The 56,296-nt window shown below is 67.7% G+C and carries 62 protein-coding genes (2 of these 62 cut by a window edge); 48 read left to right on the plus strand and 14 right to left on the minus strand.

What is annotated here, in order from left to right:
- Positions 1–1,345 carry the 5' portion of a thioredoxin gene (locus GY812_07490; protein ID MCP4435322.1) on the minus strand. 29 nt of this gene lie to the left of the window's left edge, so only the first 1,345 of its 1,374 coding nucleotides appear in the window; it begins with the start codon at positions 1,343–1,345; its stop codon lies beyond the left edge, outside the window.
- A gap of 314 nt (positions 1,346–1,659) precedes the next feature.
- Here GY812_07490 and GY812_07495 point away from each other — a divergent pair, with 314 nt between their 5' ends.
- Positions 1,660–2,136, plus strand: a complete 477-nt coding sequence (locus GY812_07495) for a hypothetical protein (protein ID MCP4435323.1) — start codon at positions 1,660–1,662, stop codon at positions 2,134–2,136.
- 71 nt (positions 2,137–2,207) lie between these two features.
- On the opposite strand, the gene GY812_07500 is transcribed toward GY812_07495, so the two are convergent.
- Together GY812_07500 and GY812_07505 are read right to left on the minus strand one after the other, a co-directional pair.
- Positions 2,208–3,083 (minus strand): DUF2510 domain-containing protein, encoded by an 876-nt coding sequence (locus GY812_07500; GenBank protein MCP4435324.1) that lies wholly within the window; start codon positions 3,081–3,083, stop codon positions 2,208–2,210.
- A 16-nt stretch (positions 3,084–3,099) separates the two neighbouring features.
- A complete protein-coding gene (locus GY812_07505; protein MCP4435325.1) occupies positions 3,100–3,993 on the minus strand; it encodes an AraC family transcriptional regulator in 894 nt (297 codons plus the stop codon).
- A gap of 94 nt (positions 3,994–4,087) precedes the next feature.
- Between GY812_07505 and GY812_07510 the strand changes: the two genes are divergently transcribed.
- Positions 4,088–4,573 (plus strand): glutathione peroxidase, encoded by a 486-nt coding sequence (locus GY812_07510; protein ID MCP4435326.1) that lies wholly within the window; start codon positions 4,088–4,090, stop codon positions 4,571–4,573.
- A 58-nt stretch (positions 4,574–4,631) separates the two neighbouring features.
- Here GY812_07510 and GY812_07515 read toward each other — a convergent pair whose 3' ends face one another.
- Positions 4,632–5,342, minus strand: a complete 711-nt coding sequence (locus tag GY812_07515; GenBank protein ID MCP4435327.1) for a hypothetical protein — start codon at positions 5,340–5,342, stop codon at positions 4,632–4,634.
- Positions 5,343–5,463: 121 nt separating this feature from the next.
- On the opposite strand from GY812_07515, the gene GY812_07520 reads away from it, so the two are divergent.
- Entirely contained in the window at positions 5,464–6,888 is a 1,425-nt protein-coding gene (locus GY812_07520) for a sulfatase-like hydrolase/transferase (protein MCP4435328.1), read from the plus strand.
- 27 nt (positions 6,889–6,915) lie between these two features.
- Here the strand turns inward: GY812_07520 and GY812_07525 are convergent, their stop codons facing one another.
- On the minus strand, positions 6,916–8,076 hold the full coding sequence (locus tag GY812_07525; protein MCP4435329.1) for a DUF418 domain-containing protein: 1,161 nt from the start codon (positions 8,074–8,076) through the stop codon (positions 6,916–6,918).
- A 20-nt stretch (positions 8,077–8,096) separates the two neighbouring features.
- Complete coding sequence (locus GY812_07530; protein ID MCP4435330.1) at positions 8,097–8,594, minus strand: nuclear transport factor 2 family protein; 498 nt, start codon at positions 8,592–8,594, stop codon at positions 8,097–8,099.
- Between the two features lie 152 nt (positions 8,595–8,746).
- Between GY812_07530 and GY812_07535 the strand changes: the two genes are divergently transcribed.
- The 4 genes from GY812_07535 to GY812_07550 all read left to right on the plus strand — a co-directional run bounded on the left by GY812_07535 (position 8,747) and on the right by GY812_07550 (position 11,860).
- Positions 8,747–9,253: a histone deacetylase gene (locus GY812_07535; protein ID MCP4435331.1), complete on the plus strand. Its 507-nt coding sequence runs from the start codon at positions 8,747–8,749 to the stop codon at positions 9,251–9,253.
- A 42-nt stretch (positions 9,254–9,295) separates the two neighbouring features.
- Positions 9,296–10,126, plus strand: a complete 831-nt coding sequence (locus tag GY812_07540) for an SDR family NAD(P)-dependent oxidoreductase (protein MCP4435332.1) — start codon at positions 9,296–9,298, stop codon at positions 10,124–10,126.
- Positions 10,127–10,202: 76 nt separating this feature from the next.
- Entirely contained in the window at positions 10,203–11,042 is an 840-nt protein-coding gene (locus tag GY812_07545) for an enoyl-CoA hydratase (GenBank protein ID MCP4435333.1), read from the plus strand.
- Positions 11,043–11,047: 5 nt separating this feature from the next.
- Complete coding sequence (locus tag GY812_07550) at positions 11,048–11,860, plus strand: SDR family NAD(P)-dependent oxidoreductase (GenBank protein ID MCP4435334.1); 813 nt, start codon at positions 11,048–11,050, stop codon at positions 11,858–11,860.
- A 6-nt stretch (positions 11,861–11,866) separates the two neighbouring features.
- Here GY812_07550 and GY812_07555 read toward each other — a convergent pair whose 3' ends face one another.
- Complete coding sequence (locus tag GY812_07555; protein MCP4435335.1) at positions 11,867–13,357, minus strand: AI-2E family transporter; 1,491 nt, start codon at positions 13,355–13,357, stop codon at positions 11,867–11,869.
- 213 nt (positions 13,358–13,570) lie between these two features.
- Here GY812_07555 and GY812_07560 point away from each other — a divergent pair, with 213 nt between their 5' ends.
- Entirely contained in the window at positions 13,571–14,332 is a 762-nt protein-coding gene (locus tag GY812_07560) for an Asp/Glu racemase (GenBank protein MCP4435336.1), read from the plus strand.
- Between the two features lie 9 nt (positions 14,333–14,341).
- Here GY812_07560 and GY812_07565 read toward each other — a convergent pair whose 3' ends face one another.
- Together GY812_07565 and GY812_07570 are read right to left on the minus strand one after the other, a co-directional pair.
- Complete coding sequence (locus GY812_07565; GenBank protein MCP4435337.1) at positions 14,342–14,614, minus strand: DUF3039 domain-containing protein; 273 nt, start codon at positions 14,612–14,614, stop codon at positions 14,342–14,344.
- A gap of 96 nt (positions 14,615–14,710) precedes the next feature.
- Positions 14,711–15,169 carry a hypothetical protein gene (locus GY812_07570; GenBank protein ID MCP4435338.1) on the minus strand — a complete coding sequence of 153 codons (459 nt, stop codon included), beginning with the start codon at positions 15,167–15,169 and terminating at the stop codon, positions 14,711–14,713.
- 42 nt (positions 15,170–15,211) lie between these two features.
- On the opposite strand from GY812_07570, the gene GY812_07575 reads away from it, so the two are divergent.
- On the plus strand, positions 15,212–15,475 hold the full coding sequence (locus tag GY812_07575) for a hypothetical protein (protein ID MCP4435339.1): 264 nt from the start codon (positions 15,212–15,214) through the stop codon (positions 15,473–15,475).
- Here the strand turns inward: GY812_07575 and GY812_07580 are convergent.
- Positions 15,472–16,056, minus strand: coding sequence for a histidine phosphatase family protein (locus tag GY812_07580; GenBank protein ID MCP4435340.1), 585 nt, complete (start codon positions 16,054–16,056; stop codon positions 15,472–15,474). The two genes, GY812_07575 and GY812_07580, sit on opposite strands and share 4 nt — an antisense overlap.
- Before the next feature lie 84 nt (positions 16,057–16,140).
- On the opposite strand from GY812_07580, the gene GY812_07585 reads away from it, so the two are divergent.
- Both GY812_07585 and GY812_07590 read left to right on the plus strand, forming a co-directional pair.
- Positions 16,141–16,377 carry a MoaD/ThiS family protein gene (locus GY812_07585; protein ID MCP4435341.1) on the plus strand — a complete coding sequence of 79 codons (237 nt, stop codon included), beginning with the start codon at positions 16,141–16,143 and terminating at the stop codon, positions 16,375–16,377.
- 1 nt (position 16,378) lies between these two features.
- Positions 16,379–17,359, plus strand: coding sequence for a hypothetical protein (locus tag GY812_07590; GenBank protein MCP4435342.1), 981 nt, complete (start codon positions 16,379–16,381; stop codon positions 17,357–17,359).
- A 10-nt stretch (positions 17,360–17,369) separates the two neighbouring features.
- Here GY812_07590 and GY812_07595 read toward each other — a convergent pair whose 3' ends face one another.
- The gene (locus tag GY812_07595) at positions 17,370–17,888 is read right to left on the minus strand and encodes a hypothetical protein (protein MCP4435343.1); all 519 of its coding nucleotides are present in this window, start codon (positions 17,886–17,888) and stop codon (positions 17,370–17,372) included.
- A gap of 184 nt (positions 17,889–18,072) precedes the next feature.
- Here GY812_07595 and GY812_07600 point away from each other — a divergent pair, with 184 nt between their 5' ends.
- The 17 genes from GY812_07600 to GY812_07680 all read left to right on the plus strand — a co-directional run bounded on the left by GY812_07600 (position 18,073) and on the right by GY812_07680 (position 33,855).
- Positions 18,073–18,564, plus strand: coding sequence for a helix-turn-helix domain-containing protein (locus GY812_07600; GenBank protein ID MCP4435344.1), 492 nt, complete (start codon positions 18,073–18,075; stop codon positions 18,562–18,564).
- 157 nt (positions 18,565–18,721) lie between these two features.
- On the plus strand, positions 18,722–19,906 hold the full coding sequence (locus GY812_07605; protein ID MCP4435345.1) for a glycosyltransferase: 1,185 nt from the start codon (positions 18,722–18,724) through the stop codon (positions 19,904–19,906).
- The gene (locus GY812_07610; GenBank protein MCP4435346.1) at positions 19,897–20,367 is read left to right on the plus strand and encodes a hypothetical protein; all 471 of its coding nucleotides are present in this window, start codon (positions 19,897–19,899) and stop codon (positions 20,365–20,367) included. The genes GY812_07605 and GY812_07610 overlap by 10 nt, the downstream gene beginning before the upstream one ends.
- Positions 20,368–20,577: 210 nt before the next feature.
- Positions 20,578–21,330, plus strand: coding sequence for a pyrroline-5-carboxylate reductase (gene proC, locus GY812_07615; GenBank protein ID MCP4435347.1), 753 nt, complete (start codon positions 20,578–20,580; stop codon positions 21,328–21,330).
- A 2-nt stretch (positions 21,331–21,332) separates the two neighbouring features.
- A complete protein-coding gene (locus tag GY812_07620; GenBank protein MCP4435348.1) occupies positions 21,333–22,214 on the plus strand; it encodes an SAM-dependent chlorinase/fluorinase in 882 nt (293 codons plus the stop codon).
- Positions 22,215–22,329: 115 nt separating this feature from the next.
- Complete coding sequence (locus tag GY812_07625; GenBank protein ID MCP4435349.1) at positions 22,330–23,838, plus strand: long-chain fatty acid--CoA ligase; 1,509 nt, start codon at positions 22,330–22,332, stop codon at positions 23,836–23,838.
- Positions 23,839–23,903: 65 nt separating this feature from the next.
- Positions 23,904–24,578: a redox-sensing transcriptional repressor Rex gene (locus GY812_07630; protein MCP4435350.1), complete on the plus strand. Its 675-nt coding sequence runs from the start codon at positions 23,904–23,906 to the stop codon at positions 24,576–24,578.
- A gap of 43 nt (positions 24,579–24,621) precedes the next feature.
- Positions 24,622–25,884, plus strand: a complete 1,263-nt coding sequence (locus GY812_07635) for a glutamyl-tRNA reductase (protein MCP4435351.1) — start codon at positions 24,622–24,624, stop codon at positions 25,882–25,884.
- 5 nt (positions 25,885–25,889) lie between these two features.
- Positions 25,890–26,807: a hydroxymethylbilane synthase gene (hemC, locus tag GY812_07640; GenBank protein ID MCP4435352.1), complete on the plus strand. Its 918-nt coding sequence runs from the start codon at positions 25,890–25,892 to the stop codon at positions 26,805–26,807.
- Between the two features lie 9 nt (positions 26,808–26,816).
- Entirely contained in the window at positions 26,817–28,289 is a 1,473-nt protein-coding gene (gene cobA / locus GY812_07645) for a uroporphyrinogen-III C-methyltransferase (GenBank protein ID MCP4435353.1), read from the plus strand.
- Positions 28,286–28,984 carry an HAD family phosphatase gene (locus GY812_07650; GenBank protein ID MCP4435354.1) on the plus strand — a complete coding sequence of 233 codons (699 nt, stop codon included), beginning with the start codon at positions 28,286–28,288 and terminating at the stop codon, positions 28,982–28,984. Before cobA ends, GY812_07650 begins: the two co-directional genes overlap by 4 nt.
- A 113-nt stretch (positions 28,985–29,097) precedes the next feature.
- On the plus strand, positions 29,098–29,547 hold the full coding sequence (locus tag GY812_07655) for an SRPBCC domain-containing protein (protein MCP4435355.1): 450 nt from the start codon (positions 29,098–29,100) through the stop codon (positions 29,545–29,547).
- Complete coding sequence (locus GY812_07660) at positions 29,544–30,155, plus strand: TetR/AcrR family transcriptional regulator (protein ID MCP4435356.1); 612 nt, start codon at positions 29,544–29,546, stop codon at positions 30,153–30,155. The genes GY812_07655 and GY812_07660 overlap by 4 nt, the downstream gene beginning before the upstream one ends.
- A gap of 79 nt (positions 30,156–30,234) precedes the next feature.
- Complete coding sequence (hemB, locus tag GY812_07665; GenBank protein ID MCP4435357.1) at positions 30,235–31,218, plus strand: porphobilinogen synthase; 984 nt, start codon at positions 30,235–30,237, stop codon at positions 31,216–31,218.
- A gap of 4 nt (positions 31,219–31,222) precedes the next feature.
- On the plus strand, positions 31,223–31,765 hold the full coding sequence (locus GY812_07670) for a DinB family protein (GenBank protein ID MCP4435358.1): 543 nt from the start codon (positions 31,223–31,225) through the stop codon (positions 31,763–31,765).
- Complete coding sequence (locus GY812_07675; protein ID MCP4435359.1) at positions 31,762–33,051, plus strand: aminotransferase class III-fold pyridoxal phosphate-dependent enzyme; 1,290 nt, start codon at positions 31,762–31,764, stop codon at positions 33,049–33,051. Before GY812_07670 ends, GY812_07675 begins: the two co-directional genes overlap by 4 nt.
- Before the next feature lie 6 nt (positions 33,052–33,057).
- Positions 33,058–33,855, plus strand: coding sequence for a hypothetical protein (locus GY812_07680; GenBank protein MCP4435360.1), 798 nt, complete (start codon positions 33,058–33,060; stop codon positions 33,853–33,855).
- On the opposite strand, the gene GY812_07685 is transcribed toward GY812_07680, so the two are convergent.
- The 3 genes from GY812_07685 to GY812_07695 are packed head-to-tail and all read right to left on the minus strand — an operon-like array spanning position 33,839 to position 36,419.
- Positions 33,839–34,285 (minus strand): hypothetical protein, encoded by a 447-nt coding sequence (locus GY812_07685; GenBank protein ID MCP4435361.1) that lies wholly within the window; start codon positions 34,283–34,285, stop codon positions 33,839–33,841. The two genes, GY812_07680 and GY812_07685, sit on opposite strands and share 17 nt — an antisense overlap.
- A 44-nt stretch (positions 34,286–34,329) precedes the next feature.
- Positions 34,330–35,616 (minus strand): geranylgeranyl reductase family protein, encoded by a 1,287-nt coding sequence (locus GY812_07690; protein ID MCP4435362.1) that lies wholly within the window; start codon positions 35,614–35,616, stop codon positions 34,330–34,332.
- Positions 35,617–35,669: 53 nt separating this feature from the next.
- Positions 35,670–36,419 (minus strand): c-type cytochrome, encoded by a 750-nt coding sequence (locus GY812_07695; GenBank protein ID MCP4435363.1) that lies wholly within the window; start codon positions 36,417–36,419, stop codon positions 35,670–35,672.
- Between the two features lie 339 nt (positions 36,420–36,758).
- Here GY812_07695 and GY812_07700 point away from each other — a divergent pair, with 339 nt between their 5' ends.
- The 20 genes from GY812_07700 to GY812_07795 form a co-directional block, all read left to right on the plus strand.
- Positions 36,759–37,223 carry a hypothetical protein gene (locus tag GY812_07700; GenBank protein ID MCP4435364.1) on the plus strand — a complete coding sequence of 155 codons (465 nt, stop codon included), beginning with the start codon at positions 36,759–36,761 and terminating at the stop codon, positions 37,221–37,223.
- Between the two features lie 2 nt (positions 37,224–37,225).
- Complete coding sequence (locus GY812_07705) at positions 37,226–37,642, plus strand: 4Fe-4S dicluster domain-containing protein (GenBank protein MCP4435365.1); 417 nt, start codon at positions 37,226–37,228, stop codon at positions 37,640–37,642.
- A gap of 65 nt (positions 37,643–37,707) precedes the next feature.
- A complete protein-coding gene (locus GY812_07710) occupies positions 37,708–38,475 on the plus strand; it encodes a DUF4405 domain-containing protein (GenBank protein ID MCP4435366.1) in 768 nt (255 codons plus the stop codon).
- A 43-nt stretch (positions 38,476–38,518) separates the two neighbouring features.
- Positions 38,519–39,322, plus strand: coding sequence for a menaquinol-cytochrome c reductase cytochrome b subunit (locus tag GY812_07715; GenBank protein ID MCP4435367.1), 804 nt, complete (start codon positions 38,519–38,521; stop codon positions 39,320–39,322).
- Between the two features lie 13 nt (positions 39,323–39,335).
- Positions 39,336–40,226, plus strand: a complete 891-nt coding sequence (locus tag GY812_07720) for a Rieske 2Fe-2S domain-containing protein (protein MCP4435368.1) — start codon at positions 39,336–39,338, stop codon at positions 40,224–40,226.
- A 57-nt stretch (positions 40,227–40,283) separates the two neighbouring features.
- Positions 40,284–41,525, plus strand: a complete 1,242-nt coding sequence (locus GY812_07725; GenBank protein ID MCP4435369.1) for a cytochrome c — start codon at positions 40,284–40,286, stop codon at positions 41,523–41,525.
- A 20-nt stretch (positions 41,526–41,545) separates the two neighbouring features.
- A complete protein-coding gene (locus GY812_07730) occupies positions 41,546–42,514 on the plus strand; it encodes a hypothetical protein (protein MCP4435370.1) in 969 nt (322 codons plus the stop codon).
- 2 nt (positions 42,515–42,516) lie between these two features.
- Complete coding sequence (locus GY812_07735) at positions 42,517–42,993, plus strand: NADH-quinone oxidoreductase subunit A (protein ID MCP4435371.1); 477 nt, start codon at positions 42,517–42,519, stop codon at positions 42,991–42,993.
- Complete coding sequence (locus tag GY812_07740; GenBank protein MCP4435372.1) at positions 42,993–43,586, plus strand: NADH-quinone oxidoreductase subunit B; 594 nt, start codon at positions 42,993–42,995, stop codon at positions 43,584–43,586. Before GY812_07735 ends, GY812_07740 begins: the two co-directional genes overlap by 1 nt.
- Complete coding sequence (locus GY812_07745; protein ID MCP4435373.1) at positions 43,586–44,059, plus strand: NADH-quinone oxidoreductase subunit C; 474 nt, start codon at positions 43,586–43,588, stop codon at positions 44,057–44,059. The genes GY812_07740 and GY812_07745 overlap by 1 nt, the downstream gene beginning before the upstream one ends.
- Positions 44,060–44,096: 37 nt before the next feature.
- On the plus strand, positions 44,097–45,392 hold the full coding sequence (locus GY812_07750; protein MCP4435374.1) for an NADH-quinone oxidoreductase subunit D: 1,296 nt from the start codon (positions 44,097–44,099) through the stop codon (positions 45,390–45,392).
- Positions 45,392–46,027: an NAD(P)H-dependent oxidoreductase subunit E gene (locus GY812_07755; protein MCP4435375.1), complete on the plus strand. Its 636-nt coding sequence runs from the start codon at positions 45,392–45,394 to the stop codon at positions 46,025–46,027. The genes GY812_07750 and GY812_07755 overlap by 1 nt, the downstream gene beginning before the upstream one ends.
- The gene (gene nuoF / locus GY812_07760) at positions 46,021–47,442 is read left to right on the plus strand and encodes an NADH-quinone oxidoreductase subunit NuoF (protein MCP4435376.1); all 1,422 of its coding nucleotides are present in this window, start codon (positions 46,021–46,023) and stop codon (positions 47,440–47,442) included. The genes GY812_07755 and nuoF overlap by 7 nt, the downstream gene beginning before the upstream one ends.
- Positions 47,435–49,915 carry an NADH-quinone oxidoreductase subunit NuoG gene (gene nuoG / locus GY812_07765; protein MCP4435377.1) on the plus strand — a complete coding sequence of 827 codons (2,481 nt, stop codon included), beginning with the start codon at positions 47,435–47,437 and terminating at the stop codon, positions 49,913–49,915. Before nuoF ends, nuoG begins: the two co-directional genes overlap by 8 nt.
- Positions 49,915–51,117, plus strand: a complete 1,203-nt coding sequence (gene nuoH / locus GY812_07770) for an NADH-quinone oxidoreductase subunit NuoH (GenBank protein ID MCP4435378.1) — start codon at positions 49,915–49,917, stop codon at positions 51,115–51,117. Before nuoG ends, nuoH begins: the two co-directional genes overlap by 1 nt.
- Positions 51,117–51,746 carry an NADH-quinone oxidoreductase subunit NuoI gene (gene nuoI / locus GY812_07775; GenBank protein MCP4435379.1) on the plus strand — a complete coding sequence of 210 codons (630 nt, stop codon included), beginning with the start codon at positions 51,117–51,119 and terminating at the stop codon, positions 51,744–51,746. The genes nuoH and nuoI overlap by 1 nt, the downstream gene beginning before the upstream one ends.
- A complete protein-coding gene (locus GY812_07780) occupies positions 51,743–52,423 on the plus strand; it encodes an NADH-quinone oxidoreductase subunit J (protein MCP4435380.1) in 681 nt (226 codons plus the stop codon). The genes nuoI and GY812_07780 overlap by 4 nt, the downstream gene beginning before the upstream one ends.
- On the plus strand, positions 52,423–52,746 hold the full coding sequence (gene nuoK, locus GY812_07785) for an NADH-quinone oxidoreductase subunit NuoK (protein ID MCP4435381.1): 324 nt from the start codon (positions 52,423–52,425) through the stop codon (positions 52,744–52,746). Before GY812_07780 ends, nuoK begins: the two co-directional genes overlap by 1 nt.
- Position 52,747: 1 nt before the next feature.
- Entirely contained in the window at positions 52,748–54,781 is a 2,034-nt protein-coding gene (gene nuoL / locus GY812_07790) for an NADH-quinone oxidoreductase subunit L (GenBank protein ID MCP4435382.1), read from the plus strand.
- Positions 54,781–56,296: the 5' portion of an NADH-quinone oxidoreductase subunit M gene (locus GY812_07795; GenBank protein ID MCP4435383.1), read on the plus strand. The gene runs 47 nt beyond the window's last position; only the first 1,516 of its 1,563 coding nucleotides appear in the window; it begins with the start codon at positions 54,781–54,783; the stop codon falls past the right edge of the window. The genes nuoL and GY812_07795 overlap by 1 nt, the downstream gene beginning before the upstream one ends.

Consider the following 56,296-nt stretch of genomic DNA (forward strand, 5'->3'; position numbering starts at 1 on the left):
CGCTGCCGGTCTGTCCCGACACCCAGCCCCCGATGATGCCAGAGAACATGCCCGCTCCGCCGCCGGCGTGCACGATGAGCAGGCCGGCGGGTCGGAACTTCGGCAGGTCCGCACCCGCGAATTCCGGTGGCATCCCCTCGGCGATTCCATCGGCCCCCCGAGCCAGTTCGGCTCCGCTGATCGAGAGCAGTGAGTCAAGCTCCTCGCGCAGGCGGGCCTTGCTCCACCCGGCCTCTGCGAATACGCGGGCGTGCTCGGGCGAAATGACGAGAACAGCGTCGAAAGCGATCGCCAGTTTGGGGTGACCCACCGACCGCAGGCACGCGGCGAAGCTGCGGGCCAGCGACTCGGGCTCGCGCGAGATCTGGTCGACGATGCCTTGCACGCCGGTGCCTGCGAACAGGGTGACGGCCGAGGTGTCCGGGTCGATGCCCCGCTCGACGGAAAGGGGCTCCCAAGGAGAGCCTTCCTCGTCCTCCGCGAAGCAGAACGTGAGCTTGCCCGGGTTGCCCATCGCGGCCCGGTCGATACCTCCGGGCAGTCCGCCGCCCACGTTTCGGATGGTCAACTGCAGCGCCCGCCCGATCGTGGCATTGGCGCGGTTGCCCTGGCCGAGCGCGTTGATGCCGCTGTTCATGTCGAGTTCCCTGCGAGCGGGGCCGTTGACCACCACGACCGGGCCGGCGAAGTATGTCGTTGCCAGCAAGCCGTGCATGTTGAAGTCGCTGGTGCACGCTGCTTCGAGCGCGGCCAGCACAACCGGCATGTACTCGGGCCGACACCCGGCCATGACGGCGTTGATGGCGATCTTCTCGACCGTGCAGTCCACGAGGTCGGGCGGTGCCTGCACGACGACGTCGGAGGGGTTGCGTTCGGTTCCGTCGAGCATGGCGAGAACGCGTTCGGGGGTCGGCGGTACCAGCGGCAGGCCATCTGACCAACCCCGGTCGTAAAGGGCCTCGATGGGGTCCTCGAGCTCCGCTATCTCTACCCGACGGCTGGCGAGACGGTCCCCTTCGTGGCGGACCCTCAGCTCGCCGACACGGGTCGGGTCGACCGACATCGACCCACAGCCGGGCCGGAACTCGGGAAGGTCCGCTCCCAGAACCGACAACCCCGTGAACGACTCCCATTCCGGACGGCTCCATCCCGCGATCCGGCCTTCCTCGACCCCGTCGACGAACTTGATCAGGGTCGGCACGGTCTCGATGCCGAGCAGGTACGAGTTGTCGAGGTCGGTGTCATCGAGCACGCCGTCGACCGAGCCTGGGAACAACGGATCGTCCTGGCTCAGCGTGACCAACGAACGCGAACCGGAGATCTCACCGAGAACCGGTTCGACCATCACACAGGTCGGGCAGTCACGCTTCACCACGGCCACGAACCCGTCCCGGATCAGCTCCGGGTTTGTAGACAAGGTGTTCACCGGCGTGATGCTAACGGCCGTTCTGGTCGCCGCAGTGCGTGCCCGTCCGACCTCGGGCGCGTCTTCCTTGCTTGCCTGCGCGGCAAGTCGTGGACCCTTCACCGTCCGTACCCACCAACCTCTCGAGTTGGCAGGTGGCCAAGCCCGCCTATTGATTGTGGTGGCAACAAATAGAATGGGGTTTGGAGGGGGGCATCCCCCGGCTCCCCTCCGACGAGCAAGGGAGGCGTGTCATGAGACGAACTATCAGATCGACAGTCCTTCTGGCGTTGCTGGCCACTGGGGCCCTGTTTGCCGCGGCCTGCCAACCGGTCAGTTGGCCCCCTGACGTCGGGGAGGTCAACCCGACCGGTGTGCTCGACTCCGTGTCGGGAGGCGAGGGAAAGGTCCGGGTCACGGGATGGGTCACCGAGTTCGCGAACTTCGGAGTCGACTGGCCGCCTACGAAGGTGGTGCTGATGATCAACGGTGAGTGGGTCGCGCAGGTGTTCGTCGCCAACGCAGCCAGGCCTGACGTCACCGCTGCCCTGTACGCGCTGAGCCTGGACGGTTACGTGCACCCGGGTCATCCCTATGGCTTCGACATCACGGTGCCGGTCGAGGCCGGCGAGGTGACCGTCTGCGTCGTGGCACTCAATCAGTTCCGCGACGAGATCAACACCAGAGACGAACACGTGCTGCTCGGGTGCGGGAAGGTCACGGTGACGTAGCGGCCTGTCGGCACGCACATCGCGGAGGTGCATGGCATGGAGGTCGGTCACCTCACCTTGGTGCCGGCAGGTCAGGCCTGGACGCCCACCACCGGCTCCGGTTCGACGATCACGAACCCGCCAGGGGAATACTCGAGCTGGAAGGCCTCACCTGATCCGCGGCCGATCAGAGCACCGGCACTCATGGTCGAACGGACGGTCACCTTCAGGTGCGCAGACCACGCAACTGCAGCGTTGGGGTCGACGAGGGTGCGGGCCTCGGTGGTGTCGAGCACCAGTGGCCAGTCCGTGGCGAGGATCAACGTGCCCGGGCCGGTCAGCCGCACGTTGAACAAGCCGCCGGCCACCATCGCGCCTGCGCCCGCCTTGATGACCTCGATGTCCCAGGTCATCGTCGCATCGAAGCCGAGAAGCGACCGTGAGTTGATCGACATCGCCTCGCCCTCACCCAGTGAGAGGAAGTGCAGCTTCTCCCCGCCATGGGACACGAACAGTTCGCCAGCCCCCTCGCAGCGCATCAGCTTGATCCCCTCACTCGTCGCCATGGCCTTCAGCTTGCGCTTCACGCCGGTGGACTCGTACGAGAACGACACATCCCCCTGGTAGGCGATCATCGCTCCGCGCCTCACCAACAGGGGGGTGGCCGCGAGCCCTGTCACCTTGGCGACGGCGCGGTTCTGTGTGGTGAACCGGCCCGAGGTCTCGGTCTCCTGGTTGTCCTTGAATAGCGACGACGTCCTGATCGACTCGGGCAGAGTGGAGCTGCCGGCAGCCGATGCGCCTGGCGTTTGGCCGGTCTGGGAAGCCGCATCCGGGGTTCCTGACACGGAGACACCGTCGCCGGCAGCTGCGTGGGTGTGCTCAGTCCACTGGTTGCCATCCCACCAGCGCAGCATCGACGGATCGTTGGGGTCGGGGTACCAGTTGGGCTCCATGGCCCAAGTCAACCAGCGATGCGAGGATTCACAACCTGTTGGGCTGGCGACCATTCGTTCCGGCACGCACCCGGGCCATCTCGAAAGTCGTGCGCGGGCGTTCGCCGAACAACTCCCGGTAGTACCGCGCGAAGTTGCCGGCGTGGTGGAAGCCCTGCCCCTGCGCCGCTTCGGCGACCGGTGTGAGGTTGCGCAGTATGTCCACGCGCGCCCGGTTGAGTCGCTTGATGGTCATCCACCGCGAGGGCGATATCTCGAGCACGTCGCTGAACGCCTTGTAGAGAGTCGACCTGGACACGCCCAGGGCTTCCCAGACCGCCTCAGCTGACGTCGGCTCGTGGTCGTTGATGAAGAACAGCGCCTGTTCCACCAACTCGGCTGTTGCCTGGCCTTCGCGCTTGGGATGCCCCTGCAGCAGCAACCGCTCGACCATCTCGCGTAGTTCTGCCGAGTCGACTTCGACCCTGGCTGTCTGCGAGGCGTCCAACCGGTCAACACACCACTGGCGGATCTCGTCGAGCGTGTCGAGGTTGCACTCGAGGATCTCGCGCCCGGGTACGGCGCCGAGACCGATCTTCGCGGTGGAGGTCTCGGTGATCACGATCTCGTCGGTGTGGCCGCGGACCAGGGTGAACCCACGCGCCCCTTTCGGGCACACCACGGCGTCGGAATTGGTAATCGGGAATCCGCCCGCCACCGGGACGCAATCGAGGATGCAGGGCAAGCTCAGGCTTCCCTGGGCGGTCACAGTCCACTCCGTGACCACGTTGGCCGTACGGCGGACGCGCCCGATCGTGAAGTCGGGATGCGCAGCCCAGGTCCACAGCTCGCGAGGCTCGTCGGGTCCGAGCATGCTGACCTCGGAATCGCGGTTGTCGACGTCCTCGTGGGCGATAGCGCTCTGCACCAGATAGCTGCCCATGATCGAGACGGTAGTTGCGGCATCTACGGTTTGGCTGTCGCCTCCGTTGAGGTCGCGCCGCACGCCCGGCAGGGCGGCACTACCCTCCGGGACCATGACCGCATATGACGTGGACCTGAAGGCGCTCGATGGCTCGGCCGATGTGATGGCCAACGCGAGAGGCAAGGTGACGTTGCTCGTCAACGTCGCCTCGAAGTGCGGGCTCACGCCGCAGTACGAGCAGCTCGAGCAGCTCCAGAAGGACTTCGGCGGCGACAAGTTCACCGTGCTCGGCGTGCCGTGCAACCAGTTCCTGGAACAGGAGCCCGGCTCCGCCGACGAGATCGCCACCTTCTGTTCCACCACCTACGGAGTCACCTTCCCGCTGAGCGAGAAGGTAGAGGTCAACGGCGAAGGCCGTCACGCGCTCTACGAGCAGCTGGTGGACACAGCCGACGCCGAGGGCCACACCGGCGACATCAGGTGGAACTTCGAGAAGTTCCTGATCGGCTCTGACGGCAGCGTCATCACACGCTTCGACCCGACCACTGTGCCCGACGATCCGTCCGTGGTTTCCGCGATCGAGGCCGCCATCGACTGAGGCGCTCCGTCGCGAGCGTCGGTCGTCCCGGCCGACGGACCCTCAACCGAGCAACGGCCTACGCGGCGTTCACGTGAAGGGCCGACAGCACTGCGGTGCGACAGTCCCAACCCGAGTCGAGATAGGAGCGTGCCGCTGCGCGCTCGAAGCGATCGACCAGGCGCTTCCAGTCGTGCTCCCCCGGGCGCTCGTCTCCCTGGCTCGTGGCCAGCAGGGCGGCAACGCGCTGGCGCTCGAGCAGGCTGTGTCGTGTCTCGCTGTACCACCGCTGGCTGCGACGGGGTTCGGTGGTGCACAGATGGTCAGCGACCACGGCTGACATGACGGCCGCGCCGATGAAGGTGAGCCCGCTTCGGTCGATCAGCGCGGCGGCCTCGCGGCTGGCCTCGTCGCCTCCCGTCACCGGCGACACGTCGGGGAGGCACTGTTGCACTGCCCAGCGCGCGGCGAAGGTGAATCCGCACGACAGGTGGATCGCGCCGATGAGGGTCTCGATGACGTCACCGGTGGGCGCCGAGGTGAGTTGGTCGAATGACTTGTCCTTGAGTGCCCGCAGGGCGTCGTTGGACACGGCCTTGAGCAGCGTGGGTCTCTTGCGTCCGGCCGCCTCGCCGGATGCGAAGACAGCCAGGCCGAGCACTGCGTCGCCAAGGAACTCGAGTCGGCTGAACCCGCGCACCGAGGGGTCGAGCGCGGCGCGCACCAGGTCGCGGTCCGCGCCCTGCGGGAGCACGGCCATCGCTGCCTCGAGGTCGGTCCTGATCGCCAACGCATTCCTCCGTGCCCGGCCGGCTGCCATTGTTATCACCGTTGGGCAACCCGCCTGATGGACGACGGTGTCGGCCGAAGCTGGTAGACCACGCGATGTGGCGGATCGACCCAACATCTTGATGTTCATGCCCGACCAGCTCCGTGCGGACTGTGTTGGTGCATTCGGCAACAGCGTCGCATCGACCCCCAACATCGACGCGCTGGCTGCCGTGGGGGCACGCTTCGACAACGCCTGGTCGCAGGCTTCGGTGTGCACCCAGAGCCGGATCTCCATGTTCACGGGGTGGTACCCGCACTCGAGCGGGCACCGGACCCTGAACAACCTGCTCTCACCGACGGAGCCAAACGTCTTCGGGTCACTGCGCGACGCCGGGTACCACGTGGCACTGGCCGGTTCGCGCGGCGACATGATGGCTCCCGGTGTCACCGAGGCCAGTTGTGATCGGTTCGGCTACACGGTCAGGCCCGCCCTGGCCGATGTGGGCGCGTGGCATGCGGGGGTCGTCCCGCAGGACTCGCCCATGCGGGCGGCCTTCTACGGTGGTGGCCTGGCCCATGACCTGCTCGACCTCGACGAGGCGCAGACGCGCACGGCGGTCGACTGGCTCACCGAAGGCCTGCCGGAGCCCTGGTGCCTGCTGGTGGCACTGGTGTACCCACACCCGCCCTTCACAGTCGGCGAGCCGTGGTTCTCCATGCACGACAGGGCAGCGGTGCCGTCTCCGCTGGCACCGGCGGCAGGCAAGCCCCGCTACCACGAGGCGATACGCGACTCCTACCGGTTGGACCGGTTGACCGACGCCGACTGGGCTGAACTGATCGCCACGTACTACGGAATGGTGAGCCGGGTGGATGACCAGCTGGGTCGTGTGATGACGGCCCTGGATGACTCGGGCCATGACGAGCGCACGGCGGTGTTCTTCTTCACTGATCATGGCGAATGGCTCGGCGACTTCGGTCTGGTGGAGAAATGGCCCGCCGCCCTCGACGACTCGCTGGTGCGCAACCCGTTGTTGGTGCGTCTGCCTGGCGCGCCCGCGGGCCGGGTCGTCGACTCCATGGCCGAGATGGTCGACGTGAGCGCCACCGTGCACGACCTTGCCGGTATCGAGGCCGGCTACACCTGCTTCGGCCGGTCACTCGTGCCGGTGGCATCGGGCGAGACCGACAGGCACCGAGACCTGGCCTTCAGCGAAGGCGGCTTCGATCCCGGCGAGGAGCCGGTACTCGAGGAGCGCATCGACGGCGACTACGAGCGCAAGGTCTCGCTGATGCACGACGACATCACCTTGTGCGGCAAGGCGGTGGCTGTCCGCTCGAAGGACTGGACCTATGTACTGCGCCGCCACGACACCGACGAGCTGTATGACCGTGCGACCGATCCGGCGGAGACCACCAACCTCATCGACGCCGCCGATCACCAGGACGTGGTCACCTCTATGCGCGGCCACATCCTCGACTGGCTGCTGGAGACCTCGGGTGTCGTGCCCTGGGACAAGGACTCCCGCTTCGACGATGCCCTCACGGCAACCTGGTTGGGCTGAACCCCGGCGCGGCGACCCAGGGTCTGATCAGGTCTGGTCGACGACGATCGGCTGGAGGCGGAAGTAGGTGGCAGTGCGCCAGAGCCACTCCACGGGACCGAAACGGAAACGCTCGAGCCAGGCAGTTGACCACCAGAGTTCGAGCGCCCACACCACCACCACGAACGCGAGGGCTGTGGTGCGCGATGCATCGAACGCACCCAGCGCAACGCTGAACACCGCCAGGCCCAGCCCGGTCTGCGCCAGGTAGTTGGTCAGTGCCATTCGCCCGACCGCCCTGATCCGCAGGCGCGCGGGCGAGTCCGGCGCTGCGTTCCACAGCGTGATCACGCCCAGGTAGCCGAGCACCATCGGAATGGTGGCCAGGGAGTTGGGAACGCTGCCCACCAATGCGACGTCGATCGACCAGCCGTCGACAGCCATCCATGCCGCACCGGCGACCGCCAGTGGGATGCCGATGCCCAGCCCCCACCCCGCGAGGCGCCGGTAGAAGGCTGCCGGCCTGGTGCCGTTGAGCACCCCGAGTCGGTACAGGGCCGCGCCAATGAGCATCATGCCGAGCGCCCGGGCGAAGAAGTCGACGAGCAATGCCAGCCCGACCTCGTCGGACGGCTCCGCCTCCGGGTCCGCGGCCTGCACCCACACGTTGGCCAGGTCCGAGGGTTCGTCGACAGTCGCCTGTGCGATCGTGTTGGCGATGGGCGCTACCAGGAAGACGGCCGCACCCGTCAGCACCAGTAGTGCGGGGGGCAGCTTGCGCACGAGTATGAGGATCGGGGCGCACAGCGCGTAGACGATCAGCACGTCGCCTTCCCACAGCCAGGCGTGGAACAGGCCGATGCCGAGCAACAGCACATTGCGCCAGATGCTCAGCAGCACCGGGTGCACCCGCTTGGCGGCGGCCCGGTCGGCGAACAGGACGATCCCTGCGCCGAACAGCATGGAGAAAAGACCCATGAACTTCTGGTCGACGAACACTTCGCCGAGCAGCCCGATCGCCCGGTCGAGGGCGTTGTTGGAACCAGCCGAGTCGACGTTGAAGTAGGCGGGATCGACCAGCGCGTAGCTGACCACGTTCATCGGCAGGATGCCGAGCACGGCCACCCCCCGAACGGCATCGAGGTTGGTGATGCGTGCCCCGGGCTGTGTGGGGCCGCGTCCCCGCGGCGTGCTGGAGGGGAGCGACATGTGTCCCAGTGTGGCGTCGATCAGGGTAGGGGCGGTGCGGCTTCCCGGATCATGTCCGCGAACTGGCCGCCGACGATGTACTTGGTGTGCTCGATGCGCTCGGCGAACAGCCAGCGGTCAGTCGAGCGCACGTAGCGGTCCTGGTACACCGCGCCCACGTCGACGATCTCGGGTTTGCCCTCCCACTCCACGCCGTTGCGGTTGAACACGTGCACGCGTCCTGTGGCGTTGTCGTCATCGGCGAAGTCGATCTCATGGGTCGAGATGGAATGCAGGCACCACCTGAACGCCGCCATGGCATCGGGCATCCATGCCGCCAGCTCGGCCGGGTTGCCGGCAATGCCGCCGGCTGACACGTAGTCGATCCGCGCGTCGGCGGTGAACAGCGCCTCCCACCGTGCCCAGTCGCGGTCGTCGACCGAGTGTGCGTAGGCGGCCACAAGTCCCTGGATCGCGATGGTGTCCACGAGGCGGGCTGGACCTGGAACCTGTCCGTCTGAGTGCTGGGTGTCGGCCATCTGTCATCCCCCGGTGTGGCTTGCCGGCCTCTGCATTCGGCAGGCAGCTGGTGCAGCGATCCTAGGCAGCCCTGCGCCGCCCGAGTTCCACGCGATGCCCCAGGTGAGGTCCATGCGAGATCGCCGTGGGGTCGCCTCACTACCGTGTCGGCGTGCACGACCTTGTCTGGTATGTCGCCTACGGCTCCAACAAGGTGGCCGGCCGGCTCGCCTGCTACCTGGAAGGTGGCCGTCCGGAGGGCTCACGACGGACCTACCGCGGAGCGCGCGACCGAAGCCTGCCGCGGCGCTCACTGAACCTGCAGATCACGCACCGCATGTTCTTCGCAGGTGAGAGCCCGGTGTGGGGTGGCGGCGTCGCGTTCATCGACATCGCGCCCGATCCCGGTGCCGACACCGACTGCGTGTCGTGGCTGATCACACTCGAGCAGCTGAGCGATCTCGTGGCCCAGGAGTGTGGCGGAGAGGCGCCCGGCCCCGACCTGGCGCGGCTGCCCGACCCGGGTGAGGCGATGGTGGTGGCGCAGGGCCGCTACGACACACTGCTCGGCCTGGGCCCGATCGATGGGGTGGCTGCTGTGCTGGTGACATCCTCCGATCCGCCGGCGCTGAGTGACCCGTCGCCTGCATACCTGGAACTGGTCGAGCGCAGCGCCTGACTTGCCGTCGTGACGGGTCGCCCGGTCTGACAGACTCCCCCGATGCGATCGGTGGTGGTCACAGGTGCGGCCGGAGGTCTCGGCTCTGCAACTGCGCGGCAGCTGGCCAACAACGGGTGGTCGGTGTTCGCCGCCGACCTCGAATCCGACGTCCTCGAACGGCTCGGCCACCGGCGCGGGATCGAAGCCGTTGTCACCGATGTGACCGACCAGGCATCCGTCGCCGCTCTCGCCGATACGGTGCTGGTTGCCACCGGCGGGCACCTCGATGCGGTGGTCAACTTCGCGGGCGTGCTCGAGATCGGCTCGATGGCCGAGATGCCCGAGGCGCCGCTGCGGCGAGTGGTCGACATCAACGTCTTCGGCACCTGGCGTGTCAACCGGACCTTGTTCGACCAGCTCGTCGCGGCCCGCGGGCGCATCGTCAACATCTCATCGGAGACCGGTTGGCAGAGCGGCGGACCATTCAACGGTGCGTACGCCCTGAGCAAGCACGCGATAGAGGCCTACAGCGACTCACTGCGCCGGGAGGCCTCGTTGGTGGGGGTCCGTGTCGTGAAGGTACAACCCGGTCCGTTTCGCACGTCCATGGTCGAGTCGGTCGAACGCCGATTTGCCGCTGCCTCGGCTGCTTCGCGCTGGTTCGGTGCGGAGCTGCGTCGCACGGGCGAGTTGGCGGCGGGTGAAGAGGGCCGGGCCCATCCGCCCGTCGAGTTGGCCGAGGTCGTGTACGAAGCTCTGACCGCACGCCGCCCGAAAGTGGCCTATTCGGTGTACCCGGCGCGCAGCCGGGTGTGGCTCGAACGCATGCCGACCCGGCTCGCTGATGCAGCGATCAAGGCGGCGCTGACCGGTCGCAGGCGGCGTCGTTGACTTGATGCGGCGCATTCGGGAGACCGTCGGCGGTGCAGCCGCCCGACACAGTTGTTGAGAACCAGAGGTGAATGAGATGTCCGAGACCGAGGGTGCAGTACTGGTCGATGATCCGGCGCCGGGAGTGCGGCGGATCACACTGAACCGCCCAGACAAGCGCAACGCGCTCAACCATGCCGTGCGCGGTGGTGTGATCGACGCGCTGCGGGAAGCCGACGACGATCCCGAGGTGTCGGTGAGCATCATCCGGGGAGCGGGCGACTGCTTCTCGGCGGGCTACGAACTCGGCGACGGCAACGAGGGCCTCGAGATGCCGCACTTCACCCCAGGAGGGGAAGGGCAGTGGCCCCGCCATGTCACCGACGCCTGGATGGGAATCTGGGACTTGGCCAAGCCGGTGATCGCCCAGGTGCACGGTTGGTGCCTGGCGGGAGGAAGCGAACTCGCGACCGGATGCGACCTGGTCTACGTGGCCGACGATGCGCGCATCGGGTATCCCGCGGTGCGTTTCGGGGTTCCCGACATGCAGTTCCACGCATGGTTCATGGGCATGCGTGCCGCAATGGAGATGATGCTGACCGGCGACTGGGTGTCGGGTGACGAGGCGGTGCGCCTCGGTTGGGCCAACCGTGCCTTTCCCGAGGCGTCACTCGATGACGAGGTCCTGGCCGTGGCCGGGCGGATCACCAACGTGCCCTCCGATGTGGCGCAGCTCAACAAGCGCACTGTGCACAGGGCGATGGAGGTGATGGGGCTGCGCACGGCGATCCGCGCCGGCACGGAGATCTGTGCGCTCGGTATCCACACCGAGACGATGGCGGACTTCATCGGGCGTGCGCGCGGCGGCGAGGGCCTTACCGGGGCCTTGACCGAGCGCGACGAACCGTTCGGCGACTACCGCGCCGGGGAGGCGTAGGACCAATGGGCAGCCGTCCGGTCGCGCTGGTCACGGGCGCCGGCCGCGGGATCGGCCGCGGAATCTGCGCCGAGTTCGCGGCCCGGGGTTACGAGGTGCTCGGCGGCATCCGCCGTGAGCCCGACGAGCCGCTGCCCGATGGCGTGTCGGCAGTGCGCCTCGACGTCACGGATCCCGACCCGGGCGTGATCCCGCGGCGGTTGGACGCGCTCGTCAACAACGCCGGTGTCGATCCGGACAACCTTCCGCTCGAGATGGTGCAGGCCGCGCAGTGGCGCCAGGTGCTGGAGACCAACGTGGTCGGGCTGGCGGAGGTGACGCGCATGGCGTTGCCCTCGCTGCGCGCCGGCGATGACTCAGTTGTGTGCAACATCACCTCCGCGGGCCTGGCGGTGCCGATGCCCTTCTTCTCGCTGTACCGCGCATCGAAGGCTGCGGTTGCGGCGATCTCGGAGTCACTGGCCATCGAGCTAGCGCCGCAGGGCATCCGCGTGATCGAGGTGCTGCCCGGACCGGTCGAGACCGACATGCTCGCCGGATCGGCGACTGACCCGGCGAGGATCGGCGAGGGTGACTATGCCGCGCTGGCCGAAGTCGTGGCCCGGTTGCGGCCTGCGACCGACGACCGCGCGGTGCCCGTTGCGTCCGCCGCAGCGTCGATCGTGGATGCCATCGAGGAGGCTCGCGCGCAGCGGCCCGGCGGCGTGCCCCTGCGCCACACCTGTGACGACGTGGGTGCCGAGGTCGTTCGTCCCTGGCAGCAGGCCCCCGACGAGGACCACATCGCGGCCTACCGAGGTGTGTTCACGATCGACTGACGTCGTTCAGTTGCCGGCGGGCTCCGGGTCGGCTGCCATGTCGGAGGTATCTGCCGTCTCGGAGTCGTCGTCGCCATCGGGGTCGGGCTCACCCCCGGTGAACTCGTCGTACAGCTCCGGTGGGAACACATCACCGTCGGTCAGCTTGGCGAGGATGTACCGGCCGTACTCCTTGCCGGTGGCGATGATCGGCACGACCAGCACCGCACCCACCAGGCCGCCCACCTGCACGCCTACCAGCAGCCCGATTATCACAGTGGCCGGCGACAGCTTCACTGCCCGCCCCGTGATGAACGGAGCCACCAGGTTGGACTGCAACTGAACGACGATCAGGTAGAGCGCCACGATCAGCAGGGCGAAGGTGAGGTTGCTCCAGTCGAGCTTCGAAGAGCCGAGCGCCAGCGCGGCGATCACCGCGGGTATCGCGGCGAGGATCGGTCCGAAAGTGGGGATCATGTTGAGCACGCCGAGTATGAGCGCGAACACGAACGCGCCCGGCAGGCCCACCAACCACAACACGAGCCACATCAACAGGCCGACTATGAGGCTGTTGAGCAATTGCCCGTAGAGGTAGCCACGCCAGATGCTCAGGGTTCTCTGGCCGAGGCGCTGGGCGTCACCGACGTAGCTGTCGGGCAACGAGCGGAACAGGGAGTTGCGGAACTTGGTGCTGTCGGCATTGAGGTATATGGCCACGAGCACCGTGATCACACCGGACATGAATGCGGCGAGCAGGCTGGAGCCGAGTGCTCCGACCGATGAGGTCAGCCCACCGAACAGGCTCTGCAACTGGTCCGAGTCGAGCGCGAAACGCTTGCTGTCCTCCTCCTTGGAGCTGTCGTCGCTCCCGGATCCCGAGTTGTCCGAGGACCCCGAGTCGTTGGATGAACCCGAATCGGAAGAACCGGAACCGGAGTCCGACGACTTGTCGCCGTCCTGGTTCAGGTCCTCGAGTAGCGGATCCACGGTCTCGGACAAGTCGATCGTGTAGCCGGCGATCTTGATCTCGCGGACGTCGTTCAGGAAGTCCTCGGCTGTGGATCGCAGCGACTGCTCGGCCTCGTCGATGTCGATCTCGGACACTGCGCCGACGATGCCGTCGACCACGAGGAAGCTCATTGCCGAGATGCCGATGAACACGGCGAAGTAGGTGACCAACAGAGCGAGGACCCGCGGCACCTTCAGCCGGAAGTGCAGGAAGCGGATGGCGGGCGCGATGAGGAACGCGATCAGGCCGGCGAGTGCAGCCACGGCCAGCACGTTGCGGCTGATGTAGACCACCAGCAACACCACGACGGCGAATGACACCGCCACGATGTTCTTGGTCTGGGGGCTCCACCGCGGTGACTCCGGCTCCAGATGGCCGGGCGGATGACGTCGCTGCTGGAGCCCGGTCAGCAGCGTCTGCGGTTGCTCCTCGTTGTGGACCTCTCCCGGTCCTGCATCGTCATTTCCGGAGCCTTCGGTCGGCGTGGGCTCGTTCTCGTCGTCGGCCATTGGCGTCACCTCGCTGCGCTGGTACCCCTAAACGCTGCCCGCTGGGGGGCCGAAACGGGTGGACCGTCAGGGCATCGGGCGGCCGGTGCTGCGGTGCCGGCCGTGGACTCCACGGCGATCGCGACCTAGTCTCACTTGCGGAACGCTGTTCCGCTGACCGATACACGCCCGGTACGGGCGTCACCGAGCACCAGGGGTAAGGCAATGGCCGGCATGCAGAACTACATCGGACACCGGGCCAAGATCGGCGTGATCATCCCGTCCACCAACACTGCGGTCGAGTACGACCTGCAGAAGCTGGCCGCAGCGGGCCTGCGCGGAGTCACATGGCATCCCGGCCGGTTCTACGTCGAGCACCAGGACCTGTCCGATGACGACAACTTCCTGCACTTCCTCGACCTGATCCGCCAGACCATCCCGCTGTCGGTGCGCGACGTGATGACCTGCAACCCCACCCACGTGATGATGGGCATGTCAGCGGAGACTTTCTGGGGAGGCATCGAGGGAAACGAAGCGTTCATCCAGCGTGTCCAGGAACAGATAGGCGACCTCGGGCTCACCATGGGAGCCAACGCCGTGCTCGAGGCGCTCGACAAGCTCGGAGACATCAAGAAGATCAGCGTGCTCACGCCCTACCAGCCGGTGGGCGACGAGAACGTCGTTAAGTTCTTCACCGAATCGGGATACGACATAGGTGAGGTCTACGGGCTGCGGTGTGAGAACACCACTGATGCGATCGCCGGTACCCCGTTCTCCGATGTGTTCGAGGCAGTCCAGAAGATCGACGGCCCAGACGTGGACGCGATCGTGCAGGTGGGCACCAACCTGTCCACCGCCGACGTGTTCCCGACGATCGAGAAGATGCTCGAGAAGCCAGTGCTGCCGATCAACCTCGCGACCTCGTGGCAGGCGCTGCGCTCGAGTGGCGTGGATGACCAGTTCGACGGCCTGGGCCGCCTCTTCGAAGAGTTCTGAGCGGCCGGCTCAGGTACGCGGGGTCTCGCCGAGGTCGTCGTTGAAGTTGCGGTACATCTCGTAGATGTCCTTGCACTTCTGACACATGGGTAGCCGCTTGGGGTCGCGGCTCGGCACCCATACGTGACCGCACAGTGCCTCCAGCGGTGTGCCTTCGACGCGTGCGCCCAGCACCTTCGCCGTTGCATCCTCGCCACGCTTGGTCTTCACGATGTGCGCCACCGGTCCGTCCTCGGTTTCGGTGGTTTCCTCGGTGATCGTGGTCGTCGCCGGCGGAGCCATCGTGGGCTCGGCCGTGGGCGCTTCAGTGGTCATCGTCGGTATCCCCTTCGGGTCGCACGCACAGTTTCGCGCCCGCGGTGCCGCAGGAACAGCCGCTCAGTGAAGTTGGCACCGGTAGACCGTCGCATCGGCCTGCCGGTCCACCGACACGACCTGCAGCCCGTGGCGGGCGATGGAGTCGCGCAACAACACGTCGATGAGCGGGGGATCGGCGGCCTGGCCGTCGATCGTGAGCCCGCCCGCCGCCGTGAAGCTCGCCGAGTCGCCGGGTGCCATGCCGTGCACGGTCGAGGCGATCGACTCCATGAGCGCTTCGAGGCTGTTGTCGTCGCCCTGATCGCGTGGGCCGGCCACTTCGGTCCCATCGGCGGTTTCGGCTCGGGCTGCCGCGCGGGCCTGCTTGATCCGACGCCACTGCCAGGCGGCGACCGGCGCCATTATCAACAGGGCGATGACGAATGACCGCACGAGCACTCCGGAGTTGGCCTGGTCGGTCCCAGTGGCGTTTCCGAGTGCCGCCAGGATCGTCGCCGGCTGTGCAGGCAGGGTCGTCATCGAGCACAAGCTATGGCGCGCCGTGCGGCTACCGTGATTCCGATGGACACCCAGGATGCAGCCCGCCTCGAGGAGTTCGAGTCCGACATCGCCGCTGTCGCCTCGGCGATGGAGACGGTCGATCGCATCGTCGCGGAATCCGACGGGGGTGAGTCCGCCGCGGCCGAGATCCGCGCCGTCGTGTCGACTGAGCGCTTCCCGATCGAGTCCGACGCCCAACTGGAACTCCAGCCACAATCCCACCCGGAGCAGGCGCCACACCCGGAGCAGGCGCCCGGGCCGCGGGTGCAGCCGGACACGCCCTAGAGCTGGTCGGGGATCGTCTCCTCGATCAGCAGGTGGACGCGCTCGCCCAGCATCCAGCCGCCGTCGTCGCGAACCAGCCACCGGCCCCCCAGGTTCGCTAGCCGTTCCCACTCGGCACCCAGGGTGCGCTCGATCGCGTACACGATCCCGGCGTGGGCCACGGCGAGCACGTGGTCCCCGGCTCCGCTGAGTGCGATGGCATCGAGGGCAGCAAAGGCGCGCTGTTCGACCAGCGAGTCGTCCTCCCATCCCGGCGGCCGCTTCTCGGCGGCCAGGAAGCCCGGGAACGCCTCCTCGATCTCTGCGCGCGTGAGGCCTTGCCACTCCCCGGCGTGGCGTTCCATCAGCCCGTCCACGACCACGACCGGGCCGATCCCGATGTCGTCCGCGATGATCGCCGCGGTCGTCGCGGCACGACGAAGCGGCGATGCGAAGATCGCGTCCACGGCTCCCACGGCTCGGGCAGCCTGGCCCGCCTGTTGCCGGCCGAGGTCGGTCAACTCTGGGTCGGCCTGGCCCTGCCATCGGCCCGCCGCGTTCCATTCAGATTGGCCGTGCCTGACCAGCAGGACGTTCGTCACGGCGAGCACCCTACAGGTGAGCCCGGCGGAACCACAGGTGCGACGGACGCCTTTACGAGCGCCACGATCCTCTAACCTCCGCGCGTGCCCGTAGTGCTGCTGTTCGCCCAGGCCCGCGAGGCCGCTGGATCCGCGTCGGTCCGGGTCGAGGGTTCGACTGTCCGGGAGGTCACCTCCGCCCTCGCCGCGCGGTACGGCACGGAGATGGAACAGGTCGTGGCCGCAAGCAGGATCTGGCGCAACGGAGATCCTGTTGCCCCCGACGACGAGGTTGCCGACGACGACGAGGTTGCCGTCCTGCCGCCGGTGTCGGGGGGCTGAGGTGGCATCGCGCGAGGGCGGGTCCGGTTCCAGGCAGCCCGTCGCCGAGGGGTCGGGCAAGTCCAGGGCGAAGAAGAAGCCCGTCAAGTCAAAGAAGAAGCCCGTCAAGGAGAAGAAGAAGTCGTCGAAGCCGGCCAGGTCGGCCGGGGGTTCCAACGGCGGTGAGGCACAGGCCGCCGACGCCGGCAACGCCAAGGTGGTCAGGCGCAACCGCGGCGACCAGGAAGTGCGGCGGCTGCTCGCCCGGCCCGACATCCAGGGGCCACGGGTGAAGTTGGGCGTGCTGTGGTTCGTTGCCGCGGTGGCATCGGTCCTCCTGGGGCGCTGGACCGTGCTCGGCCTGTGGTCGGTTGCTGCCGCCGTGGCTGCCTGGCAGGTCACCAAGGTCTGGGCCGGGCAACCCCGCGCATCGAAGCTGCCCGGTTGGGGACCTGCTGCATCGGCGGTGACCGCCGTCGTGTGCGTAGCCGGCGCCGGACTGGGCACCGCCTTGGGCGGCATCGCGCTGATGACGGCGCCGCTGCTGCTGGTGATCGTGGTCACGGTTTCGGGGCGCAAGCCGGCCGCTGCCGGGGCAGCGGTGATCGGCGCCGTGCTCGCCGCAATACCAGCGATGTCCATCGTGCTTGTGGCCCGCGACGAGCAGTGGGCGGCGCTGTTCCTCGTGGTGGCGGTGTCGTTCTACGACGCCGGCTACTTCATCGGTGCGGCCGAGTCATCGAGCCGGCTCGAGGGTCCGGTGACGGGAGCGATCGGCCTTCTGGCGGTGACTTTCGCCGCATCCGCGTTCGAGGCCCAGCCATTCGACCGGGCGACCGCGTGGATAGTGGGCGCAGTGATGGTGCTGGCATGCCCGCTCGGCCAGATGCTGGTGTCGGCCGAGTTGCCGGCCGCCACCTCCCGGGCAGGGGCGATGAGGCGCCTCGACGCCTACCTCGTGTCTGGTCCGCTGATGCTGGCCGCCGTGTGGGCGGTGACCTGAGGTCGCCGGGTCAGGTCAGCAGGTCTTCGACGCCGGCGCCCTGGCGATAGCGCGAGATCAGCTCCGCCTGGACCCGCTCGATGCGCATGTGCAGCCCGGAGCGCGTCTCGCTCAGTTGCCGTTCGATGCCCGAGATGGTCTCGGCGAGGTCGGCCAGCACGTCGGTGTCCATGTCGGCCAGGTTCGACAGGTCCTCCAGTGAGACGGCGTCGTTGAGCTCGGTCAGCAGGTCATCGGCCCATTCCGGTGGCTCGAGGCCGCGGGTTGGCCGTGGCAGGCCCGGCCCCTTGATCCGGTTGCCCAGCGTTTCGGGCATCTCGAGGATCGGGTCGCTGCCCTGGTCGCCCTGGTTCTTGTGCTCGAGCACACCGAGAACGGTGTCGAGCCTGCCCTGCACCACGCGGCGCGCATAGGAGTAGCCGTACTCGACTTCCTGTAGTTGTTCGCGGACCGAGCGCAGGTTGGACATCTCCAACTGGCCCAGGTCCTGGGGCTCGGGATTGTCGATGAGGCTGTCGGGTTCGATCATTTGCGGGCCGTACCTCCGTCGGAACCGGCTGCGGCGGCCGGCTGGAGCGCCGTGCCTGACCCCCCGAGGTTATCGAGCGGTGACGCCGTTGCATCGATGTGGCCCGAATGTCGCTTCGGGCGCCCCCAGGGTCAGTGCGCCGGTCGGCCCTGGTTGTGGGTCCAGGGCGGTACCCTCGATGGTGATGCCCGACGTGAAGGATGACATCGACCGCCGCTGGAACGACCTCGGCGAGTTCATCAGGGAGCAGCGCGCGATCGGTGAGCTGTCGCTGCGGAAGTTGTCCGAGCGCGCCGGTGTGTCCAATCCGTACCTCTCGCAGATCGAACGCGGCCTGCGCCGCCCGTCTGCGGAGATACTCCAGCAGATCGCGCGGGCGCTCGAGATCTCCTCCGAGACCCTCTACGTGCGCGCGGGCATCCTCGACGAGCCGACGGACATCGTCGACCCGGTGGCCGAGATCCGCCGCGACACCCGGATCACCGAGGACCAGAAGAAGACCCTCATCCACATCTACGAGTCGTTCCTGCGCGAGAACGACCTCGAGGAAGCCAGTGCGGTCGATGAGGACCCCGCCGAAGACGTGACGACCCGAACGGGCCGGGAACACGTCGATGCCGCGTCGGACGAGGTAGCCGATCCCGCTGCCGACGACCTCGACGCCGCTGACGACTGACTGGCGGCTTCCTTCGGATCCTGCTGCGAAGCCTCTTCTGGTTGCTTTCCGCTGTTCCTGCGACGTGGCGTACCCTGTGAAACCTGACTACCTCGATCGGGAATAGTCCGGCCTTCCAGGAGTTGGAGCCTTTGTGGGTTCTGTAGCGGTCCTTTCCATGCATACGTCGCCCCTCGTCCAACCGGGCACTGGCGATTCCGGCGGCATGAACGTCTACGTGCGCGAACTGGCGGGTTCACTGGCCCGTGCGGGCGTACCGGTGAAGGTCTACGTGCGCCGGTGGGCTGCCGACCTGCCCGAGCGGATCACCGTCGAGCCGGGCCTCGAGGTCGTGCATGTCGACGCAGGTCCCGTCGATGCACCCAAGGAAGACCTGGCGGACTGGGTCGAGGAGTTCGCCGACGGCGTCGAGGCCGACCTGATCGGCTCCGATGTCGAAGTGCTGCACGCCAACTACTGGCTGTCCGCTGTGGCCGGCCACCGCCTCAAGCACCGGATGTCACTGCCGCTGGTAGCCACCTTCCACACACTCGCCCGGGTCAAGGCAGAGGCCGGTGACATCGAGCCGCTCGCACGTGCGCGCGCAGAGGCGGAGACGATCGGCTGTTGTGACTCGATCTGCGCGTCCAACCCGGTCGAGGCCGACCAGCTCCTCCAGTTCTACGGCGCGGACCCGGCCCGCATCGAGCTCGTACCCCCCGGCGTCGATCATGCGTTCTTCTCCCCTGGTGACCGCGCCGGCGCGAGGGCCGGCCTCGGCCTCGATGACAGGCCGACCATGTTGTTCGTCGGCCGCATCCAGCCGCTCAAGGGACTCACGGTGGCCGTAGAGGCGCTGTCAATGGTCGAGCGGGACGACGCACGACTCGTCGTGGTCGGCGGGCCGTCCGGTCCCGGTGGCGAGGCCGAGGCCGACCGCGTGGAGAAGCTCGTGGCCGAACGCGGCCTCACCGACCGGGTCACCTTCGTGGACCCGCAGCCACATCACGCACTGTCGACCTGGTACCGGTCCGCCGACGTCGTCGTGGTGCCCAGCAGGTCAGAGTCGTTCGGACTGGTGGCACTCGAAGCCGCTGCTTGCGGCGTGCCCGTGGTCGCGGCCGCCGTGGGCGGCCTGCGGACGCTCGTGCGTGACGGCGAGACGGGCTTCCTCGTCGACGGCGCCGACCCCGCGGCGATGGCCGCGGGCGTCGACGAGCTCTTTGCCGACCCCGCCCTGGCGATCCGCATGGGCGAGGCCGCCTCCCGGGATGCATCGCGCTACTCGTGGGCCGGCACAGCGGGCCGCTTGCGCAGGCTCTATGCCGATCTGGCGAGCAACGCCCTGGTGCAGTGCAGCTGAGCAGGCCCCCGAGCCCCGAGGAGTACGAGGCTGCCGCAGCAACGATCGAGCAGTGGCTGGACGGCGAGCTCGACGGCAACCCCGCCGTAGCCGCGGCTCAGCGCGACCCGGACCCCGACGCCCGCCGGTGGATGGTGCGCCTCAACGGCGAGGAGAAGGAGGTCTTCACCGTCTGGCTCGACCTCCGACAACGCTCGCTTCACGCCGAGACCCAACTCGTTCCCGCACCGTTGGAGCCGCCCGAGGCGCTGTGGGAGTACCTGCTGCGCTCGGTCGACCGCCTCCGGTCCGTGGCGCTGTCCATCGGTGCCGAGGAGGCCGTGTACGCACGTATGGAGCTGCCGATCGAGTTCATCGACGCCGCGCAGCTCGACCGTGTGCTCGGATCCCTGCACCAGAGCACCGAGCAGTTGTTCGTGCCCGCCATGCGCCTCGGCTTCGGCGACCGATTCAAGCGCTGACTCCGCGTGTCGCGCCCGGGCTGGGCGCAGCGCCGGGCCGCCGCGCTGTGCGAGGCCTGTCAACGGGCCGCGCGACCCGGTGACAGATGGCGCCCGCGGGCGTACGTTGGCCGACATCGGGGTGCGGGTCCGGCGCCGGGGAAGCAGTCGGACCCGTCCCCCGGTAGCCTCTGGGCCGTGATCCCCCTTCAGTTCATCGGCGGCGGTCGCATGGCGGAGGCACTCGTGAAGGGCCTGGTCGACCATGGCGTTCACGAGCCGGCAGAGATCCGCGTGGTCGAGGTGCTGGACGCGCGCCGCATCGAACTGGAACACCTCCTTCCCGGCGTGCAGGTGGCCGACTCGGCCGTTGCATGCGAGGGACTGGTGCTGGCGACCAAACCGGCTGATGCCCTACACGCACTCGAGAAGGCAGCCGCAGCGGGGGTGCACCGGGTGCTGTCCATCGCAGCCGGGGTGAGGCTCGAACCGCTCGAGGCTGCAGCCGGTCACGGAATCGCCGTCATCCGGGCCATGCCCAACACCGCCGCGCTGGTTGGCGCTGCTGCGTCGGCGATCTGTGCCGGCCGCGACGTCGGTGAGGCAGACATCGCTTGGGCCACCGAGACCCTGGGGGCGGTGGGCATCGTGGAGCAGGTGCCGGAGAAGTCGATGGACGCCGTCACCGGCCTCTCCGGCTCCGGCCCGGCCTACATGTTCATGGTCGCCGAGGCACTCGTGGAGGGTGGAGTGCTCGCCGGTCTTGCACGGGACGTCGCAGATCGCCTCGCCCGCCAGACCCTGCTCGGCGCCGCGCGCCTGCTCGAGGATCCCCGGGTCACCCCCGAGCAACTCCGAGCAGCCGTCACCTCACCGGGCGGAACCACGGCTGCCGGCCTGCGTGCACTCGAGGACCGCGCGGTGCGCGCAGCGTTGATCGATGCGGTCGATGCCGCGGCGACGCGATCGACCGAGTTGGGTTGACGGTGGCCGGGTCCGAACTCCGATACGACACGGTCTCGTTCCTGTCCGACTACGGGCGTGCCGATGAGTTCGTCGGGATCGTGCATTCCGTACTGCGCGCGCTTGCACCCGGTGTGGGAGTGGTCGACGTCACCCACGACATCGCCCCGTTCGACGTGAGCGCAGGAGCCTTGACCCTGGCCCGCAGCGCGCAGTACCTGTGCCCAGGTGTGGTGCTGGCCGTGGTCGACCCGGGAGTCGGCACGAGCCGTCGCGGCGTCGCCATCGAAGTGGGCGACGGTGCGTCTGTGCTGGTCGGACCCGACAACGGGCTGCTTGCGCCGGCCGTGTCGATGGTCGGCGGGGCCGGGACCGCCGTGGAGCTCGACAACGCCGAGTACCACCTGCCCGGCGGCGGCAACACCTTCGACGGCCGCGATGTGTTCGCCCCCGCCGTCGCGGCACTCTGCCGGGGGGTCGGGTTGGCGGACCTCGGGACCGAGGTCGACCCGGCCTCGCTGCTGCCGGCCACCCTGCCTCTGTCGCGGCAGGAACCGGATGGCCTGCACACCGAGGTGCTGTGGGTGGACCGCTTCGGCAACGCCCAGCTCAACCTCGACCCCGACGACCTGCCGGAGGGCGCCACCGCGTTCACGCTGTCCGCGGCGGGCCGCACCCACGTCGCACAGCGAGCTGGCACCTTCGATGATGTGCCACCGGGCTCGTTCGGACTCGTGGTCGACAGCTACGGGCTGGTGGCAGCGGTGCTCGCCAGGGCTTCGGCGGTCGAAGCCCTGGGCGTGGCCGCCGGCGAAGAAGTGGTGTTGTCGCCGACGGACGCTCCAGCCGGTGTCGAGGTCGAGGTCGAGCTCGGTGTCCATCCCGACCGCCGCGGTGCGCCATGATCGTGGGCGGGCCATGAGACGCAACACAACGATCGCGATCGTCATTCTGCTCCTGTTGCTGGTGGGTGCTTCCTTCCTGCAACTGGTGGTGCTGAGGCAGTAGGTTGCCCGCGCCGTGAACTACGCCGCACTCATCGAGGACCATGCCGATGACGCAGTCGCGTTGATCAGCAGGGGCCAGAGGACCACATATGGCACACTGCGCGCCCAGGTGGCAGGCCTTCGCGGCGGCTTCACGGGCCTCGGGGTGCAGCCCGGTGACCGGGTGGCGATCATCGCCAACAACAACTGGTACTTCGTGGTCAGCTACCTCGCTGCGATAGGCATGGGCGCGGTGGCGGTGCCGCTCAACCCCCAGGCTCCACCGGCCGAGCTCAAGCGGGAGCTGGTGGCCATCGGCGCCGTTGCCGCGGTCATCGGCCCGGCCGCACGTGTGTCCTTCGAGCAGATCGACGCCGACGCGGTTCCCGGACTGCGGTTCCGCGTAGGCGCCGGCTTCTGCCCCGATGGCGGGACCGAGCTCGATGACCTGGTCGCCTCGGATCCCGTGGCGCTCGTCGACCGCGCGGGGGACGACCTCGCGGTGCTCTGCTTCACTTCCGGCACTGCGGGGGCTCCGCGCGCAGCCCGGCTCACCCACGAGAACCTCTCGATCAACCTGCGCCAGGTCTTCGCCGCGGCCGAGGAGGCCGCGCCGGTCCCCGGCGACGTGGCCTTCGGCCTGTTGCCGCTGTTTCACATCTTCGGGCTCAACGTGGTTCTCGGGACTGCGCTCAGCGTCGGCTCCGCGATCCTGCTCGTGGAGCGCTTCGACCCGGTGACCGCCCTCGAGGCGATCTCGAAGCACCGGGTCACCACCGTTTCGGGTCCCCCCAACATGTGGGCGGCATTCGCGGGGCTGACCGGTGTGGAACCGGGTCTCATGTCCACCGTGCGCCTCGCCACCTCCGGAGCGGCCAAGCTCGCACCCGAGGTCGCGGAAGCGGTCGAGGGCCGTTACGGCATCGAGCTCACCGAGGGCTACGGCCTTACCGAGGCTTCACCGGTGGTCACCTCGGCAGCGGGGCTCGGAGCCCCCCGCGGATCGGTCGGCCGCCCCGTGCCCGGCCTCGAGATGCGGTTGGTCGACCTCGAGGGCTCGGACGTTCTGATCGGTGACACCGGTGAGATCTGGGTGCGCGGCCCCAACGTGTTCGATGGCTACTGGGAGGACCAGGAAGCCACCGACCGCATCCTCGACAGCGACGGCTGGCTGCACACCGGCGACCTCGCCGTGGTAGACGACGACGGGTTCATCTTCCTGGTCGACCGGATCAAGGACCTGATCATCGTGTCGGGGTTCAACGTCTTTCCCGCTGAGGTCGAAGAGGTCCTGCATGAGCACCCGGCGATCGAGCGGGCTGCGGTGCTTGGCGTGCCGCACCCCTACACCGGTGAGGCGGTGAAGGCCTACGTGGTCACCCGCGCGGGGATGTCGGTCGAGGAAGACGACGTCATCGACTTCGTGGCCGAGCGGCTCGCCCGCTACAAGTGCCCCAACAAGGTGGTGTTCGTCGAAGACATCCCGGTGGGCCTCGGCGGCAAGGTGATCCGCAGGGTGCTTCGCGAAGCCGACAACGACTGATGGAGGCCGGTCGGGCCGGCCACGCGACTTTGTGAAGAAATGCACGAGCCGGGTAGGTTGCAACCATGTCCAGTGGCAACCGGCAGGGCGCGGACGACCGTGACATCCCCGACGCAACAGTCGCACGGCTGCCCCTGTACCACCGGGCACTGCTGGGTCTGAGTCGGACGGGAACCACCAAGGTGTCCTCCGAGCAGATCGCAGAGATGGCCGGCGTGAACGCCGCCAAGGTCCGCAAGGACCTGTCCTACTTCGGCAGCTACGGCACCCGCGGTGTCGGTTACGAGGTCGACCAGCTCCTCGAAGAGATCCGCAACGACCTGGGCCTCCAGCGTGGCTGGAACTGCGTGGTGGTCGGCGTCGGCAACCTCGGATCTGCGCTCATCTCGTTCGCAGGCTTCCGCGACAGGGGATTCGACGTGGTTGCCGCGGTCGACGTGGACCCCAACCGGATCGGCACGACCATCGCAGGTGTGACCGTGTCACACCAGGACGACCTCGGCACCGTGATCGCTGATTCCGAGGTGGCAATCGGCATCCTCACCACGCCTCCCGACGCGGCACAGCAGGTGGCCGACGCGCTGGTTGGTGCCGGGGTGCGTTCGATCCTGAGCTTCGCTCCGACCGTCATCGAGGTTCCCGAGGACGTGGTCGTTCGTCACGTCGACGTTGCTTCGGAGCTTGAGATACTCGCCTTCCACGAGGGACGGCGCGGTGAACCGCTGGGCAACGCGGGTTGACGCTGGACCCCGCCCCGGGTGCTGGCAGTAGCATTGGAAGCAGATGTCGATTGTCGTCGTAGGAGCAAATCACCGCACGGCACCGCTCGAGCTCCTCGAGCGCATGTCGGTGCGCGGCGACGCGCTTCCGAAGCTGCTGCACCATCTCGAGGAGGGTGAGCACACCTCCGAGGCAGTGGTGCTGGCGACCTGCAACCGCACCGAGGTCTACCTCGTTGCAGAGCGTTTCCACGGCGCTTTCGGCGAGGTGCGTGACTTCTTCTCCGACCTCACCTACCTGCCGCCCGACCGGTTCGCGGACAGCCTCTACGTGCACTACGACGAGCAGGCCGTCTCCCACCTGTTCGAGGTGGCCGCCGGACTCGACTCCGCGGTTCCCGGCGAGCACGAGATCCAGGGTCAGGTTCGCTCGGCGTGGGAGGTGGCCCGTTCCGAGGGCACTGCCCGCCGCGGGCTCAACCTGCTGTTTCGCCATGCCCTCGAGGTCGGCAAGCGGGCGCGCACCGAAACCTCGATCGGTGAGCACACCACCTCGGTGTCGCAGGCGGCCGTGCAGATCGCATCCGAGCGGCTCGGATCACTCGCGGGTCGCAACGTGGTGGTTCTCGGCGCCGGCGCGATGGGTCGTGGAATGGCCGACTTCGTCGCGGCTGAGGACGTCAACGCCCTGGTGCTTGCCAACCGCGGCGCCGAGAGGGCCGCAGAGCTTGCAGCCGAGCTCGATGCCGACGCATCGGTTGTCGGTATCGGTGACATCGGCGACCACCTGCGCGATGCCGACGTGGTGCTGGCCGCAACCGGCGCGCCAGAGGTGTTGCTTGATGCCCGCACCGTGGCCGAGGCGGTCCGTGGCCGCAGCACACCGCTGCTCGTCGTCGACGTGGCGGTTCCCCGTGACGTCGACCCCGCCGTTGCCGACATCGATGGCGTCGAGGTGCTCGACATGTCTGCGGTGGCGGAGATCACCGAGTCCGCCCTCGACGAGCGCCGCCGCGAGGCCACAGCCGTGCGCCGGATCGTGGATCACGAGGTGCAGCGGTTCACCGCAGCATCGTCGGCACGCGAGGTCGCACCACTCGTCTCGGGGATGCACCGTCGCGCCGAGGAGATCCGCAACACCGAACTGGAACGCTTCGCCCAGAAGCTCGCAGGTCTGCAGGAGTCAGAGCGAGAGGTCGTCGAAGCCCTCACCAAGGGCATAGTGGCGAAGCTGCTGCACGACCCCACGGTTCGCCTGAAGGACGCCGCGGGCTCGTCGCGGGGTGATCGTCTGGCCGCCTCGCTCGCAGAGCTGTTCGACCTCTGAGCCACTTGTCCGCCGCCAAGGAGCCGCTGCGGATTGCCACACGGGCCTCCGCGCTGGCGCGCTGGCAGGCCGACCACGTAGCGGCGCTGCTGGCCGGGGCGCACCCTGGCCTCGGCGTCGAGATCGTGCCGCTGAGCACCGAGGGCGACCGCCGCACCGACGTGCCGCTCTCGGTCATCGGCGGCAAGGGAGTGTTCGCGAAGGAGGTCCAGGCGGCAGTGCTCGATGGACGCGCCGACATCGCCGTGCACTCGGCAAAGGACCTACCCGCGCTCACACCCGACGGCCTCGTGATCGCGGCGGTACCCGAGCGGGGCGATCCACGCGACGCACTGGTGGGATCCACCCTCTCCGCGTTGGGTGATGGTGCGGTGGTGGCCACCGGTTCGGCGCGCCGCCGGGTGCAGCTGGCGGAGGCTGTGGCGGGGCTCGGGTTCGCCGAGTTGCGGGGCAACATGGCCACCCGCCTCGAGCGCGCCCCGGAGTACTCGGCGATCGTGGTGGCAGCGGTGGCGCTCGAGCGGTTGGGCCTGCGCCGGCGGATCACCGAGGTGCTGGACGCCGAGGTGATGGTGCCCCAGGTCGGCCAGGGTGCTCTGGCGGTGGAGTGCCGCGCTGATGACGAGAGGGCCATCGCGCTGCTGGGTGGTATCGAACACTCCGCCAGTCGCCGGGTCCTCGACTGTGAGCGAGCGTTCCTCCTCGAGCTCGGTGGCGACTGTTCGCTGCCGGCGGGGGCGCATGCAACGCTCGACGGCGGCACCCTGCACCTTTCGGCCGTGCTGGCCCCCGAGGTCACCGATGGCTCTGCTGTCGTACGGGTCGAGCGCGCCCGGGCCAGCGGTGAGGATGGCGAGGTTCTGGGGCGACGAATGGCCGCCGAGCTGCGAAACCGGGTCGAGGGTGACGGGTCCGACTCGTAGGCTGAGCCCGTGACGGTCCACCTCGTAGGCGCTGGTCCCGGTGACCCGGGTCTCGTAACGGTCCGCGGCGCGCAACTGCTCGCGATCGCCGATGTGGTGGTGTTTGACCGGCTGACCGCAGCCGAGCTGCTCGAAATGGCTCCGCCCGGATGCGAGATGGTCAACGTCGGCAAGGATCCTTCGGGCTCGTCTGTCTCCCAGGACCGGATCAACGAGCTGCTCGTCGCGCACGGCCGCGCGGGGCGTTGCGTGGTGCGCCTGAAGGGCGGCGACCCGTTCGTGTTCGCTCGTGGCGCCGAGGAGGCGGCTGCGCTGGAGGCGGCGGGTGTCGACTACGAGGTCGTGCCCGGCATCACGTCTGCCTTCGCCGCTCCGGCCTATGCGGGCATCCCGGTGACGTTGCGCTACTCGTCGACCCACGTGACTGTCGTGACCGGCCACGAGGATCTGTCGAAGGGTCGCACGGATGTCGACTGGGAGGCCATCGCATCCGGCGGCGGCACCATCGTGATCCTGATGGGTGTCGGCCGCTGGCAGTCGATCCGCCAGAGGTTGCTGTCGGGCGGCTTGGATCCGCTCACGCCCGCGGCGGCGGTGCAGTGGGGGACCACACCTCGCCAGCGCACCGTACGCGCCACGCTGTCGACCCTCGAGCAGGCCGACATGGCCCCGCCGGCCACGATCGTGGTCGGCAACGTGGCAGGCGAAGAGCTCGACTGGTTCGAGCGGCGCCCGTTGTTCGGGCGCAGCGTCGTGGTCACCCGGGCGAAGGCCCAGGCCGGTGGGCTGGCCGACCTGCTGTCGCGCCGCGGGGCCGACGTGATCGTGGCGCCGACGATCGAAGTGGTCGACGCGGACGACGGGGGCGCTTCACTCCGGGCGGCGATCGACGGGATCGCCACCGCCAACTGGGTCGTGGTCACCTCCCCCAACGGGGCTGAACGACTCGCCGACTCGCTGCGCGACGCGCGTGACCTGGCCGGGGTTTCGGTGGCAGCGATCGGTCCGGGCACCGCGTCGGCGCTGGCTGAACACAGGCTGGTCGCCGACCTCGTACCCGGTCGCCATGTGGCCGAGTCGTTGCTCGAGGAGTTCCCCGATCCGCCTGCCGGCGGAGGCCGGGTGGTGATCCTGCGCGCCCAGGAGGGCCGCGACGTCCTGCCCGACGGTCTGGCCGAGCGGGGCTGGACCGTGGAGCTGGTGCCGGCCTACCGCACGGTGCCCGCGGTGCCCGCCGACTCACTACGCGAGCGGATCGAGGCCGCCGACGCGGTGTTGTTCGCGTCGTCGTCCGCCGTGCGCAACTGGGTTGCCGCCATGGGCGGCACCTGCCCACCGGTGGTCGGGGCGATCGGGCCCATAACTGCACAGACGGCGAGCGACGCAGGGATGCCCGTCGGGGTGCAGCCCGAGCAGTCGACACTCGACGACTTCGTGGACGCGCTGTGCGCCCACTTCGCAGCACAGGGCGGTACCGGTTGACGGCCGTCGGCCGGGGGTGTCTGCCCGACGCCGTCGTGTTCGACTTCGACGGCCTGATGCTCGACACGGAGTGGACCGGCTACGAGAGCACCAACGAGGTGTTCCGTGCCCACGGTGAGGAGCTGAGCCTCGAGCTGTGGACGTCTTTCATCGGAACCACCGACCACCCGCACTGGAGCGAGATCCTCGGCGAGCAGTTGGGGGAGCAGGTCGACATCGAGCGGTGGCAGCCATGGAGGAACGCCGACGGACTCGAGCGCGCGAGGCGACTGGAGTTGCTCGAGGGAGTGGGAGAGTTGATGGACGCACTCATGGCTGAGCAAGTGCCGATGGCGGTGGCGTCGAGCTCGCGGGGGAGCTGGGTGCGCACCCACCTGGGTGATCGCGCATTGCTGGATCGGTTCGCAGTGGTCTGCACCGGCGACGACGTGGAGCGCACCAAGCCCGACCCGGCGCTCTACACCCTGGCGTGCGAACGCCTCGGTGTGGATCCCACACGGTCGGTGGCGCTCGAGGACTCCGTGATCGGGGTGAGGGCGGCGAAGGCCGCGGGCATGGTGGCTGTCGCCGTGCCGGGGCACATGACTGCGCACATGGACTTCGGCGAAGCGGACAGGGTCGTGTCCAGTTGCTCCGAGCTCACGCCCGCCGGCCTCTGTCCGACAGGCCCCCTGCGGGACGGCCTCGACTCCTAACGCAATTCGGGTTGTATTAAGTGCCCGACTCCTGCATACTGGCAGTAACGCAACATGTGTTGCATTACTGCACTCGCACCAGCAACACGCCACCGAACCGCAAGGAGCCCGCGATGAAGCACCAACTGAGCACGAGCATCGAGATCGACGCACCGGTCGAGGTCGTGTGGGATGTCCTCACCGACCTCAACGGCTACGCCGAATGGAATCCGTTCATCGTGTCGTCGACCGGTGAGGTCGCCGTCGGCGAGCGGCTGACCAACGTGATGTCGCCCCCCGGCGGCCGCACGATGAAGTTCCGCCCGGTCGTGACCGATGTGCAGCACGAGGCGGTGTTCGAATGGCTCGGGCGCCTCGGGGTCCGGGGCATCTTCGACGGTCGGCACTGCTTCGAGCTTGAGCCCACCCCTTCTGGAACCCGACTCGTGCACAGCGAGTCGTTCAGCGGCGTGGCCGTGCGTGCGCTGCGAGCCGGCCTCGACACCAACACGCTCGCAGGGTTCGAGGCCATGAACCTGGCCATCAAGGCGCACGCCGAGGCGCGCACGCCCTGCGGCTCGTGACCGACTCCGAGGCAGAGCCGCGCAGGCGGCCAGGCGGTCGCAGTGCCCGCGTCGGAGCCGCTGTCATCGACGCCACGCTGACCCTGCTCGCCGAAGGTGGATTCGACGCAGTCGGCATCGATGAGGTGGCCACGACCGCAGGGGTGCACAAGACAACGGTCTACCGGCGCTGGGGCACGCGCGAGCGCCTGGTCGCCGAGGCGTTGGCCCGGCGCAGCGCCGACGAGGTGCCCGTGCCCGACAGCGGCACGCTGCGTCGCGACCTCGATCTGGTGGCCCGGTCGGTCGCCGCCAACCTGTCGGACCCTCTCGGCAACGCGCTCGCCACGGCGATGGTCGGCCACGCGGCCGACCCGGAAATCGCCCGGATCACCGACGAGTTCTGGTCCACCCGGTTCGAGCGCATGTCGGTGGTGGTGGAGCGCGGCGTCGAGCGAGGCGAGGCCGATCCCGGAGTCGATGCCGCTCTCGTGATCGAGGTGGTCGTTGCAGCCGTGTGGTTCCGCTGCGTCGTCGCGCGCTCCGAGGTGGACGACGACCTGGTGGCCGCAGCAGTGGATGCAGCAATGACGCTGGTCGCACCCGGTCCTGCCAGCCCAGCGCGCTGAGCAATCAGCGCGTCGGCGGACGCGTGAAGCATCTGGAGCCCCGGTGGGCGGCGAAGCGCTCGCCTCGTAACATTGCGCGGTGAGCTTTCCCGAGCACAGACCACGACGACTGCGTACGAGCCCCGCGATGCGGCGCCTCGTGGCGGAGACCCGCCTGTCGGTCGACGACCTGGTCGCGCCCCTGTTCGTGCGCGAGGGCATCGATGCGCCCGCCCCGATCGAGTCGCTGCCCGGGGTGAGCCAGCACACGCGTGAATCCCTTCGCAAGGAGGTGAGCGAGCTGGCTGCGCTCGACGTACCCGCGGTGATCCTCTTCGGCGTGCCTGCGCGCAAAGATGACGTCGGCTCCGGAGCCTGGGACCCGGAGGGAATCGTGCAGCTTGCGATAGCGGACGTCCGCGAAGAGGTCGGCGACCAGATGGTGGTGATGGCCGACCTGTGCCTCGACGAGTACACGAGCCACGGCCACTGTGGTGTGGTCACCCCGGATGGCGAGGTCGACAACGACGCCACCCTCGAGCTCTACGCCCGCGTGGCCGTCGCCCAGGCCGAGGCTGGAGTCGACGTGTGTGCGCCGTCGGGGATGATGGACGGCCAGGTCGCAGCGATACGCGACGCACTGGACGACGCCGACGCAGCCTCGGTCGGGATTCTCGCTTACTCGGCCAAGTACGCGTCGTCGATGTACGGGCCGTTCCGCGACGCGGTCGACGTGGAGATTGCCGACGGCGGCGACCGTCGCGGCTACCAGCAGGACTGGCACAACGCTCGCGAGGCACTCGTGGAGGCACGAGCCGACGTCGAACAAGGCGCCGACATGGTGATGGTGAAGCCGGCCATGTCGTACCTCGACATCGTCTCGGCGGTCCGACGTGGGATCGACGTGCCCGTCGCGGCGTACCACGTGTCCGGTGAGTACGCGATGGTGCACGCGGCGGCCGAGCGCGGCTGGATCGATGGTGATGCCGCAGCGATCGAGCAGCTGACGGCAATTCGCCGGGCAGGAGCCGACTTCGTGCTCACATATTTCGCTCGCCGGGTCGCCGAGATGCTGGGAGATTGAGTTGATGGGTGACGAACCGGGCGATTCGATCGTCGATGATGAGTCCGACTGGACCTGGGTGCTGGAGCGCACCTGTGCGGAGTGCGGGTTCGACGTCGCCAACCTCGACCCGACGGAAGTCGCACCGATGCTGCGGGCAAACGCACGTGAATGGGCCGAATTGCTGGGTGGGTCCACCGATGCACTGCGCCAACGCCCGCGAGCGGACCGGTGGTCGCCGCTGGAGTATGCATGCCATGTGCGCGATGTGTTCGGCATCTATGACCAGCGTCTCGACCTGATGCTCACCGAGGACGGTCCGCGCTACCCCAACTGGAACCAGGATGAGACGGCCCGTGTCGAGCGATACAACGATGCCGACCCCGCCGTCGTGGCCGTGGAGGTCGTGGAGGCGGCCGACGCACTTGCGGTGCGCTTCGACTCGGTGACCGGTGAGGGGTGGCGGCGCACCGGCCATCGCTCCGACGGGGCTTCTTTCACCGTCGACACCTTCGCCCGATACTTCATCCACGACCCGGTCCACCACCTCTGGGACGTGCGGCAGTGAGTGCGCGACGACTCACCAATACCGCGCTGAACGAGCGGGCCCTGCGCCGCATCCCCGGCGGCGTCAACTCGCCCGTGCGCGCCTTCCGGTCGGTGGGCGGCGCCCCCTACTTCGTCGACCGTGGCAAGGGCGCTCGGGTTTGGGACGTCGAGGGCAACGAGTACGTCGACTGGGTGCAGTCCTACGGCGCCTCGATCCTCGGCCATGCGCACCCCGACGTCGTGGAGGCCATCACCGAAGTGGCGGGCCGCGGCACGACCTTCGGCGCCCCGACCGAGGGCGAAGTGGTGCTTGCCGAGATGCTGTGCGACCGGGTGCCGGGGATGCAGGAGGTGCGGCTCGTGTCGTCGGGTACCGAGGCCACGATGTCGGCAATCCGTCTGGCGCGTGGCATCACCGGTCGAGACCGCATCGTGAAGTTCGACGGCAACTACCACGGCCACAGCGACTCCTTGCTGGCGGGCGCCGGCAGCGGTGTGGCGGAGGGTGCCCTGCTGGGCGGGGCCGCCCCTGATTCGGCTGGTGTCACGCCGGCTGCGGTGGCCGACACCACCGTGCTTGCCTACAACGTGGTACCCGACCTGGATGACAGTGTGGCCGTCGTGGTGGTCGAGCCGGTTGCCGCCAACATGGGTCTCGTGGCGCCCGGGGACGGGTTCCTGGACGGGTTGCGGGCCGAGTGCGACCGTGTGGGCGCGTTGCTGCTGTTCGACGAGGTGATCACCGGGTTCCGCCTCGGCCCGGGCGGCGCCACCGAGCGATACGGCGTACAACCCGACCTCTGGTGCTTCGGCAAGGTGATCGGCGGAGGGATGCCGATCGGCGCGTTCGGAGCGTCGGCGGCACACATGGAGCACCTGGCGCCGGTGGGCGACGTGTACCAGGCCGGCACATTGTCCGGTAACCCGGTTGCCACCGCCGCGGGGGCAACCGTCCTGTCGCTCATGGACGACGGCGCGTACCGGCGCCTCGAGAACACGGCTGAGTCCCTGGCAGAAGGTCTGGCCGCCGCGTTCGCCGAGGTCGGCGTGGCCGCACGGGTGCCACGGGTCGGATCACTCGTGGGGCTCTACTTCGGCGATGGTGCGCTGCCGACGGACTTCGCAGGTGCCGCCGACTCGGTTGGCCTGGGCCGGTACCCGGAGTTCTTCCATGGGATGCTCGAGCACGGGGTGGCCCTCGCGCCTGGCCCCTACGAGGTCATGTTCCCGTCGATGGCCCACGGCGAGACCGAAGTCGCCGCGACCGTGTACGCGGCGACCGAGGTCGCCCGCAGGATGGGTTGAGCCCAGATGGCGCGCAGGCTCGACCGCGACGCCGCAGAGCGAGTTCTCAGGCGCGCCGTCGAGCTGGGCGACCAGCCGGGCACGGCCGACGACGCCTTCGAACCCGACGTGCTCGTGTCGGCTGCGTCGGACCTGGGGGTGCCGACCACCGCGGTGCATCGCGCACTGGCAGAGGAGCAGGCAGGCCTGCTGGCCGACGACGCCGGCGCCGTGGACCGACTCGCCGGCCCCGCCGCGGTTTCGGCAGCCCGAGTCGTCGACATGAAGCCGGGTGCGGCCATGTCGCTCGCCGATGAATGGCTACGCAGAACGTGGGCCTTCAAGCGGGTGCGGTCAACCGAACAGGTGGCCGATTACCGCCGTCGCACGGACGTGGTCGCGACGGTCCAGCGTTCCGCGCGCTCGCTCACCGGCAAGGAGAACGCCGACAAGGTCCGCTCGATCCGGTTGATCACCCACGAGCTGGAAGCGCAGCGGTCGATCGTCGCGATGGTGGTCGACCTGCAGTCTTCGCGCACGTTCGCGGAGGTCGGCGGCAGCTTCGTCGCCGGCGGCGGCACGGTGATGTCGACCGTGTCGGCGCTCGCGTGGGCGCCGTGGGCATGGCTCGGTATCCCCGCCTCCGCCGCTGCCGGCGCGGGTGTGCTCGCCACGAGGCGGGCGTGGACCCGGGGTATCGACGTGGAGCTCGAGGGCCTCCTCGACCTGATCGAAGCAGGTGAGGTTCCCCCGTCGATGGTGGGTGGGCTGGCGGAACGCTTCCGCAGGCCTGCGCCCCCGGGGGACGTCAGCCCGCCGGCGTGATCACGACGCGCACCCGGGTGCGGTCGTCCTCCGGTACCAACTCGACCGAGCGGGACACGCCGCCGCGCACATCCGATGTGCCGCGGATCGTTCCCTCGACGTTGAGCTTCCACAGTGGCGACGAGTGGTAGATGACTCGCTCGTCGGCCACGGGCTGCGCAAGTTCCGACGCCTCCAGGAATGCGGCCTCGGTGGAAGGGTCGACCGTGAAGGTCACGTCGAGCTGTGAGTCGTCTTCGAGACGCGCCGTGAGGAAGTCCTCGGTGCCTTCAGGCAGGCCGAGCCCGGCAAGCGACGCCACTTCCTGGGTGTCGGTGCCCGCGACCTCGAGCCGCGGGGAGTCGCCATGCGTGGCTGTGGTCCCGTCGTCGCCGCCGGTGAACAACAGCCACAGGCCACCCACGCCCAGCAGCACTAGGACGGCCGGCACGACCCGACGGAACCAGACGGAGTCCAACGGTCAGCCCTACCGGCTCAGGCCACGCTCGGCTCGGGGAGCACCTTCGCGACCGTGGCGGCGCTGCGGTACACAGCCTCGGCCGGGCCGACCTCGTCGCTGCGCAGCAGGTTGGCCATGATGCGCAGCACCCAGTCCATGAGGGTGTGGGATCGCATGCCCACCCGTGTGAGCTGGGTCATCAGCGCCGGCCGGCCGATCACCTGCGCGAACAGCCGCGCCACCTTGAAGTACGTGCCGTACTCCGCCTCGAGGATCACGGGGTAGCGCTGCAAGGGCTGGTCGCTGCCGGTGGCAACGCACTCGGCGACCAGCGATGCGGCGAGTCTGCCGGTCTCGTAGGCGTAGTCGATCCCTTCGCCGTTGAAAGGGTTGATGCTCCCGCCGGCGTCGCCGACGATCATCCAGTTGGGCCCGCACTTGGGAGACACCGAGCCACCCATGGGCAGTCGCCCACCGGTGGGTGCCTGCGTCGGGTTGTCGGGATCGATCTCCCAGTAGCCGGGCAGCGTCGCGGCGAACTCGTTCATGAGGTGGCTGGTGTTGACCGACTTGTAGTCGCGGAAGGTCGACAGCAGGCCGACGCCCACGTTGATGGTGCCGTCGCCCGCGGGGAAGATCCATCCGTAGCCGGGCAGAGAGTTGCCGTTGCGGTCTCGCACGTCGAGCGCGGACTCGATCCAGGGTTCCGCGTGCAGCGGGCTCTCGTAGTAGGTGCGGATCGCCATGCCCTGCACCATCGAGCGGTCACGTGCGGCTCCGAGCGCCCGACCGAAGCGCGAGTTGGAGCCGTCAGCCACCACCACGTAGTCGGCCGTGACGTCACGCTGGTCGCCGCTGGCCTTGTCCTTGAGTGTCGCGCCCACGAGGCGCCCGCCGTCGGTGACCGGTCCGACGGCTTCGGTGCCGGTCAAGAGCTTCGCCCCGGCGCCCCGGGCGTTCTCGGCCACGAAGGTGTCGAGCTCGCTGCGTCGCACGACGTAGCCGTGGCTCGGGTACAGCGGATGCTCGGGCCAGTGCAGTTCCATGCTGCGGCCATGGGCGCATGCGCGCAGCCCGTCGTAGCGGTGATACTGCGTGAGTCGCTCGGTGAGTCCCATCTCGTCGAGCTGGTGCACGGCGCGCGGGGTGAGTCCGTCGCCGCAGGTCTTGTCGCGCGGGAAGTCCTTCTTTTCGACTACGAGCACGTCGAGGCCCGCCCGGGCGGCCCAGTAGCCGGTGGCACTTCCGGCGGGCCCTCCGCCTATCACGAGCAGGTCGTGGTGCTCTGTTGCGCGGTCGGGACTCTGGTCGGTGGGGGCCATGGTCTGAGTATGCAGCCTCAGCAAGGCCGAGGCCCGTCGTGCTGAGTGTGCGGTCAGCCCGCAGGCGGGTTGGCCGCCCACTCCTCGAGCACGGCCATGTACTCGTCAACCTGGTCAGGAACGAGGAGGGTGAGCCCTTCCTCGAAGCCTTCCTCCCACACGGCCGCGTCGAAGTCCTCGCCGCCGAAGACAACCCGCTCCGCGAGCACGACCTCCATGATCTCGGCCGGGCTGAGGTTGGCCTGCTGGCCGGGCATGCCGCCGTTGATCGGCTTGTCCTGGGCTCCGTATGTAGACAGGCCAGCGTCCTGGTAGCCGGACGAGCCCAGTGCGATCCAGGTGACCTGGTCCACCGGCGCCGGGAAGGTCTCCACGACCGCGCCACCTGCGAGGGCGGGTCCGGATCCGCCGCCACCGCCGCCACCGTGGCAGCCGGCACAGCCCACGCCGTAGATCTCCTCGCCGATGGCCAAGGGGCCCTCACCGGCGCTCGGCTCGCCGAGCGTCCACGCGTAGACGATGAAGTAGAGCGGCACGATCGCCAGTGCGGCGGCAGCCCACCACGGCACCTTCTTGCGGCTCTCTGCGGCCTCCACCCAGGGCGGGGTCGGCTCCGGCTCCGGCTCGGTAGCAGGCGCCGCCGCGGCCGTCGTCGCCGGCGCGGAAGCTGACTCCGTGGGCGCAGGAGAGTCGGCCGACTCGGTGGTGGCGGGCGTTGCGGACTCCGATGCGTCACCCTCGCCGGTGAGCGCGGACCGACGCTGCTTGCTGCGGGCCAGGAGGTGTTCGGGGATTTCGGTCAACGCTGCCTCCGCGCGTCGAGAGGGACACACATGACTGTTGCCGGACCGGGCCGGCAGCCGCCGGTTCGAGCCGGACGACGCGCCCACTCTATGCAACTTGGGAGGCGACCCACCAAGCTCTGGCGGCATCGGCCGTCGGTGGGCTCGTGACACTGCGCGAACACGCCACGGAGCGCGGGCGCAAATGTGCCTCGCGGGCATGTGCCGTGGTAGACCAGCGGCCGTTGGCCGGGCGTGCAGTACAACTGTTCGCCGCGACCTACAATCGGAGACGTAGTTGCCGTCCGGCCCCCCTGGGCGGTGTCGACCACCACCCGGTGGGACCGACAGGAGGTAAACGTGGTCGCATTCATCACGTCGATGCTGGTGCTGGTGGTTCTGATGCTGCCGGTTTTCTGGTACGCCAAGCGGCGTCATGTGGGCGATCCCTTCACGTGGGGCGAGGCCTCGGTTGCAGGCACCTACGTGTTCTTCATCCTGTTCTGGGCCTACGGGGTCGTGCCCCACCAGTGGCTCACCTGGGCAGACACGGAGCTCGGCTGGCGCCCCGACGTCATCTGGTTCGGACCGGGAGGCTCGGTCACCGCCCCCGGAGTCGGCTGGGTCTTCACTTCGGACTGGTTCCCCATGACCCTCAGCGCCGAGGCATTCCGCGACATCATCGCCACCCTGATCTACGTCGTCCTGCTGGGCGTACAGATCTGGCTCTGGGTCTGGTGGCAGAACCGTGACAAGCGTGCAGCCGAGGCTGCCGCCGTGGAGCCCACAACGCCCTACGGCCGTCCCCTCATCAAGCGAGCCTGAGCGTGGCAGTAACCGACGCAAACCCCCCGCTTCCGGAGTTCAGCACCGACTACGTGCTGGCCGAGGTCGACGCGGACTACCTCGGGCGGGCGGTGAAGCCCAAGCAGTTCATCCACATCGATCAGTCCGAGTGCATCCAGTGCGACGGTTGCGCCGACATCTGCCCGTGGAAGTGCATCCACATGGTGTCGCCGAGTGCAATCGACGAGGCGGTGGACACCGACCTGCCGGGGCAGGATCCTTCCGACAACGTGGTGTTCCTGATCGACGACGATGTGTGCACGCGTTGTGCACTGTGTGTCGACCGGTGCCCCACCGGTGTGATCATCCTCGGCAAGCTCGGCGATCCCCCTCCCGACGGTGACCGCCACCAGCGCACCAACAGCCATGGTTACGGCTATGGGATGAGGTTGGCATGACGCCGCTCGGCACGATTCGACTGACAGCGCGACACGAGAGTAGGGAGTAGCACGTGGCAAAGACGATGCAGGGCTCCGGAGGCATCTCCGAGAAGTGGGAAGACCTCAAGGGCAACGTCCAGGGATCGCAGGCGTGGAGCTCGATCTTCCGGCCGGGATCGATATTCCGCAAGGGCTACAACGACAGCCCCAGGAACCGTTCCTACGTGATCATGAACAGCGTGCTCTACCACCTTCACCCGGTGAAGGTGAAGCGCCACGCCGTGAAGGTGAGCTACACGCTCTGCCTGGGCGGGCTCAGCTTCTTCCTGTTCATCCTGCTCACGGTCACGGGCATCTTCTTGATGTTCTTCTACCGCCCGACCGCGGCAGCTGCGTGGGACGACATCTACGCACTGCAGACCTCGGTCACGTTCGGGCTGCTGGTGCGAAACATGCACAGATGGGCAGCTCACCTGATGGTGCTGGCCGTGTTCCTGCACATGGCGCGGGTCTTCTACCACGGGGCCTACAAGGCTCCCCGCGAGTTCAACTGGGTCATCGGAGTGATCCTGCTGACGATGACCCTGCTGTTGTCGTTCACCGGCTACCTGCTTCCCTGGGACCAGCTGGCCCTTTGGGCGGTGACGGTGGGTACCAACATGATGGGCTACACGCCCGTGCTGGGCAGCCAGGTGCGCTTCGTGCTGCTCGGTGGCGCCGAGATCGGATCGGACACCCTGATCCGGTGGTATGTGCTCCACGTACTGTTCTTCCCGTTCATAACCGTCATCTTCATGGCCATCCATTTCTGGAGAGTCCGCAAGGACGGCGGCATCTCGGGGCCGTTGTGATGGGCGCACTGCGAAGCACCCGGGTGCGTACCGGGAGGGAGCAATGACAGAAGTTCCAGAGCACCTTCTCAAGAGGGCACAGGAAGCCAAGGACAAGGCCGCGGCCAAGAAGGCAGCGGACGAGCCCGCGGAGGAGTCGCCTGGCGACGCCGGCGACTCCGGTGGTGGCGAGGCCGATTCCCGTATCCCTGCGCACCTGCTCGAGCGCTCCAAGGCGGCCAAGGCCCGCAAGGGCGGCGGCGACGCCTCTGCCGATTCGGGTGACTCCGGCGGCGGCACCGCCGTTGCCACGAAGACCGAGACCGCTCCAGCCGCCGGCGGTGGTGGGCTGCCCACCGGTGCCGGTCCGGGTGGTCACACCCAGCGCCTGCTGACGGTGGTCAAGTCGGGTTCGATCCAGGACGTGAAGGCCAAGCCCCAGGACAAGGTCCACGTGTGGCCGCACCTGCTGGTCATCGAGTTCGTTGCAGCCCTGGCCTGCACGGCCTTCACCTTCATCTTCTCCTGGCTGGTCAACGCTCCGCTGCTGGAGCTCGCCAACTTCAACGAGACGCCCAACCCGTCGAAGGCCCCTTGGTACTTCCTCGGCCTGCAGGAACTGCTCACGATGTTCCACCCGATGGTTGCCGGCGTGACGATTCCGGGCATGGGCATCTTCATCCTGATCCTGGCGCCCTACATCGACAAGAACCCCTCCAAGAAGCCGGAGGATCGCAAGTTCGCCGTTTCATTGATGACCGTGCACCTGATGTTCTGGGCCGTGCTGGTCATCATCGGCTCCTTCTTCAGGGGCCCCGGATTCAACTTCACCCTGCCCTGGGTTGACGGGCTCTTCTTCGAGCTGTGAGGTGACCTGAACTATGTCTGGTTTCTGGATAGCAGTACTGGTGTTTGCGGGAGTCCTGGCGGCTGCCGTGGCGCTGCTCGGCGCGGCCAACCGCCGCGAAGTCGAGGGTGCCACCGGCGGTGGTCAACTCAGCCGTGAGGCGGTCCGCAAGGACAAGGCCGCCCGCAAGGAGCGTGAGACCGAGCAGTCGGTGTCGGCCCCGCCCACGGGCCGCGAGCTGGAGCGCGTGGCTGTCGCCGAGCGGTCCTCGGCTCTCGAGCCCGTCTCCGATGCCGAACCCCCTGCACCGTGGGTCGCGCCCGACCCCGAGGCCTACGACGAATCGCGTCGGGGCTTTCTCAATCGCTCGATCGTGGCACTCATGGGAATCAGCATCGGTGTGTTCGCCGCCGGTGCCTTCACTGCGTTCCTGTGGCCCACCGGCTCCAGTGGGTTCGGCTCCAAGATCAAGGTCGGCAAGATCAGCGACATCAAGTCCGAGATCGAGGCCAACAACGGGTTCCTCTACCAGCCCGAGGGTCGCATGTGGATCACCGAGTACCCCGCCGCGGCGCTTCCGAAGGCGGAGCAGGTCTACTCGCCGGCCGAGCTCACGGGCATGGAGGTGGGCTTGATCGCCATCTACCAGAAGTGCCCGCACCTCGGCTGCCGCGTTCCGAGCTGCACCAGCTCCCAGTGGTTCGAGTGCCCGTGCCACGGCTCCCAGTACAACCAGGTGGGAGAGAAGAAGGGTGGCCCGGCGCCGCGTGGCATGGATCGATTCGCCATGGAGGTTTCCGGCGACACGTTCATCGTCGACACCGGAACTGTGATCAACGGCCCGGCGATCGGTGTGAACACGACCGGTCAGGAAGCTGAAGGACCGAACTGCATCGGCGCCGCCACGGGCGCGCACTCAGAGTAGGGCGGGCCGGGCAGACACCGACCCGGTTGATCCGCACGGGAGAACCAAGAGAACCTGATGACCCTCGCAACGACACAACAGAGCTTCGGCTTCGTCCTACTGGCCATCGTCCTGATAGGCGCGGTCATCTGGATCGTCGCCAACATGCGCGCTGGTCGCAAGGAAGTTGGCTCGGAGATCGAGCTCGCAGCCAACCGCAAGCCCTACCTCGAGGACGAGGAGCTCGAGGGTCGCAAGCTCAACATGTCCCTGTTCTGGGCCGCCGGGCTACTCGCACTCATAGCAGTCGCCCTGCCCATCTACTGGCTGGCCGAGCCCGGCCGCCAGGAAGGCGCGATCGAAACCTTCGAAGAGACGTTCGTGGAGCGTGGCCAACGTCTCTACGAAGAGGGTGCCCAGTGTGTCAACTGCCACGCGGGCGGTGGCGTGGGTGGTGTCGCCAACTTCATCATCAGCGACCAGAACGGCCAGTTCGTCTCCCAGGTGAACTGGGCGGCACCGGCGCTCAACAACGTGCTCTACCGCTACTCCGAGGACGAGGTCACCTACGTGCTCAACTGGGGTCGTCCCGGCACGCCCATGGCGGCCTGGGGTGCGCCGGGCGGCGGCCCGCTCACCACCCAGCAGGTCGAGGAGCTCATCGCCTACATGTGGTCCTTTCAGCTGACCCAGGAGGAGATGCGCGCCGAGGTCAACGGCCTCGTGAAGGGTATCGACCCGGAGCTGTTCGAACGCCTCGACGAGGTCAACAAGTCCAATGAGGGGCTGGAAGACCCGGTGACCGCCAACCGGCTGTCGCGCGAGGACGAAATCCGTCTGGGGGAGATCCTGTTCAACAACCAGGAGCTCGCCGCGGGAGCGTATTCGTGTGGCCGCTGCCACGTGGCGGGTGCCGCCTACGGTCAGGCATGGCAGCCCTTTGCCCGTCTCGAGTACGGCGCCTTCGGCCCGGACCTGACCGGAATCGAGAACCAGGCCACCCCCGAACAACACTTCGCCCTCATCTTCGACGGCATGGAAGAGGGCAAGCAGTACTTCTCACGCAAGCAGGGCAACCCGCAGATGCCCGGCTTCGGCGCCAACCCCAACGCGGGCCAGTCCGACGAGGGCGTGCCCGACCTGGGCCCCGCCGGAATGCTGACGCCGGCCGAGGTGTGGGCGGTCGTCACCTGGGAGCGCAACCTCTCCAACGACACCACGGTCAAGTCGCCCGTGGCTGGAACTTCAGAATCACCGACGTTCGCCGGGGTGGATGCCCTCGGTGACACCACCGAGTCCGCCGCCGGCGACGCCGAGTGATCCCGGGAGCCAACGAACACATGTCCACACTCGCAGCCATCGCCTTCGACCCGGCCATCCGGGGCGTCCTCGTCGTCGCCACCGGCGTGGTCGTGCTGATCGGTTCGATCTTCCTCATCGTCTCCACGAACACAGGGGTACGCCAGGGCTTCCTCATCACCATGGCCGCACTTGCCGGCTGGTGCTTCACCATGGGTGCCATCTGGTGGATCTACGGCATCGGCCTGCGTGGTGCCGACCCGAGTTGGATCGAAGAAGAGATCAACTTCACGCGTGACGATGCCGTGATCACCGAAGTCGTCGCTGACCTCCCACGTACCGAGGAGCTGCCCGACGCCGCCCAGTCCTACGCGGACATCGTCACTGCGGACCCGAGCATCCAGAACAAGGTGGAGGCGGCAGAGGGCGAGGGCTTCGTGCCCGAGACCCTCACCGAGCTGGTCACCCTCGTACCCGAGGAGAAGAAGCGCCTCGACGAGGAGCTCAACGATTGGCGCATCCTTCCCGAGTCCGACTCGCGTCGTGGTGATGCGGTGGCCGCGGCCGACGCCGCTCTGGTTGCCTCCGAGGTGTTCGGTGATCAGACCGCGGGCAACTACACAGTGCTCGACGTGTACTTCACCGGTGGCAAGCCTGGGGCCGAACCCGAGACAGTGCCCGGCGAGGACAACCTCTTTCAGAGGGCATGGAACCGTGTGCTCACGACGCTGCAGCTGAAGAACCCGCCGCTGTATGCAGCGATCACGGTCCAGAAGAACGAGCCGGTCGTCGTGGCTCCCGGCGAGGCCCCGCCTCCGGCCCAGGTGGACGAGGAGGCAGAGGTCGTCACCGTCGTGCTGCAACGAAACCTCGGCAATCGCCGCCTCATCCCGGCGCTGTTCACGATCTTCAGCGGCGTGCTGTTCGCCGTGTTCGCCTGGATGCTGCACACGCGTGACAAGGCCGCGATGCAGGCCCGCGCGGACTGGGATCCGGCCAAGGCGGGCTGACCATGGGCCAGTGGCTGCCGATCCTGGCGCTGTTGGTGCTGGCTGCACTATTCGCAGGCATCAGCTTCGTGGCGTCGCGGATACTCAACCCTCCGCGTCCGACTCCCGCCAAGGTGGCGCCCTACGAGTGCGGAATCGTGGACCAGGAGTCCCCACCTGAGCGCTTCCCGGTGAGGTTCTTCCTCATAGCAATGATCTTCATCGTGTTCGACATCGAGATCATCTTCTTCTATCCGTTCACGATGGTCGTTGACACACTCGGCGCCTACGGGATCATCGCGATCGTGATCTTCTCCGCTGCGGTCTTCGAGTCGTTCCTGTACCTCATCTCCAAGGGCGCACTCGACTGGGGTCCGGCCAAGCAGCTGCGTCGCAGCCAGATGTCCTCTGCTGCGCGCACGGCGCGCACCACTGTTAGGCGAGTCGGCACGGACGGCCGTGAGGACGAGGCGGCACAGCGTCAGGGCGAGGCAGCCTGATGGGACTCGTGGGCGACATCCGCGACGACGGCTTCGCTGGCCTGGAACACAACTTCCTCACCGGCAAGCTCGAGGACCTCGTGCGCTGGTCGCGGCGGCGTTCGTCATGGCCGGCCACGTTCGGCCTCGCATGCTGCGCCATCGAGATGATGGCCGCCGGCGGCGCCCACTACGACATGGCTCGCTACGGCATGGAGGTCTTCCGCGCCTCCCCCCGTCAGGCCGACGTGATGATCGTCGCCGGACGCGTCTCGCAGAAGATGGCCCCGGTGCTGCGCACCATCTATGACCAGATGGTCGAGCCCAAGTGGGTCATCTCGATGGGCGTGTGTGCCTCATCGGGCGGCATGTTCAACGACTACGCCCTGGTGCAGGGTGTCGACACGGTGGTGCCGGTCGATGTGTACGCGCCGGGCTGTCCTCCCGGCCCCGAGACGCTGATGCAGGCCATCATGACCCTGCACGGCCAGATCGAGACCGGTGAGATCCTGCGCCGCCGCGAGAGCACCGGTGGCGGCGCCGAGCTCCACCTCGACGAAGCCGCACAGCCCGTGGCTGTGCAGGCACCCGGGCACTTCGGGGTGGACGCCTGATGCTGCACGACTCGCCCACTTCGGAGTCGGCCGGCCAGCCCTGCGTGCATCCCGACCGTGATTCCTACCTGGATCTCGTCGCCAAGCTGCGCGAAGACGGCTACTGGCTGTGCACAGACCTGACCGGGGTCGACTACCTCGGCTACGAAGCCCCCCGAAACCTGCCCGAGGGTGTGGACCCACAGCGCTTCGAGATCGTTGCCAACCTCCTCGACCCCTCGGCGCGGCGGCGCATCCGTGTGCGGGTGCAGGTACCCGAAGGCGACGCCTCGATCGCATCCATCACCGGGATGCACCCGGGTGTCGACTTCCACGAGCGCGAGACCTGGGACCTGTTCGGGATCCACTTCGAAGGCCACCCGCACCTCACCCGGATCCTGATGCCCGACGAGTGGGAAGGCCACCCGCTGCGCAAGGACTACGCAGTTGGCAACATCCCGGTGCAGTTCAAGGCAGCCGGGAACTCCCGCTGACCACCCACGACAACCCCGCAGAGACCCCACCACCACAATGAGCGCGACGGACCTCGAGGCACTTGATTCAGCCCTGCAGCGGTTGGGCGAAGACGGCGCCGTGCTGCGCCTGAGCGAGACCGAGGCCGAGCAGCAGTCGGGCTATCAGCCGCCCACCGCAGAGGGCCTGGGTGAGCGGATGATCATGAACATGGGGCCCCAGCACCCCTCGACCCACGGTGTGCTGCGCCTCGTGCTCGAACTCGACGGGGAGCTGATCACCCGCTCCAAGCCCGTCATCGGATACCTGCACACCGGCATGGAGAAGACCGGCGAAGAGCTGAGCTACCTCCAGGGTCCCACCAACGTGACCCGGATGGACTACGCCAGCCCGCTGTTCACCGAGCTGGCCTTCTCACTCGCGGTCGAGCAGCTGCTCGGCATCGAGGTGCCCCAGCGGGCCCAGTGGATCCGCATGCTGCTGTGCGAGGTCAACCGCCTCACCTCCCACATGCTGTTCATGGCCACCAACGGCATGGACCTGGGAGCCGTGGGCATGATGCTCTACGGCTGGCGCGAGCGCGAGGAGCTGCTGCGCTTCCTGGAGATGGTCACGGGCTTGCGGATGAACCACAACTTCATCCGCCCCGGCGGTGTTGCAGCCGACCTCCCCGACGGCTGGCAGCAGGAGCTGGCGGAGATCCTCGAGCCGCTGCCTGACCGCCTCGAGGAGTTCGACACCCTGATGACCGGCCAGCCGATCTGGCGCGAGCGACTGCAGGGCGTCGGCGTCATCACCACCGAAGAAGCGCTCGCGCTCGGTGTGACCGGCCCGATCCTGCGCGCCACCGGCTACGCCTGGGATCTCCGTCGCGACATTCCGTACCTGAACTACGACCAGCTCGACTTCGATGTGCTGGTCGGGAGCTACGGCGACTCGTTCGACCGCTACGCGATCCGGCTCAACGAGATGCGCGAGTCGATTCGCATGATCACCCAGATGGTCGACAAGATGCCTGCCGGTGACTACCGGATTCAGGACAAGAAGGTGACCCCGCCGCCCCGTGCCCGCATCGACGAGTCGATGGAAGCCCTGATCCACCACTTCAAGATCTTCACCGAGGGCTTCAAGGTGCCCGAGGGCGAGGCCTACGCAGCTGTCGAGAGCCCCCGCGGGGAACTTGGCGTGTACATCGTGTCCGATGGCAGCTCGAAGCCGCACCGGATGCACGTGAGGGCCCCGTCGTTCGTCAACCTGCAGAGCCTGCCCCACCTGATGAAGGACTCCCTGCTCGCCGACACCGTCGCGATCATCTCTTCGGTCGATCCGATCATGGGGGAGGTCGACCGCTAATGCCGCGCTTCACCCCCGACAACGAACTCCTCGCGCAGAAGATCATCGCTCGCTACCCGCGGCCGCGCTCAGCGACCATCCCGCTCTGCCACCTGGCCCAGGAGCAGGACGGCTGGCTCAGCGAGGAGGCCATGGAGCATGTCGCCGAGCTGGTCGGCGCCACACCCGCGGAGGTGCTGGGCACGGCCAGTTTCTACGAGATGTTCAAGCTTCACCCGGTGGGCAAGTACTGCGTCAACGTGTGCACCAACATCTCGTGCCAGCTCGTCGGTGGAGAGGAACTGCTGGAGCACGCCGAGAAGTCGCTTGGGATCCGCTCGGGTGGCACGACCGAGGACGGCTTGTTCACCCTGGAGGACGTGGAGTGCGTGGCGGCATGCACAGAGGCGCCTGCCGTGCAGGTCAACTACCGCTACTTCCACCGTCTCGACAGCGAGTCCTTCGACAGGCTGATCGAAGACCTCCGCTCGGGTGGGCTCGACGGCACAGTGCCCGGGCACGGCACCCTCGGCAAGGTCCGCCAGGACCTCGAAGGCGACCGCATTGCGAACATCACGCCGCCGGAGGCCCAGGGTGCGCCGGTGTGGATCGAGCGAGCCGCTGCCGACGCGGCGCCGGCGGGGGAGGGATCGTGAGCGACGACGTCGCGAGCACCGCTTCCGTGCCGAGGATCGTGTCGTCGCGCTTCGACGAGCCGAGCGGGCACACCCTCGAGGGATACCGCTCGACGGGTTCCTACGAGGGCTACGCCTCACTTCGCAGGGCGCTCGACATGTCCCCCGACGAAGTCGGCGAAATGGTCAAGGAGGCGACGCTGCTCGGCCGTGGCGGCGCCGGATTCCCCGCAGGTGTGAAATGGGGGTTCTGCCCGCCCGACGTGTGGCCGCGCTACATCGTGGTCAACGGCGACGAGTCCGAGCCGGGCACCTACAAGGACCGCGTGCTCATGGAGCGCGACCCGCACCAGCTCATCGAGGGCGCCCTGATCTGCGCCTACGCGATCGGGGCGGCCCAGGTCTTCCTGTACGTGCGCGGCGAGATGCCCCATGCACAGGAGCGGATCGCATCGGCGCTCAATGAGGCCTACGAGGCCAACCTGGTGGGGAAGAACATCCTCGGCACCGATTTCAGCGTCGACGTGGTGCTGCACTGGGGGGCCGGTGCCTACATCGTGGGCGAGGAGACCGCGCTCATCGAGTCGCTCGAGGGCAACCGGGGCATGCCGCGGCTGAAACCCCCGTTCTTCCCTGCGGCCAAGGGCCTCTACATGGCTCCCACGATCGTCAACAACGTCGAGACGCTCTCGAACCTGCCGTGGCTGGTGGCCCACGGAGCGACCGCATACCGGGCCGTCGGCACCGAGGCCTCTCCGGGCACCCGCCTCATCGCCCTGTCCGGACACGTGAACTCGCCCGGGATCTACGAGGTTCCCCAGGGCACCACCACCTTCAGGGAGCTGTTCGAGTCGCCCGGGTACGGCGGCGGCATCCGCGACGGCAATGAGCTCAAGATGTTCATTCCCGGCGGCGCCTCGGCTCCATGGTTCTTCGAGGAGCAGGTCGACCTGCCGCTCGAGGGCCGCGACGTCGGATCCGCGGGTTCGATGCTCGGTTCGGGCGCCGTGGTCGTGATGGACGAGACCACCGACGCCGTGCGCGCATGCCTGCGGATCGTACGGTTCTTCGCCCGCGAGTCATGTGGCAAGTGCTCGCCGTGCCGCGAGGGCACCACCTGGGAGGAGAAGATCCTCGAGCGGATCCTCGATGGCGCCGGCCGCCCGAGCGACATCGAACTGCTGCTCGATGTCGCCGACAACATCTCCCCCGGTCCATATCCGGTCGCAGCCGATCCCTCCCGCGGCCTCGATGCAGTGCCGTTCCCCCCCAAGCAGACCACGATCTGCCCGCTGGGGCCGTCGTCGGTTGCTCCGATCACCTCCGCCATCAGGCGGTTCCGTGATGAGTTCGAAGAGAAGATCACGCGTCGCGATGCGATAGAGGTGACCGCCGAGCCGGTTGCCTCCGTACCTGCGGGAGGCGGCCATGGCTGAGCGCCCCCGTGACATCGACGTGACCGACCCGGTCGGGATAACCGTGAACGGTGAGTCGATCACCGCCCAGGACGGCGAGCTGCTGATCGATGCCTGTGAGCGAAACGGCGCCTGGATTCCGCGGTTCTGCTACCACCCGCGCATGTCGCCGGTTGGGATGTGCCGCATGTGCCTCGTCGAGGTCGACTCCGGCCGTGGCCCCGCACTGCAACCCAGCTGCATGATCCCCGTCACCGACGGCATGACGGTCGACACCGAGAACGACACGGTGGCCAAGGCCCAGGACGGCGTGCTCGAGTTCCTCCTGGCCAACCATCCGCTCGACTGCCCGGTGTGTGACAAGGGTGGCGAGTGTCCTCTGCAGGACCAGGCATACGCCTACGGTCCGGGCGAGTCGCGGTTCGTCGAGGAGAAGCGCCACTTCGCCAAGCCGATCCCGATCTCCGAGACGGTCTACCTCGATCGTGAGCGCTGCATCCTTTGCGACCGCTGCACCCGGTTCGCCGATGAGGTGGCCGGCGAACCGCTCATCCACTTCATCAACCGCGGATCCGGCACCGAGGTCAACACGTTCCCGGGCGAACCGTTCAGCTCGTACTTCTCCGGCAACACGGTCCAGATCTGCCCGGTGGGTGCGCTCACCGCCAAGCCCTATCGCTTCAAGGCCCGCCCATGGGACCTCGAGGCGACCGAGTCCACCTGCACGCGTTGCTCGATGGGCTGCACGGTGACCCTCGAATCCAGCCGCAACGAGCTGCTGCGCCTCCAGGGCGTCGACTCCGACCCGGTCAACTGGTCATGGTTGTGCGACAAGGGCCGGTTCGGTTTCGAAGCGGCCAACAGCGACGAGCGGGTCTCCGACCCGCTCGTGCGCGGCGAAGACGGCGAGTTGGCTTCCGCCCGCTGGCACGAGGCGCTCACCGCTGCAGCAGGCCACATAAGTTCCGCAGTCGATGGCCGCGGGCCGCAGTCCGTGGCGATGATCGGCGGAGCGAGGCTCACCAACGAGGCGCAGTACGCCTGGTCGAAGCTGGCGCGCAAGGTGATCGGCACCGACAATGTCGATGCACAGGTCGGTGACGGCCTGCCCGCCCCGGTGGTACTCGGTCTGCCCGGCGCCACGATCGACGATGTGTGCGCCCCTGGCTCGACGGTGCTGTGGCTGGCCTCCGATCCGATCGAAGACGTACCGGTGATGCACCTGCGCATGCGGCACGCGGCCAGCCAGGACGGCGTGAAGGTGATCGAGGTGACCCCGCGGGCGACCGCGCTGGGCGACCTCGTCGCACACCGGGTGCCCACGGTGCCCGGCGCGGCCGCCGCGACCGTCGCATCGCTGCTTGCCGGTGAACCTCCCGAGGGCGCCTCCGGTGCAGCCGAGGTGCTGAGGGCAGCGGGCGATGACCTCAAGGTCGTCGTGGGCCGCTCCAACCTGGCCGAGTCGGCCGATTGCGTCGTCGACGCGATCGCTGCGGTTCGCCAGGCAGTTCCCGGCGCCACGTTCCTCACGTTGCTCGACCGCGGCAACATCCGTGGCGCACTGGAAGCCGGTCTCGCCCCGGGGATGGGTCCGGGTGGCCTGCCTCTGGACTCTGCTGCAGTGAGCGAGGCCTGGGGCACCGCAGACCTCGAGGCCGGCCTCGACACCGCGGGAATCCTGGAGGACGCCGCAAAGGGGCGCATCGAGGTGCTCGTGCTGCTCGGTGCCGATCCCCTGGTGGACTTCCCGGACCGCTCACTGGCCCGGCGTGCGCTGTCCGGCGTGCGCACCGTGATCTCGGTGGACCCGTTCGTCAACGAGAGTGCCAGGTCTGCATCGGTGGTCCTGGCGGCAGCCGCACTCGGTGAGGTGTCCGGCACCACCACCAACTTCGAGGGCAGGGTCAGCGCCGTGCAGCAGCTGGTCACCCCGCCCGGCACCGCCCGCGCCGACTGGCTCATCGCCGTGGAGTTGGCAGCGAAGCTCGGTGGCGACCTGGGCGTCGAGTCCTCGGCGTCTGAGCTGCTCGACGAGCTGGTGGCGCTGTCACCGGCACATGCCCCGCTCGCATCGACCGCTCCCGGTTCACCCGAAGCTGTGGACGGTGTGCTGGTCGACCTGGCTGCGCGGCCGGTCGACGTCGTCGCGCCGGGCATCGAGGTGCCTCCGGCCAACGCCTACTCCCAGCGACTGCTGGTCACCCGCACGCTGTATGACCGGGGCACCCTGCTCGCACACTCCCCGTCCTCGGCCGAACTCGCACCGGCTGCAGTCGCGCTCCTGAGCCCCGCGGACGCGGCACCTCTCGGCATCGACAGCGGCACCAGGGTGAAGGTCACGTCACAGCACGGCACGATCACGCTTCCGGCCCGGGCCGACGCGTCGGTGGGTCGTGGGGTTGCAGTGATCCATCACAACCTCGCCGGCGGTGACCCCGGTGCGCTGGTCAACAGCGCCGACGCCGTCTGCGACGTGAGGGTGGAGGTGGCCTGATGGATCCACTGCTCTCCGGCGACGTGGGGCTGGCAGAGGTGCTGATAGTGCTGCTCAAGGTCGTCGTCGCGTTTGCCGCGCTCATGGTCGGTGTGATGCTGATGGTCTGGTTCGAGCGCAAGCTCGTGGCCGACATGCAGAACCGCATCGGACCCAACCGCGCAGGTCCCTTCGGTCTTCTGCAGACCCTCGCGGATGGCATCAAGTTGTTCTTCAAGGAAGAGCTGTCGCCGGAGAAGGCGGATCCGTTCGTGTACCGCCTGGCGCCCTACCTGTCGCTGGTGCCGGCGTTCCTGGTGTTCACGGTCGTGCCCATCGCGGGCAACTTCTCCGGTGACAACGACGGCGTGGTCACGATGTTCGGCCACGAGACACTGATGCAGGTCGCCGACCCGCAGATAGGGATCCTGCTGGTGCTCGCCATGTCGTCGATTGCCGTCTACGGCGTGATGCTGGCGGGCTGGTCCTCCGGCTCGAAGTACCCGCTGCTCGGCTCGGTGCGCGCATCGGCGCAGATGGTCTCGTACGAGGCGGCGCTGGGTCTGTCGGTCGCCACCGTCCTGCTGCTGGCAGGCTCGCTGTCCACCAACCTGATCGTCGACGGCCAGGCAGGCGGCCGATGGAACATCTGGATGACCGGCCTCGTGCCATTCATCGTGTTCGTCATCGCGGGCACCGCGGAGCTCAACCGGCCGCCGTTCGACCTCGTCGAGGCCGAGCAGGAGATCGTCGGCGGATTCCACACCGAGTACACGGCGCTGCGGTTCGCGATGTTCTTCCTCGCGGAGTTCATGAACACGGTGACCATGTCCGCGATCATCGTGACGCTCTTCCTCGGCGGCCCGGCCGGTCCCACGTTCGGCATCACGGGCTGGATCTCCGACTATGTCCTGCCGATGGCGTACTTCTTCGCCAAGCTGTTCGTGTTCCTGTTCATCTTCGTGTGGTTCCGCGCCACGCTGCCCCGGTTCCGCTACGACCAGCTGATGGACCTCGGCTGGAAGCTGCTGATCCCGCTGGCGCTCGGATGGTTCCTGGTCGTGGCAGCCGTGAAGGTCGGCATCGACAACGACTGGAGCATCCCGGCCGTGATCGCCGTCAGCGCCGCAGGGCTGCTGCTCGGTGCGTCGCTGCTGCGGCTCTCGATCCGCGCCGGCCGGGCGAATCGTGAACGGTCCCTCGTGGACGGGGGGTTCGACTGATGGGCTATCTCGACGGATTCAAGGTCACCCTGAAGAAGTGGGCGGGCGTTCGCTCCGAAACGGGCCGCCGCCTCACCCTCGAGTACCCCGAGGAGGTGCGCCCCAAGCCGGAGCGATTCCACGGCCGCCACGTCCTCAACCGCTACGAGGACGGCATGGAGAAGTGCATCGGCTGCGAGCTCTGTGCCGGTGTGTGCCCCGCCAACTGCATCTACGTGCGCGGCGCCGACAACGATCCCGAAGACCCGACTTCGCCGGGCGAGCGCTTCGGCTACGTCTACGAGATCAACTACCTGCGGTGCATCCACTGCGACCTGTGCGTGGAGGCCTGCCCTACCCAGGCGATCACGGAGTCGAAGCTGTTCGAGTTCGCGTTCACCAACCGCTCGGATGCGATCTACACCAAGGACGAGCTGGTGGTGGGCGATGATGGTCGCCCGAAGCAGCTCCCCTGGGAGAACTGGGACGGCGGGTTCGACCCGGCGGAGGACACTTCCGGCTGGATGCGTGCCACCTCGTCGGCCGGCAATGCCGAGTTCGAGGGGATCGTGGCCTGGGCCGGCGAGCTCGGCTACGGCGTGCGCGCACCCGAGCAGGGCCAGTCGGCAGACCCGGACGGTGACCAGTGAGGGTCGAGATGGTCACCTTCCTGCTCGCAGGGGCGATCTGCCTCGGCGGCGCGCTGGGCGTGGTGCTGTTCCGCAATCCGGTCCACAACGCCCTGAGCCTCGTGGCCACGCTGTTCGGCGTGGCCGTGCTGTTCATCGCCCAGGAGGCCTATTTCCTCGCTGCCATCCAGGTGATCGTGTACGCCGGCGCAATAGTGGTGCTCTTCCTGTTCGTCATCATGTTGTTGGGCGTGGACCGCGCCACGTCGCTCGGCATCGAGCCGATAGCGGGCCAACGCGTGTCGGCGGTGATCTGCGGTGTGGCCATTCTCGGACTCTCGCTGACCGCCCTGCTGGCCGGCACCCAGGCCGTCACCGGAACCCCTTCGGTCACGGCACCCCTCGACCCCGAGGTGGCCGACGTGAACCGCCTCGGTGAGGTGTTGTTCACCGACTACGTGTTCGCCTTCCAGATCACCGCGGTGCTTCTGACCATCGCGGTGGTGGGAGCGGTCGTACTTGCTCGCAAGCAGCCGGGCGAGGCCATCGACCTCGACGAATTCCCCGAGGGCACCGCCCTGGAGCAGGTCGAGCAGGCCGCAATGGCGGGCGGGCCGGATGAGGCCGACATCGAGTCGGTCGAGGTCGACGCAGTCGGCCCGGGGGAGCCGGATCCGGTGGGGGAGGACCAGCCATGATGCTCGCCCAGGTGGAACTCGTGCTCACCGAGACCTGGTACCTCGTGCTGGCGGCATTGATCTTCGCCATCGGTGCCACGGGACTGCTCGTGCGCCGCAACCCGCTGGTGATGTTCATGTGTGTGGAGCTGATGCTCAACGCGGTCAACCTGACCTTCGTGGCCTTCTCTCGTGCCCTCGACGACGTGGGTGGGCAGGCGTTCGTGTTCTTCGTGCTGGTCGTCGCCGCGGCTGAGGTCGTGGTCGGCCTCGCGCTGGTGGTTGCGATCATGCGGCGGCGTCAGGGCGCCACCGCGGACGACCTGTCCCTGATGAGGCGCTGACATGGAAGACCTCATCTGGCTCATACCCGCGCTGCCGCTGATCGGTTTCGCACTGCTGCTGCCCTTTGGCCGGCGCCTCGGCGATCCGCTTGCGGGCTGGTTCGCAACGGCGGTGGTCGGCGGATCCTTCGCAGCATCCATCGCTGCCTTCTCGGAGTTGGAGCGGCTGCCCACCGACGACCGAACACTCCAGCTCACACTGTTCGAGTGGATCCCTGCAGGGGGCTTCTCGGTGGACTTCGGTCTCATCGCCGATCCGCTCAGCATCACGATGTGCCTCTTCATAACGGGCATCGCCACGCTGATCCACCTGTATTCGATCGGATACATGAAGGGCGATCCGGACTACGCCAGGTTCTTCGTGTACCTCAACCTCTTCGTCGCCTCGATGATCTTCCTGGTGATGGGCGACAACCTGATCATGACCTTCCTGGGCTGGGAGGGCGTGGGGGCATGCTCGTACTTGCTGATCAGTTTCTGGTTCACCGACCGGGCCAACGCCACGGCCGGCAAGAAGGCATTCGTCACCAACCGCATCGGCGACTTCGGCTTCATGCTCGGCACGTTCCTGGTCTGGGTGACCATCGGGTCGATCAACTACCTGGACATCACCGAGGGTGCCGAAAGTGGTCTGTTCGGAGCTGCGACCGCCACCGCGGTGGTGCTGTTGTTCTTCCTCGCCGCCGCCGGCAAGTCCGCACAGTTCCCGTTGTTCGTCTGGCTGCCCGACGCGATGGCCGGCCCCACGCCGGTGTCCGCGCTCATACACGCCGCCACCATGGTCACCTCGGGCATCTTCCTGCTCACCCGACTGAACCCGTTGCTGCACGATGCGGGCTGGGCGAACGAGGTGATCGCCTGGGTCGGGCTGGGGACGGCACTCATCGCAGCGCTGGCGGCCGTGGCCCAGAACGACATCAAGAAGGTGCTGGCCTACAGCACGGTCTCCCAACTCGGCTACATGTTCCTCGCCATCGGGTCCGGGGCCTTCGTCGCCGGCACCTTCCACATGGTCACCCACGCCTTCTTCAAGGCACTGCTGTTCCTCGGCTCGGGTGCGGTGATCGTGTCGATGGCGCACGAACAGGACATGCGTCGCTACGGACAGCTCCGCAAGTACCTGCCGATCACGTCCGCAACATTCATCGTCGGCTGGCTGGCCATCGCCGGTGTGCCGCCGTTCTCCGGATTCTGGTCGAAGGACGAGATCCTCGCCGCTGCCTACGATTCCGGCTCCCTTGGCGCAGTGAAGTGGGCGATCGGCGTCGCGGTGGCACTGCTGACGGCGTTCTACATGACCCGCCTGGTGATCATGACGTTCTTCGGTGGCACCGAGAACTGGCGGGAGCCCGAGCCGGCCCTCACCCCCGAGGAGATGCATGAGGAGTACGAGGACGCCCCGGCCACCGCGGCCGCCATCGCTTCGGACACCGAGGGCGACCACGGTGACAGCAGCCATGGTGACGGCGACCATGGGGGCCATCACCTGACACCCGAGCACGAGCCGCGTGAGCCCGCCTGGACGATGACCGTGCCGCTGCTGGTGCTGGCGGTGTTCGCAACCGTGTCGGGCCTGCTGAACCTGCCGTTCGGCAACAGCTTCCATGTGCTCGAGGACTGGCTGGATCCTGCGCTTTCCTATGACCACGCCAAGTTGCCGGGGCTCACGATCGTGATCCTGGCCCTCGTGGCGATCGCGGTCGCGTTCGTCGGGATCTGGTTCGCCTGGCGCGTGTACCAGCGTCACAAGGTCGACCCGTCGAAGATCGAACAGCCTGCGTTCGAAGAAGCCCTGTACATCGACGCGGCCTACGCCGAGGTCGTCGGAGGGCCGGGTGAAGCGGCCTTCCAGGGCGTGGCCGACTTCGACTCCGAAGTGGTCGACGGAGGCGTGAACGGGGTGGGCCGGCTCGCGCTGCTCAGCGGAAGGGCCATGCGCGGCCTGCAAAGTGGCTTCGTGCGCGCGTACGCCCTCGCGATAGCGGGCGGAACAGTTGCACTACTGGTGTTCGTGATCCTGAGGATGAGCAGCTGATGTCCGCCGTGATCCCCGCAATGATCCTGCTCCCGGTCCTCGGAGCCGCACTGATCGGCATCACTCCCCGCGGCCGCGCGGAGCTGTTCCGCCCGATCGCCCTGCTCGCCAGCTCGGCCACCGCCGTGGTGTCGGTCTACATGCTCACGCAGTTCCGCAGTGGTGAGGCCGGGTACCAGTTCGTCGTTCAGCGCGACTGGATCTCCGAGTTGGGCATCTCCTGGCACTTCGGCATCGACGGGGTGTCGCTGTTCCTGGTCGTGCTGTCGGGCTGCATCTTCCCGATAGCGATCCTCGGCGCCAAGGCCCACCACGACCCGAAGCCCTACTACGCCTGGCTCTTGTTGCTGCAGGCCGGTGCGATCGGTGTGTTCACCTCACTCGACCTGGTGCTGTTCTTCGTGTTTTTCGAGATCGTGCTTGTGCCGATGTACTTCCTCATCGGCATGTGGGGCCACGGCCGCCGCATCTACGCAGCCACCAAGTTCTTCCTGTACACGATGTTCGGCTCGGCCCTGATGCTCGTGGGCATCTTCGCCCTGGGGGTATTGCAGTCCCAGGCCACCGGAGACCCGCTCACGTTCGACATCACGGTGCTCACCGACCAGCTGGCCATTTCCACGTCGGCCGCCCGCTGGATCTTCGTGGCCTTTGCCATTGCGTTCGCTGTGAAGGTGCCGCTGTTCCCGTTGCACACGTGGCTGCCCGACGCCCACACCGAGGCGCCCACGGCCGGCTCGGTGATCCTGGCGGCCGTGATGCTGAAGCTCGGTACCTACGGGTTCCTGCGCCTGGGGATCGAACTCTTCCCCGAGCCCTCGGTCTGGGCGGCACCTGTGCTGATGACCCTCGGCGTCATAGGAATCACATATGGCGCCATCGCCGCCACCATGCAGAAGGACCTGAAGCGGCTCGTGGCGTACTCGTCCGTGGCGCACCTCGGTTTCATCATCCTCGGCATGTTCTCGCTCACCCTGCAGGGCATGGAGGGCGGCATCCTGATCATGGTCAACCACGGCATCACGACCGGGGCGTTGTTCCTGCTCGTCGGGATGATCTACGAGCGGCGCCACACCCGCCTGATCTCGGAGCTGTCGGGCCTGCAGAAGGTCGCTCCGGTGATGGCAGCGGTCTTCACGGTCGTGATGCTCTCCTCGGTCGGCCTGCCGGGACTGAACGGCTTCCCGGGTGAGCTGCTGGCCCTTCTCGGAGCCTTCTCGGGTGCTCGCTGGTGGGGCGTCGTTGCGGTCAGCGGCGTGGTTCTGGCTGCGCTCTACCTCCTGTGGGCGTACCAGCGCACCTTCCACGGTCCGGTCACCGGGGCCAACGCGAAGATGCGCGACATGACCGCCGGGGAGTTCCTCGTGATGCTGCCCCTGCTGGCGCTGATCGTGTTCCTCGGCCTGTACCCCACTCCGATGCTCGAGCGGATCGAGCCCTCCGTGGAGGCGATCATCGTGCATGTCGAGGAGTCCGTGCCGGGCTTCGAGTCCCCGGATGCGGGCCAGGAGCCGG

The organism is Actinomycetes bacterium (assembly GCA_024222295.1).
Lineage (GTDB): Bacteria > Actinomycetota > Acidimicrobiia > Acidimicrobiales > Microtrichaceae > JAAEPF01.

Coding starts and splice junctions, on each gene's coding strand:
- GY812_07690 (MCP4435362.1), bottom strand. CDS start 35,616: ATGGCCCCCACCGACCAGAGTCCCGACCGCGCAACAGAGCACCACGAC.
- GY812_07670 (MCP4435358.1), top strand. CDS start 31,223: ATGGGTGACGAACCGGGCGATTCGATCGTCGATGATGAGTCCGACTGG.
- GY812_07520 (MCP4435328.1), top strand. CDS start 5,464: ATGTTCATGCCCGACCAGCTCCGTGCGGACTGTGTTGGTGCATTCGGC.
- GY812_07740 (MCP4435372.1), top strand. CDS start 42,993: ATGGGACTCGTGGGCGACATCCGCGACGACGGCTTCGCTGGCCTGGAA.
- GY812_07595 (MCP4435343.1), bottom strand. CDS start 17,888: ATGATCGAACCCGACAGCCTCATCGACAATCCCGAGCCCCAGGACCTG.
- nuoK (MCP4435381.1), top strand. CDS start 52,423: ATGCTCGCCCAGGTGGAACTCGTGCTCACCGAGACCTGGTACCTCGTG.
- GY812_07495 (MCP4435323.1), top strand. CDS start 1,660: ATGAGACGAACTATCAGATCGACAGTCCTTCTGGCGTTGCTGGCCACT.
- GY812_07525 (MCP4435329.1), bottom strand. CDS start 8,076: ATGTCGCTCCCCTCCAGCACGCCGCGGGGACGCGGCCCCACACAGCCC.
- GY812_07735 (MCP4435371.1), top strand. CDS start 42,517: ATGGGCCAGTGGCTGCCGATCCTGGCGCTGTTGGTGCTGGCTGCACTA.
- nuoG (MCP4435377.1), top strand. CDS start 47,435: ATGGCTGAGCGCCCCCGTGACATCGACGTGACCGACCCGGTCGGGATA.
- GY812_07540 (MCP4435332.1), top strand. CDS start 9,296: ATGCGATCGGTGGTGGTCACAGGTGCGGCCGGAGGTCTCGGCTCTGCA.
- GY812_07655 (MCP4435355.1), top strand. CDS start 29,098: ATGAAGCACCAACTGAGCACGAGCATCGAGATCGACGCACCGGTCGAG.
- GY812_07680 (MCP4435360.1), top strand. CDS start 33,058: ATGGCGCGCAGGCTCGACCGCGACGCCGCAGAGCGAGTTCTCAGGCGC.
- GY812_07600 (MCP4435344.1), top strand. CDS start 18,073: ATGCCCGACGTGAAGGATGACATCGACCGCCGCTGGAACGACCTCGGC.
- GY812_07635 (MCP4435351.1), top strand. CDS start 24,622: ATGTCGATTGTCGTCGTAGGAGCAAATCACCGCACGGCACCGCTCGAG.
- GY812_07510 (MCP4435326.1), top strand. CDS start 4,088: ATGACCGCATATGACGTGGACCTGAAGGCGCTCGATGGCTCGGCCGAT.
- GY812_07565 (MCP4435337.1), bottom strand. CDS start 14,614: ATGGCTCCGCCGGCGACGACCACGATCACCGAGGAAACCACCGAAACC.
- GY812_07575 (MCP4435339.1), top strand. CDS start 15,212: ATGGACACCCAGGATGCAGCCCGCCTCGAGGAGTTCGAGTCCGACATC.
- GY812_07715 (MCP4435367.1), top strand. CDS start 38,519: ATGACAGAAGTTCCAGAGCACCTTCTCAAGAGGGCACAGGAAGCCAAG.
- GY812_07505 (MCP4435325.1), bottom strand. CDS start 3,993: ATGGGCAGCTATCTGGTGCAGAGCGCTATCGCCCACGAGGACGTCGAC.
- GY812_07745 (MCP4435373.1), top strand. CDS start 43,586: ATGCTGCACGACTCGCCCACTTCGGAGTCGGCCGGCCAGCCCTGCGTG.
- proC (MCP4435347.1), top strand. CDS start 20,578: ATGGCGGAGGCACTCGTGAAGGGCCTGGTCGACCATGGCGTTCACGAG.
- GY812_07560 (MCP4435336.1), top strand. CDS start 13,571: ATGCAGAACTACATCGGACACCGGGCCAAGATCGGCGTGATCATCCCG.
- nuoH (MCP4435378.1), top strand. CDS start 49,915: ATGGATCCACTGCTCTCCGGCGACGTGGGGCTGGCAGAGGTGCTGATA.
- GY812_07530 (MCP4435330.1), bottom strand. CDS start 8,594: ATGGCCGACACCCAGCACTCAGACGGACAGGTTCCAGGTCCAGCCCGC.
- GY812_07630 (MCP4435350.1), top strand. CDS start 23,904: ATGTCCAGTGGCAACCGGCAGGGCGCGGACGACCGTGACATCCCCGAC.
- GY812_07605 (MCP4435345.1), top strand. CDS start 18,722: ATGCATACGTCGCCCCTCGTCCAACCGGGCACTGGCGATTCCGGCGGC.
- GY812_07550 (MCP4435334.1), top strand. CDS start 11,048: ATGGGCAGCCGTCCGGTCGCGCTGGTCACGGGCGCCGGCCGCGGGATC.
- GY812_07730 (MCP4435370.1), top strand. CDS start 41,546: ATGTCCACACTCGCAGCCATCGCCTTCGACCCGGCCATCCGGGGCGTC.
- GY812_07570 (MCP4435338.1), bottom strand. CDS start 15,169: ATGACGACCCTGCCTGCACAGCCGGCGACGATCCTGGCGGCACTCGGA.
- nuoL (MCP4435382.1), top strand. CDS start 52,748: ATGGAAGACCTCATCTGGCTCATACCCGCGCTGCCGCTGATCGGTTTC.
- GY812_07720 (MCP4435368.1), top strand. CDS start 39,336: ATGTCTGGTTTCTGGATAGCAGTACTGGTGTTTGCGGGAGTCCTGGCG.
- GY812_07755 (MCP4435375.1), top strand. CDS start 45,392: ATGCCGCGCTTCACCCCCGACAACGAACTCCTCGCGCAGAAGATCATC.
- GY812_07555 (MCP4435335.1), bottom strand. CDS start 13,357: ATGGCCGACGACGAGAACGAGCCCACGCCGACCGAAGGCTCCGGAAAT.
- GY812_07725 (MCP4435369.1), top strand. CDS start 40,284: ATGACCCTCGCAACGACACAACAGAGCTTCGGCTTCGTCCTACTGGCC.
- nuoI (MCP4435379.1), top strand. CDS start 51,117: ATGGGCTATCTCGACGGATTCAAGGTCACCCTGAAGAAGTGGGCGGGC.
- GY812_07545 (MCP4435333.1), top strand. CDS start 10,203: ATGTCCGAGACCGAGGGTGCAGTACTGGTCGATGATCCGGCGCCGGGA.
- GY812_07710 (MCP4435366.1), top strand. CDS start 37,708: ATGCAGGGCTCCGGAGGCATCTCCGAGAAGTGGGAAGACCTCAAGGGC.
- GY812_07750 (MCP4435374.1), top strand. CDS start 44,097: ATGAGCGCGACGGACCTCGAGGCACTTGATTCAGCCCTGCAGCGGTTG.